General features: G+C 63.5%; 47 protein-coding genes and 1 pseudogene (1 of these 48 running past the window's edge). 31 read left to right on the top strand and 17 right to left on the bottom strand.

All coding sequences use genetic code 11. The annotated features are described in order from the left end of the window. Positions 1–2,782, top strand: the 3' portion of a protein-coding gene (locus tag NKI96_RS27300) for an NAD-glutamate dehydrogenase (RefSeq protein WP_352807082.1). The gene continues 2,009 nt to the left of window position 1, outside the view; 2,782 of the gene's 4,791 nt are visible here — the last part of the coding sequence; the start codon falls outside the window, past its left edge; its stop codon occupies positions 2,780–2,782. Positions 2,783–2,949: 167 nt separating this feature from the next. After that, positions 2,950–4,425, top strand: a pseudogene (locus NKI96_RS27295) (MFS transporter); the annotation flags it as partial. Between the two features lie 44 nt (positions 4,426–4,469). Here the strand turns inward: NKI96_RS27295 and purH are convergent. From purH to NKI96_RS27280, 3 genes are all read right to left on the bottom strand, one after another. After that, the gene (purH, locus tag NKI96_RS27290) at positions 4,470–6,086 is read right to left on the bottom strand and encodes a bifunctional phosphoribosylaminoimidazolecarboxamide formyltransferase/IMP cyclohydrolase (RefSeq protein ID WP_352807077.1); all 1,617 of its coding nucleotides are present in this window, start codon (positions 6,084–6,086) and stop codon (positions 4,470–4,472) included. 102 nt (positions 6,087–6,188) lie between these two features. Then, complete coding sequence (locus NKI96_RS27285; RefSeq protein ID WP_023732954.1) at positions 6,189–7,913, bottom strand: heparinase II/III family protein; 1,725 nt, start codon at positions 7,911–7,913, stop codon at positions 6,189–6,191. Positions 7,914–8,130: 217 nt separating this feature from the next. Beyond that, the gene (locus NKI96_RS27280) at positions 8,131–8,988 is read right to left on the bottom strand and encodes a helix-turn-helix domain-containing protein (RefSeq protein ID WP_373420141.1); all 858 of its coding nucleotides are present in this window, start codon (positions 8,986–8,988) and stop codon (positions 8,131–8,133) included. 77 nt (positions 8,989–9,065) lie between these two features. Between NKI96_RS27280 and NKI96_RS27275 the strand changes: the two genes are divergently transcribed. Beyond that, a complete protein-coding gene (locus NKI96_RS27275; RefSeq protein ID WP_352807074.1) occupies positions 9,066–10,004 on the top strand; it encodes a phytanoyl-CoA dioxygenase family protein in 939 nt (312 codons plus the stop codon). A gap of 19 nt (positions 10,005–10,023) precedes the next feature. Here NKI96_RS27275 and NKI96_RS27270 read toward each other — a convergent pair whose 3' ends face one another. Further along, positions 10,024–11,409, bottom strand: a complete 1,386-nt coding sequence (locus NKI96_RS27270) for an RsmB/NOP family class I SAM-dependent RNA methyltransferase (protein ID WP_352807071.1) — start codon at positions 11,407–11,409, stop codon at positions 10,024–10,026. Next, complete coding sequence (gene htpX, locus NKI96_RS27265; protein WP_023726115.1) at positions 11,400–12,425, bottom strand: zinc metalloprotease HtpX; 1,026 nt, start codon at positions 12,423–12,425, stop codon at positions 11,400–11,402. Before htpX ends, NKI96_RS27270 begins: the two co-directional genes overlap by 10 nt. 105 nt (positions 12,426–12,530) lie before the next feature. Here htpX and NKI96_RS27260 point away from each other — a divergent pair, with 105 nt between their 5' ends. Then, the gene (locus tag NKI96_RS27260; protein ID WP_023688862.1) at positions 12,531–12,737 is read left to right on the top strand and encodes a DUF1674 domain-containing protein; all 207 of its coding nucleotides are present in this window, start codon (positions 12,531–12,533) and stop codon (positions 12,735–12,737) included. A 133-nt stretch (positions 12,738–12,870) separates the two neighbouring features. On the opposite strand, the gene NKI96_RS27255 is transcribed toward NKI96_RS27260, so the two are convergent. Continuing rightward, positions 12,871–13,536: an HAD-IA family hydrolase gene (locus NKI96_RS27255; protein ID WP_023684076.1), complete on the bottom strand. Its 666-nt coding sequence runs from the start codon at positions 13,534–13,536 to the stop codon at positions 12,871–12,873. Positions 13,537–13,716: 180 nt separating this feature from the next. Between NKI96_RS27255 and NKI96_RS27250 the strand changes: the two genes are divergently transcribed. After that, a complete protein-coding gene (locus NKI96_RS27250; protein ID WP_023726116.1) occupies positions 13,717–14,586 on the top strand; it encodes a transglutaminase-like domain-containing protein in 870 nt (289 codons plus the stop codon). Between the two features lie 387 nt (positions 14,587–14,973). Next, on the top strand, positions 14,974–16,242 hold the full coding sequence (locus NKI96_RS27245; protein ID WP_023752663.1) for a class I SAM-dependent methyltransferase: 1,269 nt from the start codon (positions 14,974–14,976) through the stop codon (positions 16,240–16,242). Positions 16,243–16,308: 66 nt separating this feature from the next. On the opposite strand, the gene NKI96_RS27240 is transcribed toward NKI96_RS27245, so the two are convergent. Next, entirely contained in the window at positions 16,309–17,046 is a 738-nt protein-coding gene (locus NKI96_RS27240) for an MOSC domain-containing protein (RefSeq protein ID WP_023726118.1), read from the bottom strand. 9 nt (positions 17,047–17,055) lie between these two features. Further along, positions 17,056–19,011, bottom strand: coding sequence for an acetate--CoA ligase (acs, locus tag NKI96_RS27235; RefSeq protein WP_023688866.1), 1,956 nt, complete (start codon positions 19,009–19,011; stop codon positions 17,056–17,058). A 305-nt stretch (positions 19,012–19,316) separates the two neighbouring features. Here acs and NKI96_RS27230 point away from each other — a divergent pair, with 305 nt between their 5' ends. Continuing rightward, positions 19,317–19,589, top strand: a complete 273-nt coding sequence (locus NKI96_RS27230) for an usg protein (protein ID WP_023668649.1) — start codon at positions 19,317–19,319, stop codon at positions 19,587–19,589. Positions 19,590–19,771: 182 nt separating this feature from the next. Here NKI96_RS27230 and NKI96_RS27225 read toward each other — a convergent pair whose 3' ends face one another. Both NKI96_RS27225 and NKI96_RS27220 read right to left on the bottom strand, forming a co-directional pair. Then, positions 19,772–20,806, bottom strand: coding sequence for an aldo/keto reductase (locus tag NKI96_RS27225; RefSeq protein ID WP_023688867.1), 1,035 nt, complete (start codon positions 20,804–20,806; stop codon positions 19,772–19,774). A 43-nt stretch (positions 20,807–20,849) separates the two neighbouring features. Then, on the bottom strand, positions 20,850–22,031 hold the full coding sequence (locus NKI96_RS27220; protein WP_286458483.1) for an MFS transporter: 1,182 nt from the start codon (positions 22,029–22,031) through the stop codon (positions 20,850–20,852). Between the two features lie 123 nt (positions 22,032–22,154). Here NKI96_RS27220 and NKI96_RS27215 point away from each other — a divergent pair, with 123 nt between their 5' ends. After that, entirely contained in the window at positions 22,155–23,063 is a 909-nt protein-coding gene (locus tag NKI96_RS27215) for a LysR family transcriptional regulator (RefSeq protein WP_023700207.1), read from the top strand. Between the two features lie 51 nt (positions 23,064–23,114). On the opposite strand, the gene NKI96_RS27210 is transcribed toward NKI96_RS27215, so the two are convergent. From NKI96_RS27210 to NKI96_RS27200, 3 genes are all read right to left on the bottom strand, one after another. Beyond that, the gene (locus tag NKI96_RS27210) at positions 23,115–24,164 is read right to left on the bottom strand and encodes an aldo/keto reductase (protein WP_023700208.1); all 1,050 of its coding nucleotides are present in this window, start codon (positions 24,162–24,164) and stop codon (positions 23,115–23,117) included. Between the two features lie 154 nt (positions 24,165–24,318). After that, positions 24,319–24,573, bottom strand: a complete 255-nt coding sequence (locus NKI96_RS27205; RefSeq protein ID WP_023700209.1) for a type II toxin-antitoxin system Phd/YefM family antitoxin — start codon at positions 24,571–24,573, stop codon at positions 24,319–24,321. An 89-nt stretch (positions 24,574–24,662) separates the two neighbouring features. Further along, on the bottom strand, positions 24,663–25,325 hold the full coding sequence (locus tag NKI96_RS27200; protein WP_023700210.1) for a YggS family pyridoxal phosphate-dependent enzyme: 663 nt from the start codon (positions 25,323–25,325) through the stop codon (positions 24,663–24,665). 147 nt (positions 25,326–25,472) lie between these two features. Here NKI96_RS27200 and leuS point away from each other — a divergent pair, with 147 nt between their 5' ends. Both leuS and NKI96_RS27190 read left to right on the top strand, forming a co-directional pair. Further along, complete coding sequence (gene leuS, locus NKI96_RS27195) at positions 25,473–28,100, top strand: leucine--tRNA ligase (protein WP_352807067.1); 2,628 nt, start codon at positions 25,473–25,475, stop codon at positions 28,098–28,100. Further along, positions 28,087–28,683 (top strand): LPS assembly lipoprotein LptE, encoded by a 597-nt coding sequence (locus NKI96_RS27190; protein ID WP_023698237.1) that lies wholly within the window; start codon positions 28,087–28,089, stop codon positions 28,681–28,683. The genes leuS and NKI96_RS27190 overlap by 14 nt, the downstream gene beginning before the upstream one ends. 89 nt (positions 28,684–28,772) lie before the next feature. On the opposite strand, the gene fsa is transcribed toward NKI96_RS27190, so the two are convergent. After that, on the bottom strand, positions 28,773–29,429 hold the full coding sequence (gene fsa / locus NKI96_RS27185; protein ID WP_023698236.1) for a fructose-6-phosphate aldolase: 657 nt from the start codon (positions 29,427–29,429) through the stop codon (positions 28,773–28,775). 90 nt (positions 29,430–29,519) lie between these two features. Here fsa and NKI96_RS27180 point away from each other — a divergent pair, with 90 nt between their 5' ends. The 9 genes from NKI96_RS27180 (at position 29,520) to lepB (ending at position 39,677) form a co-directional block, all read left to right on the top strand. Beyond that, positions 29,520–31,703, top strand: coding sequence for a primosomal protein N' (locus tag NKI96_RS27180; RefSeq protein ID WP_023704948.1), 2,184 nt, complete (start codon positions 29,520–29,522; stop codon positions 31,701–31,703). 36 nt (positions 31,704–31,739) lie between these two features. Further along, positions 31,740–32,435: an aspartate/glutamate racemase family protein gene (locus tag NKI96_RS27175; protein ID WP_352807064.1), complete on the top strand. Its 696-nt coding sequence runs from the start codon at positions 31,740–31,742 to the stop codon at positions 32,433–32,435. A 171-nt stretch (positions 32,436–32,606) separates the two neighbouring features. After that, positions 32,607–33,002 carry an AGROH133_08824 family phage infection protein gene (locus NKI96_RS27170; RefSeq protein WP_023822023.1) on the top strand — a complete coding sequence of 132 codons (396 nt, stop codon included), beginning with the start codon at positions 32,607–32,609 and terminating at the stop codon, positions 33,000–33,002. 235 nt (positions 33,003–33,237) lie between these two features. Next, positions 33,238–33,798, top strand: a complete 561-nt coding sequence (locus NKI96_RS27165; protein ID WP_352596753.1) for a F0F1 ATP synthase subunit delta — start codon at positions 33,238–33,240, stop codon at positions 33,796–33,798. Beyond that, positions 33,798–35,327: a F0F1 ATP synthase subunit alpha gene (atpA, locus tag NKI96_RS27160; protein WP_023684101.1), complete on the top strand. Its 1,530-nt coding sequence runs from the start codon at positions 33,798–33,800 to the stop codon at positions 35,325–35,327. Before NKI96_RS27165 ends, atpA begins: the two co-directional genes overlap by 1 nt. A gap of 34 nt (positions 35,328–35,361) precedes the next feature. Next, on the top strand, positions 35,362–36,246 hold the full coding sequence (locus NKI96_RS27155) for a F0F1 ATP synthase subunit gamma (RefSeq protein WP_023668672.1): 885 nt from the start codon (positions 35,362–35,364) through the stop codon (positions 36,244–36,246). A 70-nt stretch (positions 36,247–36,316) separates the two neighbouring features. Beyond that, on the top strand, positions 36,317–37,888 hold the full coding sequence (atpD, locus tag NKI96_RS27150; protein ID WP_023668673.1) for a F0F1 ATP synthase subunit beta: 1,572 nt from the start codon (positions 36,317–36,319) through the stop codon (positions 37,886–37,888). 109 nt (positions 37,889–37,997) lie between these two features. After that, positions 37,998–38,405 carry a F0F1 ATP synthase subunit epsilon gene (locus NKI96_RS27145; RefSeq protein ID WP_023668674.1) on the top strand — a complete coding sequence of 136 codons (408 nt, stop codon included), beginning with the start codon at positions 37,998–38,000 and terminating at the stop codon, positions 38,403–38,405. Positions 38,406–38,930: 525 nt separating this feature from the next. Continuing rightward, on the top strand, positions 38,931–39,677 hold the full coding sequence (gene lepB / locus NKI96_RS27140; RefSeq protein ID WP_032892998.1) for a signal peptidase I: 747 nt from the start codon (positions 38,931–38,933) through the stop codon (positions 39,675–39,677). A gap of 28 nt (positions 39,678–39,705) precedes the next feature. On the opposite strand, the gene NKI96_RS27135 is transcribed toward lepB, so the two are convergent. Continuing rightward, complete coding sequence (locus NKI96_RS27135; protein WP_023688888.1) at positions 39,706–41,214, bottom strand: mannitol dehydrogenase family protein; 1,509 nt, start codon at positions 41,212–41,214, stop codon at positions 39,706–39,708. A 189-nt stretch (positions 41,215–41,403) separates the two neighbouring features. Between NKI96_RS27135 and uxaC the strand changes: the two genes are divergently transcribed. From uxaC to NKI96_RS27085, 10 genes are all read left to right on the top strand, one after another. Then, the gene (gene uxaC, locus NKI96_RS27130; protein ID WP_352787089.1) at positions 41,404–42,813 is read left to right on the top strand and encodes a glucuronate isomerase; all 1,410 of its coding nucleotides are present in this window, start codon (positions 41,404–41,406) and stop codon (positions 42,811–42,813) included. A 38-nt stretch (positions 42,814–42,851) separates the two neighbouring features. Next, a complete protein-coding gene (locus NKI96_RS27125) occupies positions 42,852–43,829 on the top strand; it encodes a TRAP transporter substrate-binding protein (protein WP_023684104.1) in 978 nt (325 codons plus the stop codon). A 70-nt stretch (positions 43,830–43,899) separates the two neighbouring features. Next, entirely contained in the window at positions 43,900–44,463 is a 564-nt protein-coding gene (locus NKI96_RS27120; protein ID WP_023668678.1) for a TRAP transporter small permease, read from the top strand. Beyond that, positions 44,464–45,744 carry a TRAP transporter large permease gene (locus tag NKI96_RS27115; protein ID WP_023684106.1) on the top strand — a complete coding sequence of 427 codons (1,281 nt, stop codon included), beginning with the start codon at positions 44,464–44,466 and terminating at the stop codon, positions 45,742–45,744. 23 nt (positions 45,745–45,767) lie between these two features. Beyond that, on the top strand, positions 45,768–46,544 hold the full coding sequence (locus NKI96_RS27110; RefSeq protein WP_023684107.1) for a FadR/GntR family transcriptional regulator: 777 nt from the start codon (positions 45,768–45,770) through the stop codon (positions 46,542–46,544). 20 nt (positions 46,545–46,564) lie between these two features. After that, positions 46,565–47,422 (top strand): 5-dehydro-4-deoxy-D-glucuronate isomerase, encoded by an 858-nt coding sequence (kduI, locus tag NKI96_RS27105; RefSeq protein WP_023684108.1) that lies wholly within the window; start codon positions 46,565–46,567, stop codon positions 47,420–47,422. Continuing rightward, positions 47,419–48,186 carry a 2-dehydro-3-deoxy-D-gluconate 5-dehydrogenase KduD gene (gene kduD / locus NKI96_RS27100; protein WP_023684109.1) on the top strand — a complete coding sequence of 256 codons (768 nt, stop codon included), beginning with the start codon at positions 47,419–47,421 and terminating at the stop codon, positions 48,184–48,186. The genes kduI and kduD overlap by 4 nt, the downstream gene beginning before the upstream one ends. A 10-nt stretch (positions 48,187–48,196) precedes the next feature. Beyond that, entirely contained in the window at positions 48,197–48,535 is a 339-nt protein-coding gene (locus NKI96_RS27095) for a cupin domain-containing protein (protein WP_023684110.1), read from the top strand. Positions 48,536–48,796: 261 nt separating this feature from the next. Then, complete coding sequence (gene recQ / locus NKI96_RS27090; RefSeq protein ID WP_023684111.1) at positions 48,797–50,635, top strand: DNA helicase RecQ; 1,839 nt, start codon at positions 48,797–48,799, stop codon at positions 50,633–50,635. Between the two features lie 396 nt (positions 50,636–51,031). Continuing rightward, positions 51,032–51,184 (top strand): hypothetical protein, encoded by a 153-nt coding sequence (locus tag NKI96_RS27085; protein ID WP_023668683.1) that lies wholly within the window; start codon positions 51,032–51,034, stop codon positions 51,182–51,184. A 740-nt stretch (positions 51,185–51,924) separates the two neighbouring features. Here the strand turns inward: NKI96_RS27085 and NKI96_RS27080 are convergent. Continuing rightward, positions 51,925–52,863, bottom strand: coding sequence for an AraC family transcriptional regulator (locus NKI96_RS27080; RefSeq protein WP_023693170.1), 939 nt, complete (start codon positions 52,861–52,863; stop codon positions 51,925–51,927). A 126-nt stretch (positions 52,864–52,989) separates the two neighbouring features. On the opposite strand from NKI96_RS27080, the gene NKI96_RS27075 reads away from it, so the two are divergent. After that, entirely contained in the window at positions 52,990–53,883 is an 894-nt protein-coding gene (locus tag NKI96_RS27075) for an SDR family oxidoreductase (RefSeq protein ID WP_023693169.1), read from the top strand. Positions 53,884–54,159: 276 nt separating this feature from the next. Here the strand turns inward: NKI96_RS27075 and NKI96_RS27070 are convergent, their stop codons facing one another. Beyond that, positions 54,160–55,206, bottom strand: a complete 1,047-nt coding sequence (locus NKI96_RS27070) for a class I SAM-dependent methyltransferase (protein WP_023693167.1) — start codon at positions 55,204–55,206, stop codon at positions 54,160–54,162. Positions 55,207–55,473: 267 nt separating this feature from the next. On the opposite strand from NKI96_RS27070, the gene NKI96_RS27065 reads away from it, so the two are divergent. Further along, positions 55,474–57,453, top strand: a complete 1,980-nt coding sequence (locus NKI96_RS27065) for a putative bifunctional diguanylate cyclase/phosphodiesterase (RefSeq protein WP_023728673.1) — start codon at positions 55,474–55,476, stop codon at positions 57,451–57,453. Positions 57,454–57,671 lie beyond the last annotated feature (218 nt).

Raw genomic sequence — 57,671 nt, 5'->3', positions numbered from 1 at the left:
TATCCCGCAGAGCCAGGATTTCATCGCGGCCGCGCTCAATCGCTATCCCGACATTGCGCGCGGCCTGCATGCACTGTTCGTCGCTCGTCTCGGCCCGACCGCCGAGACGGAAGGCGTGATCGCCGCCAAGCACCTCAAGGCCAAGATCAAGGACGCGCTGGAGGAAGTCCCTAACATTGATGACGACACGATCATCCGCCGCTATCTCAACCTGATCGAAGCCTCGTTGCGCACCAACCATTTCGTTGCGGGAACGAAGGCGCGGGGCCAGTCGCTGGCGATCAAGCTCGATTCGCAAGCGGTCGAAGGATTGCCAGCGCCGCGGCCGTGGCGCGAGATCTTCGTCTATGGTTCCGAGGTCGAAGGCGTGCATCTGCGCTTCGGCCCGGTTGCGCGCGGCGGCCTGCGCTGGTCGGACCGCGCCCAGGATTACCGCACCGAGGTGCTCGGCCTGGTCAAGGCGCAGCAGGTCAAGAACGCCGTCATCGTGCCGGTCGGCGCCAAGGGCGGCTTCTATCCGAAGAAGCTGCCGATGAGCGCCGGCCGCGACGCCATCTTCGAGGCCGGCACCTCGGCCTACAAGAATTTCGTTTCCAGCCTGCTGTCGATCACCGACAATATCGGCCTCGATGGCGTCATACCCCCAGCCGGCGTCGTCAGGCGCGATCCTGACGATCCCTACTTTGTCGTCGCCGCCGACAAGGGCACGGCAACCTTCTCCGACACCGCCAATGCCATTTCGGAGAAACACGGTTTCTGGCTCGACGATGCCTTCGCCAGCGGCGGCTCGGCCGGTTACGACCACAAGAAGATGGGCATCACCGCCAAAGGCGCCTGGGAAGCGGTCAAGCGGCATTTCCGCGAGATCAACCGCGACATCCAGGCCACCCCCTTCACCGTCGTCGGCGTCGGCGACATGTCGGGCGACGTGTTCGGCAACGGCATGCTGCTGTCGCCGCAGACCAGGCTGATCGCCGCCTTCGACCATCGCGACATCTTCATTGATCCCGATCCAGACAGGGTAGCGTCGATGGCCGAGCGCGAGCGCATGTTCGCGCTGCCGCGTTCGTCCTGGCAGGACTATGACAAGACCAAACTGTCGGAAGGCGGCGTCATCGTCTCGCGCAGCCAGAAGTCGATCACGCTGCCTGCGGCAGCGGCGGCGGCGATTGGCCTCGCCAAGACCACCGCGACACCGGCCGAGATCATGACCGCCATCCTCAAGGCGAACGTCGACCTTCTGTGGTTCGGCGGCATCGGCACGTATTTGCGGGCCTCGGGCGAAACCAATGCCGAAGTCGGCGACCGCGCCAATGACGCCATCCGCATCACCGCGCTCGATGTGCGGGCCAAAGTGATCGGTGAGGGCGCCAATCTCGGCGTCACGCAGCGTGCCCGCATCGAATTCGGCATGAATGGCGGTCGCTGCAACTCCGATGCCATCGACAATTCCGGCGGCGTCAACTGCTCCGACGTCGAGGTCAACATCAAGATCGCGCTGGCGTCCGCCATGCGCAAGGGATCGCTGACCCGGCCGGCGCGCAACAAGCTGCTGGCCGAGATGACCGACGAGGTCGCCGGCCTCGTGCTGTCCAACAATTACGAACAGACGCTGGCGCTTTCCATCGCCCGCAAGCGCGGCCTTGCCGACATCGCGCACCAGAGCCGCTTCATGGCGGCGCTGGAGGCTCGGGGCCTGCTCGACCGCGCTGTCGAGACGCTGCCGTCGCCGGCCGCCCTTGCCGAGCGCGAGGCGCGTGGCGAGCCCCTGACCCGGGCGGAGCTTGGCGTGCTGCTCGCCTATGCCAAGATCGTGCTGTTTTCCGACATCGTCGCCAGCGACGTGCCTGACGACGCGCATTTCGACCGCGACCTGATGGGCTATTTCCCTGACCGGATGGCGAAGAAATATGCGGCCGAGATCCATGGCCACCGGCTGCGCCGCGAAATCATCGCCCGCGTCGTCGCCAACGATCTCGTCAATCGCGGCGGACCGTCCTTCGTCAACAGGCTGCAGGAAGCTAGGGGGCGCAGTGCGGCCGACGTGGTGCGCACCTTCGCCGTGGTGCGCGACGGCTTCGCGTTGCCGGCGCTCTATCGGGAGATCGATGCGCTGGACAGCCACATCGACGGCCAGGCGCAGCTCGATCTCTACCAGTCCGTCAGCCGGCTTATCTTCGTGACCAGCGGCTGGTACCTGAAGAACGATGCCGGCACCGCAGCGCTCGGCCAGCGCATTGCCGAACTGCAAGAGGCGCGCATGGCGCTGGAGCCGAAGCTGCTCTCGCTGCTACCGGCCTTCTCGCGCGAGCGGGTCGAAGAGCGGCGGCACGGCCTCTTCAAGGCCGGCGCCCCGGAAAAGCTCGCCGGGCAGCTGGCAATGGCCGATGTGGCGGGACTGATCCCCGACATCGCACTGACGGCGCGCACGGCCAATGCCGACGTCGTCGCCTCGGCCAAGGCGTTCTTCGCCGTCAGCGATGCCTTCCGCATTCCGCGCGTCGAAGAGGCGGCGCGTTCTATCACGCCGTCGGACTATTACGACCAGCTGGCGCTGTCGCGCGCCACCGACACGATCGGCGCGGCGCGGCGCGGCATCGCGGTGGCGGCTCTCGCCGGCCATGCCGGGACGGCGGATCCTGTGGCGGCCTGGCTGGAAGCCGGCGGCGAGCGCGTGGCGCGCATTCGCGAGCGGCTGCAGGCGCTGACCGAAGGCGGGGATATCACCGTGTCCAGGCTGTCGGTGGCTTCGGGGTTGATGAGCGATCTGACGGGGATGTGAGGCTCGGGACTGTACCCTCCCCCTTGTGGGGAGGGTCGCTGCGAAGCAGCGGGGTGGGGGTGCGGCACCGACCCCCACCCGGACCTTCGGTCCAACGTCCCCACAAGGGGGAGGTAGAGGCGCGGCGCCTTTCTTCGCGTCTCGATGCAGGTAGACAGCGGCGACATCCAGGTGAGGGGCAGCGCGAATCTTTGGCGGTTTGCATGAGCATTCGAAACATGCAGACATGGCGTCCGACAAGCGCGGTGTCCGGGGGAATCATCATGGCGGCGGTAGATGCAGTGCAGCGGGCATCCGGGCGTGGCATCTGGGGGTGGATGTTCTTCGACTGGGCGGCGCAGCCGTTTTTCACCGTCGTCACCACCTTCATCTTCGGCCCTTATTTCGTCTCGCGCATGGCGAGCGATCCGGTCTCAGGCCAGGCGGCCTGGGGCTACGGCATCGCTGTTGCGGGCCTGGTCATTGCCGTTTTGTCGCCCATCCTCGGCTCGATTGCCGACCAGACCGGGCCGCGCAAGCCGTGGATTGCGTTCTTCGCCTCGATCAAGATCATCAGCCTTTGCCTGCTATGGTTCGCCGCTCCCGGCTCGAACCTTTTCCTGGTGGTGCTGTTCTTTTCTCTCGCTTCGGTCGCGGCGGAATTCTCGACCGTGTTCAACGATTCGATGATGCCGCGCCTGGTGCCGAAGAGCGAGATCGGCCACGTCTCCAACATTGCCTGGGGACTTGGTTATCTCGGCGGCATGATCGCGCTGATCTTTGTTGTCGCCTGTCTTGCAGGTTCGCTGGAGACCGGCAAGACGATCATCGGGATCGACCCGCTCTTTGGGCTCGACCCGAAACTCGGCGAGGACGCGCGCGCCACCGGGCCGCTGTCGGCTGGCTGGTATTTCCTGTTCATCCTGCCGATGTTCTTCTTTACGCCGGACGCCATCAAAGGCATTCCGATCGGGCCGGCGGTGCGCGAGGGGCTGTCGGAGCTGAAGTCGACGCTGACTGAAGTGCGCCGGCGCAAAGGCATCTTCCGCTTCCTTATTGCCCGCATGATTTATCAAGACGGCGTCAATGCGCTGCTCGCTTTGGGTGGCACCTTTGCGGCAGCGATGTTCCACTGGTCGATCACCGAGATCGGCATGTTCGGCATCATCCTCAACGTCGTCGCCATCGTCGGCTGCCTGGTTGCCGCATGGCTGGACACCGCGCTTGGCTCCAAGACCATCGTGATGATTTCGCTCGTCCTGCTCAGCATCGCCACCATCGGCATCGTTTCGACCGGGCCAGGCTACACGCTGTTCGGCGCCTGGATGATGCCGGGAGCCGATAGTGGCGGCCTGTTCGGCACGGCGGCGGAAAAGGCCTACATTTTCTATGGCCTGTTGATCGGGCTGGCGTTCGGACCGGTGCAGGCGTCGTCACGCTCCTACATGGCGCGCAGCGTGACCGCAGCCGAATCCGGCCGCTATTTCGGCATCTATGCGCTGGCCGGAAGGGCCACGAGTTTCCTGGCGCCGTTCATGGTGGCGTCGATCACGCTCGCCAGCGGCTCGGCGCGGCTCGGCATGGCGGCCATCGTGCTGTTCCTGGGCGTTGGGATCGCGATATTGAGCTGGACGCCGTACCCGGCGGATCAGCCGGTGGAATAGCGCCGCACTTTTCCTTCTCCCCTTGTGGGAAAAGGCAGAGGCGCTCAATGCCTGAAATGCCTCACGCCGGTAAACACCATGGCAATGCCATGCGCGTCGGCAGCGGCGATAACGTCGTCGTCGCGCATCGAGCCGCCGGGCTGAATCACCGCCGTGGCGCCGGCTTCGATGGCTGAGATCAGCCCGTCGGCGAAAGGGAAGAAAGCGTCGGAGGCGACCACCGAGCCCTTGGTCAACGGCTCCGCGAGGCCAGCTGCTTCCGCCGCGTCGAGGGCCTTGCGGGCGGCGATGCGCGAGGAATCGACGCGGCTCATCTGGCCGGCGCCGATGCCGACGGCAGCGCCGTCTTTTGCATAGACGATGGCGTTCGACTTGACGTGCTTGGCGATGCGGAAAGCGAATTTGAGGTCGGCCATCTCGGCCGCACTCGGTGCGCGCTTGGTCACCACCTTGAGCTCGAGATCGTCGACCACCGCGTTGTCGCGGCCCTGGACGAGCATGCCGCCGGCGACGGATTTCACAGTGATGCCGCCGGCGTGCGGATCGGGCAGACCGCCGGTGACCAGCAGTCGCAAATTCTTTTTGGCGGCGACGATGCGGACAGAGTCCTCCGACGCGTCCGGCGCGATGATCACCTCGGTGAAGGTTTTTACGATCTCCTGCGCGGCTTCGGCATCGAGGATGCGGTTCATGGCAACGATACCGCCAAAGGCCGAAACCGGGTCGCAGGCCAGCGCTCTCGCATAGGCAGCAGCCAGTGAAGCGCCCTCGGCGACGCCGCATGGATTGGCGTGCTTGATGATGGCGACCGCTGCACAGCGGTTCGGATCGAACTCGCCGACCAGCTCGAAGGCGGCATCGGTGTCGTTGATGTTGTTGTAGGACAGCTGCTTGCCCTGCAACTGGCGAGCCGTGGCGACCCCGGGCCGCTTGTCGCCATTGACGTAGAAGCCGGCGCTCTGATGCGGGTTCTCGCCATAGCGCATGACGCTTTCCAGCCTGCCGCCGAAGGCGCGCCAGGTCGGGTGCTCGATCTCAAGCGTTTCGGCGAACCAGCCGGAGATCGCCGCATCGTAGCTGGCGGTGCGGGCAAAGGCCTTGGCCGCCAGCTTCTGGCGGAAATCCAGCGACAGCGAGCCGATGTTCATCTCCAGCGCGTTCAGCACCGAGGCGTAGTCGCCGGGATCGGTGACGATGGCGACATAGGCGTGATTCTTGGCCGAAGCGCGGATCATCGCCGGGCCGCCAATGTCGATGTTCTCGACAACAGCGGCATAGTCGGCGCCGGAGCGGCGGACCTCCTCGAACGGGTAGAGATTGGAGACGAGCAGATCGATCGGCTCGATGCCGTGATCGTGCATCGCCTTGGCGTGTTCGGGATCGTCGCGCACGCCGAGCAGCGCGCCGTGCACCGACGGGTGCAGCGTCTTGACGCGGCCGTCCATGATCTCGGGAAAGCCGGTCAGTTCCGAGACGTCACGCACCGCCAGCCCCGCCTCGGCGATCGCCTTTGCCGTGCCTCCGGTCGACACCAGCTCGACGCCGGCCGCGACCAGCCCTTTGGCGAAGTCGATCAGGCCGGTCTTGTCGAAGACGGAAAGCAGGGCGCGGCGGACCGGAACGAGGTCGGGTGCCGGAATGTTCTTAGCGGCGACGGCCATGGGCTGGCGGCCTTTCAGGGCTGATTGGAGAGCGTTGCCGGGCCGTAGCACATGAGGTCAGGAAATCAAGCCGGAAGCTCGATCAAGCCCCGGCAACGACGCTCAGCTGTTCTCGGGATAGCCGGCGATGCCGGTGCGTGTCAGCTGCCAATGCACCTCGGCGATCTCCGAGGCCTTGAAGGCGAGCACGATCTGGCGGCTGCGGCGCGGGCCGCCAAGGCCGGCGAAATAGATCGATTCCTCGACCTCCGGCACCACTTCGGTGCAGGTGAACACCCAGGTGTCGGCCTGGTCGGCGGTCAGCACCAGGCGGTCATGCTCGTCCTGCAAAAGGTTGATATCAGGGTGGATGTGGAAGCGCACCACGACGAAGTCGCGGCCATTGTTGCGGATCGCCGCACCGCCCGGGCGGAGGAAGCGATCCCTGCCGGCGAGCACATTGCCCTCGCTCGACAGTTTCAGCTCGCGCTCATGCAGGAAGCCAAAGCGCTGCATATAGCCGTCATGGCGGGCGATGAAGCCTTGCGTGCCCTTCTGGTCGATGCGCTTGCAAGGCACATGCTGCGGGCCGCCGAGCAAGGGTGAGCCGAGCAGGTCGTTGACGCGCAGCGAATGGGAAAACCGCGCTGACGAGGTGTCGTTGATGGTGGCGGTCGAATGCGCCGCGGTGGCACGGGCCAGCGGCCGGAACTCGGCGGCGCCATAGGTGTCGATGCCGGCATTGACGATATAATGCTGGCGGCCGGACGAGAGTTCGAAGGCCAGGCACCCGGCATGCGCGGCGTTGGACACATCGACGGCCGGCGACGGGCCGGTATCGGCAATCACCGTAACGCCGCCCATACACAGCCGCTCATAGCCGGAATGCGGCGCGTGCAGCAGCGGCGCGCCGGCGGTGTCGTCGTGGCGCAAGATGGTGGCAATGCGGTCGTGGATGGTCGCGCCCATGCCGTTGAAGCGGGCCAGGCTGCCATCCTGATGGCGGAAGAAACGGAGCGCCGGCAGCATGCGGTCGATGGCGCCCATCAGGGCTGCCGGTGGCGTTTCGGCCTGATTGGCATAGGTCTGACGCAGCGGCAGGAGATCGGCGAGCAGTTCGAGCACCGCCATCGGGTTGCGCGAAATATGGCCGCCATCGGGAAGGATCTGGCGGTCGAGTTCTTCCGCCAGGTTGCGGGTGGCGCCGCGCAGTGCCGAGGCCGGCGCCGGCAGCGACAGCGCGGCGAAGGCAAGCGCGATGCGAGCGCGCAGCCTGTCCTTGCCGTCCGGCATTTCGCGCGCCATCGAGCGGAGATAGCGGATCTGCACGGCGAGCGATTTCAGGAAGGCGCGATAGAACGGAAATTCGGCCCCTTGTAGGACAACCGAGGAGTGTTGCAACCAGGCAATGACTCGCTTGGCGGTGGTGCCGGGCTCCCAGGCTATGCCGGAAATCTGGTTGCCATGCATGGCGATCCAGTCGGAGACAAGCGCGCGTGCATTGGCGGCGGCCAGCTCGGTGCCGGCGGCGCGCATATGGCGCAGCCAACGAAAGCCGTGCAGCGTCTTCACCCAGCCGCGATTGGCGACATCGATCTGGAATGGCGATTTGCCGCCGGTCTCGACGAGGTGTCCCGACAGCGGATAGCGGCCATAGTAGATCTCGAGCGCGATCTGCGGATCGGCGAGCCTGAGGTCGGGCGGTGCAATCAGGACGCGTTCGGGCGTGCGCCCGGAATAGCGCCAGCGATAGACTGGCCCTGCGCGAAGGCGCCGGCGCGTCTTGCGCCAAAACTCCTTAGCGACAAGCGTCCACAGACGTGTCGTGCTGCCGGCAGCCAGTGCCAAAACCCCTCCTCGTCGCCTGGAGATAGAGCATGCTGTCGTCCGAAAACCGCGTCGCAGGTTTCGGCATCATGTTCCGGTACCCCAGCACAAGCTTATATGATTCAAGAACTTATGCGAAGTCGAATTCCGCCGACGTGAAGCGCCTCACGCTGCCGGCCACCGACCCACCCCGAAAAAAGTCAAGCGCTTCGCGAGGTTAAGCCTGGCAATCCGGCACTCACTTGCGGTTGTGGCGAGACCGAAATTCGCTGGGCGAACAGTTTTCGCGGTCGCGAAACAGACGGGAGAAATAGAAGGCGTCGTGGATGCCGACGGCGGCCGCAATGGACTCGATGGGCGAATCGGAGGCGGCCAGCATCTGTTTGGCGCGGTCGAGCCTCGTGCGCAGTTGGAAGGCCTTGGGCGACATGCCGGCTGCCCGCGCAAATCTGCGCCGCAAGGTTGCCGGCGACATCGAGAACTTCGCGGCGAAGGCATCGAGATCGACCGGGTCGCACGCGCAGCGGCGCAATTCGTCGACGATGGGCTGCATGTCGGCGGCATCCTGGAGGCTGGGGTTTCGTTGTCGGTTGTTCCAATCCATTGCCTGGCGGGCAGCACGCACGACGATGCGATGCATCGTGGCGGCGGCTTCTGCCTGGCTCAGCATCGTATCGAGCGACAGCTCACTATGCAGCCTGTCGAACAGCCGCTGCATTTTGCCGAGGTCGCGCAAGGGGACGACAGGGGCGTCCTCGGCGATCAGCCGCAGCCGGGTGAAATCGCGTATCAAGGCGCCGTCGAAGAGCGCCCAGCGTTCGAGCCATCCCGATGCATCCGGCCCGTAGGAATGCATCCTCCCGGGAAGCAGCCAGAACAGGGCCGGCGCTCGGATCGTCTGCATGCCGGCTGTCATGGTTTCAAGCCAGCCTTGACCATCCTCAATCAGCACCACGGCGAATTCCGGCAATTTGCGCGCTTGGATCGCCTGCGTGACGCGATGCCTACCAATCCCTGTAACCGACAGGCCGCCGGCCGCGGCCGGTGCGGATCTGTAGAGCGCGTAAGGGTGATCGTTCATGAGCGAAAAGTCCATGGCTTCGTTCCGTCCATGGGCGAGCGTGCGAACAGTATGGCATTTCCAGCTAAGGATGGAAATCGCAGGTGGCTGAAATGTCAAGCTCAACAGGTGGCACGCAACGACGGATTCCTGTTGCGTCAATCGATCTGAACGCCAACGGCAAGACGTTATCGATGGCGCCGAACCGGTTGGGTCATCTCGTGCCAACCGACGCCGGGGTCGGCATCGATGCCATTCGCGGCCTCCTTGCCGAGCAAGGCTATGTCTGGCTGAAAAGTATGCTGCCGCGCCGCGACGTCATCGATTTTCGCGGCTGGGTGTTTTCATATCTGGCCGACACCGGCTTGCTGCAGCCCGGGTCCGATCCCGCGCTTGGCCTGGCGGCGGCCGCCGGCACGTTCGACCGTCAGCTCGCCGATCGCCGGTTGATGGCGCTGGTTCGCTCCACCGCCTATGAAGGGTTCTGCGCACAGCCCCTGATGGCTCGGCTGATGGATGCGTTCGTCGGCGGGCTGTCCTATTTGCACAAGCGCAAGATCATGCGTTTCACCCAACCGGGCACCACTGTGGCGACGCCGGCGCATTACGACCTCGTCTATCTGCGCGGCGGCACCAGCCGCATCGTCACTGCCTGGATCCCGATCGGCGACGTTCCCGTCGACATGGGCGGCCTGGTCTATCTCGAGGGATCGCACGCCATCGGCCTCGACATGGAGGCCCGGTTCGCCAGGGAAAATGCCGGGCTGAGCCCGCAGGAGCGCATCAGCGCCTACAACAGGAACATGAGCGAGGGCGGCTGGGTGTCGAAGGACCTGCCCGACATGGCGGAGCGGTTCGATACACGCTGGCTGATCGCGGATTTCGAGGCTGGCGATGTCGTCCTCCACTCGCCCTACATGATCCACGCCTCGACGACCAACCAGAGCGCGGAGGGGCGTATCCGGCTCTCCACCGATATCCGCTACCAGAATATCGATGATGAGATCGATGCAAGGTGGGGGAAGCACTGGTCCTTGGACGACATGCTTTAGGCATGTCGTCGCGTCGGAGTCAGGCCAGTCGTCGCATGCGGGCGGCGAAGAAGCCGTCCAGGCCGGAAACCCCTGGCGAACCAAGGTCAAGATCGGCGGGTGTGGTGCGCAGCGTGCCTTGCGGGGTCAGGAAGGCGTCGATGCCGGCGATTTCGCCGGGCTGCAGCGGATCGTCGGCGACGGTCTTGCTGCCGGCCAGAAAGGCGCGATACAGATCCTCGCCTTCGATCGGGTCCAGCGAACAGTTGGAAAAAACAATCCGGCCGCCCGGTTTGACCAAAGTGACGGCGCGGGCGAGCAGCTTTGCTTGCAGATCGGCTAGCTTTTCGACGTCGGCTGCCGTCTTGGTCCATGGCACGTCCGGGTGGCGCCGAACCGTGCCGGTGGAAGAGCAGGGCGCGTCGAGCAGGACGGCGTCGAAAAGCTCCGCCGGCTGGTATTTCAGCAGATCGGCCTGCACGATCTCGGCGGACAGCCCAAGCCGTTCGAGGTTCTGCGTCAGCCGCGCCAGCCGGTTCTTCGAGGTGTCCAAGGCGGTGACTTTGGCGCCGGCAAGGATAAGCTGAGCGGTCTTGCCGCCGGGGGCGGCGCAGAGGTCGGCGACGCGTAATCCTTTGACATCGCCGAACAGCCGCGCCGGAAAACTGGCGGCGGCGTCCTGGACCCACCATGCGCCTTCGCTGAAGCCCGGCAGTTCGGTGACGGAGGCGCTGAGCTTTTCCACTCGCACCGTGCCGGTCGGCAGCACGATGCCGCCGAGCTTTTCGGCCCACAATTCGGGATCGGCCTTGACCGTGAAATCCACCGGCGCCTCAACGCGATGCGCCGCCAGGATCTGTCTGGTCATCTCGGCGCCATAGGCAGCCTTCAGCCGGTCGGAGAACCATTTTGGCGCCTCATCGGTGGCGGCAAGAGCTGCCGGCAGTTCGGTTTCCTTGGCGCGCACCAAAGTGCGCAGCACGCCGTTGACGAGGCCGGAAAAGCGCTGCGTGCGTGGGTCCGACTTGGCGTGGGTCACAGCCAAATCGACGGCGGCGCTGTCGGGGATGTCGAGGAACAGGATCTGCGCCGCCGCAACATGCAGGATTTGCGACAGCGCTGTGGCGTTGGGCGGCAGCGGCTTTTCAAGGCGGCGGGCGAGGAGCCCGGCAATGGTCATGCGGTAGCGCAGCGCGGTCACCAGTATGGCGCGCACCAGGCCGCGGTCGCGCAGGTCGAGCACCTTGTATTGCGGGTGGCCGTTCTCGTGGTCCGTCAGCCCGTCGAGCGGCGTTTTGGCGTCGATAACGGCGGCCAGCAGCCGCGCCGCGGCCTTGCGCGCGGCGAGGCCGGCGACGAATTCGTCCGAGCTGTTTTCGCGATCGCCTGAATGTGCGGGCCGGGATCTGGCGCCGCTCACGACCACGGACCTTTGGGTCCGGTCGGATTGCGGCCCCACGGATTGGCTTTCGGCTTGGCCGGTTTGGTCGGCTGCGTGGGGCGTGCTGCCTTACCCCACGGACCTTGCTCGGCATCGGCCGGCAATTCTTCGATCGGCTCTGGCGTCGGCGCCTGGCGCGGCGCCGGCTGGCGGCCTGCCATGTCGCGCGCCATCGCCTGCAGCGCGGCGATGCGGTTGTCGGTGTTCGGGTGGGTCGAAAACAGGCTGTCCATTCGCTCGCCGTGAAGAGGATTGATGATGAAGAGATGCGCGGTCGCGGGATTGCGTTCGGCATCCGGGTTGCGGATGCGTTCGGCGCCGCGGGCGATCTTGTCAAGCGCTGATGCCAGCCAAAGCGGATTTCCAACGATTTCGGCGCCGCGCCGGTCGGCCTCGTATTCGCGGGTGCGGCTGACCGCCATCTGCACGATCATGGCGGCGAAGGGCGCGACCAGCATCGCCACCAGCACGCCGACAAAGCCGAACGGGTTGTTGTTGTCGCGGCTGCCGCCGAAGAAGAAGGCGAAATTGCCGAGCATCGAGATGGCGCCGGCGAGTGTCGCGACAATGGTCATGGTCAGCGTGTCTCGATGCTGGATGTGGGCCAGCTCATGCGCCATGACTGCCGCCACCTCCTCATGCGACAGGCGCTCCAGCAGCCCGGTCGAGGCCGCGACCGCGGCGTTCTCGGGATTGCGGCCGGTGGCGAAGGCGTTCGGCTGCGGATTGTCGATCAGATAGGTCTTGGGCATCGGCAGGCCGGCCTGCTTGGCCAACGCCTCGACGATGGCGTGGAATTCGGGCGCGTTCCTGGCATCGACCTCGACGGCGTGGTTCATCGACAGCACCATCTTGTCGGCATTCCAGTAGCTGAACAGATTGGTGCCCGCGGCGACCAGGAAGGCGATCATCATGCCGCCGGTGCCGCCGATCAGAAAACCGACGCCCATGAACAGCGCCGTCATCGCGGCCAGAAGCATGGTGGTGCGTAGCGTGCTCATCATCTGCTCCCTGTGCGGCCGTGGCAAAAAAAGGTCGATCGGGGTGAACTCATGGCTATATGATGGGAAACGCCGCCCTTGGTTTCAATCCGCCCGGACTATCGCATGACCGACCAACCCAGCAAAGCTGATGCCGACCGGGAGAAGGACCTGACGCCGGCGGCCAGCCGAGCGCTGGCTGAAGCCGAGGCGCGCCGTGAAGCGTATCGCCAGAAGGAAGCTGCGTTGCCGAAGGAAATCGGCGGCCGCGGCGGCAAGGAACCCGGCCGCTACGGCGACTGGGAAGTGAAGGGACTGGCTAGCGATTTCTAGGGGTTCAGGAACGGAAGAACTGGGGAACTGGTGAACTGAAGCGTTGAAGAAAAAGGCGCACAGCCGTTCTCCAGTTCTCCAGTTCTCCAGTTCTCCAGTTCTCCAGTTCTCCAGTTCTCCAGTTCTCCAGTTCTCAGGCCGCGCTGCGCTGTGCCCCCAGCGTCATCCAGCCGCTGTCATCGATGGCGATGGAGACGGTTTCATAGCCACCAATCGAGTTGTGCTGAGTCGTCATTGGATGTTGGTGAGTGGCGCTGATCACCATCACCGACGCTCCCGCTGCTTCCGCGGCGGCGATGCCGGCCGGCGCATCCTCGAAGACCAGGCAATCGCCGATGTCGACGCCGAGCCGTTTTGCCGCCAGCAGGAAACAGTCTGGCGCCGGTTTGCCGTGAGACACATCCTCGGCCGCGACCACCAAGGCGGGAACCGGGATGCCGGCGGCCCGCATGCGCAGCAGCGCCAACGGGCGCGGCGCCGAGGTGACGATCGCCCAGCGCTCTGGCGGCAAAGCGTTGAGGAACGGCACGGCGCCGGCGATCGGCAGCACGCCTTCGACATCGTCCGACTCGGCCTGCAACAGCACAAACGCCTCATGAACAGGGTCGACGCCGGGAAGCGCCAGCCTGGTGATGGTCTCGACCGCCCGCACGCCATGGATCGTCGGCAGGAAGGCTTCGACGTCGAGACCGTGCTTAAGCGCCCACGCCGCCCAGACGCGCTCGGCCGAGGCGATCGAATTGAGCACCGTACCATCCATATCGAACAGGAACGCGGCGAATTTTCTGCCTGCAAACATCAGATTTTCCACGGGGTTAGGGATCGTTTCGGGAGGGTCAAAACATGTCGTGCGACCGTAACGTCGCCACGCCTGCCTGGGAAGCCGCGGGAGAGCCTTTTCGATAGTTCCAGGGAACCATGGTCCCGCCTCTGGCGTTTTGAGCATACTGTTTTCCACGGGATCGAAGGGGCAATCATTGTGCTGATCCGGCTCGGCTACGAAATCGCCATTGAATGCGTCGGCGCCACGCCGGTCATCTCGCTGCTTGATATCCACAGGGATCGTCAGGCCGACATCAAACGGCAGACGCGCGTGCTGACGTCGCCTTCAGTGCCGAGCAAGGTCTATCACGATCTGTTCGGCAATACCTGCCGCCGCTTCACCGTACCCGCCGGCAGTTTCCGCATTCTCTATGACGCAGCCGTCGAGGACAGCGGCGAGCCTGACGCGGTCAACACGCTGGCCAGGGAAGTGCCGGTGGCGGAACTGCCGGACGATGTGCTCGGCTACCTCCTCGGCAGCCGCTATTGCGAGACCGATCATCTGAGCAGTCTGGCCTGGCAGCTTTTCGGCCATGTACCCTCCGGCTGGGCGCGGGTGCAGGCGATCGTCGACTATGTCCACAACCGGCTGTCCTTCGGCTATGGCTATGCGCGGTCGACGCGCACCGCAGCCCAAGCGCATGAGGAGCAGGTTGGTGTATGCCGCGACTTCGCCCATCTGGCGATCACGCTCTGCCGCTGCATGAACATCCCGGCCCGCTATGTGAACGGTTATCTCGGCGACATCGGCGTACCGGCCGACCCGGCGCCGATGGACTTTTCGGCCTGGATGGAAGTGTTCCTCGACGGCAAATGGTACACGTTCGACCCCCGTCATAATCGTCCGAGGATAGGCCGCGTCGTCATCGCGCGCGGTCGTGATGCCACGGATGTGCCGCTGCTGCACAGCTTCGGCCCACACCAACTCTCGCTGTTCAAGGTCTGGACCTATGAGCAGGAGGGCAAGCTGTTCAATCCGCCCTATCACGGCGTCGACAAGACGGTCAGCGCGCGGATGCTGGCGTGACCGGATTCTGATCCGCTTCGACACACAATCCGGAAATGGAAAAGGCCGCCGCTTCTTGACGAAGCCGGCGGCCTTCCGTGTTTCCGTCCGTGGCGCGGCCAATGGCGGCGACCGAGGTCACCCGCCGCGCTTATCGCGCCTTAACGGGAAGACTGCTTCCCGAAAGTGCAATCCGCTGAGGCCACGTTCTGGAAAACGAAATCACTCGACATCGGATCACCTCCTTTCGATTTGTTGAACACGTACAGATGATGGGGTGCGTTGCAGCAAAAAACAAGATGCCGGTTTGAAATAGCTGGCGAGCCGCCTTTTGCGCCGGGTTGCGAAGAGCCGCGCGGGCGGGCAAAATCCATGCAAGGTGGATTGTCAGGACTCGGGAGGATGGCCATGGAGGCAGCCGAGAAGGCCGCGCGCATCGTGCGAACGGTGATCGAAACGCTGAAGCCGGGTTTTGCGGTCAAGCTGTGGACCGGCGAGCGGATCGGTCCCGCCACCGGGCCCGTGCTCACCATCAACGACCAGGACATCGTCTGGCAGGTGGTGAAGCGGCCATCGTTGTCGACGCTGATCGAGATGTGGATTTCCAAGACGATAGACATCGAAGACGGGACGATTTTCGATTTTTATGCACTGCCGTCGCAAGGCAAGCTCAGGACCAAGCTCAAGTCGCTGCCGAAGCTGGCGATCCTGCGCGACTTGCCGGCGGTGCTCCTGTCACGCAAGCAGATGAGTGCACGCACCGATCTGTCGGGTCGCAACCCCTATGTCAGCGGGTCGAGCCAGGAGGCGATCCAGCATCACTACGACATTTCGAATGCCTTTTACCGGCTCTTCCTCGACGAGCGCATGGTCTACAGCTGCGGCTACTTCAAGGATTTCGCCGATGGCATCGACCAGGCGCAGGCCGACAAGCTCGACCATATCTGCCGCAAGCTCAGGCTGAAATCGGGCGAAAAGCTGCTCGACATCGGCTGCGGCTGGGGCGCCATGCTGATCCATGCGGCCAAAAATTACGGCGTCGTCGGCCATGGCGTGTCGCTGTCGCAGGCGCAGACCGATCTCGCCCGCGAGCGCATCCGCGCCGAAGGGCTGCAGGACCGCATCACCATCGAGATCAAATCCTATGCGGAACTCAAAGGCTCCTTCGACAAGATATCCTCGATCGGCATGTTCGAGCATCTCGGCCTCGCCAACCACGCCAGCTATTTCAAGACCATCCATCGCTTGCTGAAGCCCGGCGGCATCTATCTGCACCACGCCATCACCAGGCGAAGCAAGGGCGACTTGAAGAAAACCTTGCGCAAGGGGCCGGAGTTCAAGGCGCTGCTCAAATACATTTTCCCCGGCGGGGAACTCGACACGATCGGCATGACGCTGGGCAATCTGGAGGCGCATGGCTTCCTGGTCTACGACGTCGAGAATCTGCGCGAGCACTATGCGCGCACCTGCCGGCTGTGGGCCCAGCGGCTACAGGCTCGCTTCGACGAGGCGGTCGCCGAAGTCGGCGAGGCCAAGGCACGGCTGTGGCTGCTTTATCTCACCGGCTGCTCGATCACCTTCGAGCGCGCCTCGGCGCAGATTTTTCAGACCGTCGTCACCAAACGCGCACGCGGCCCGAGCGGGCTGCCGCCGACACGGGCGGATCTGTATCGGTAGGGATAGGATTCGGGGCCGAACCCCACGCTTTCCAAGGTCTGCGATTCGCTGCCTCGCGGTAGAGGCCTACACGAACCGCATCGGCGCGCCGATCTCGACACGGGCAGGCCTGTCCACAGTGCAATAGACGCCGAGATTATGGGCGTTGTGGCGGACCAGATTGCGCAGGATGCCGGGATCGTGGTCAAAGCCGTCCTGGCTGATGATGGTGAAGCCGCAGCGGCGGCACGGCTCCGAGACGGTCACCAGCAGGTCGCCGATGGCAAGCTTGCGGCCAATCCACTCGGTCTCGGGAAACGAGCCTTCGACCGCCGCCATGTCGACGACGATGTTGGGGCGGAAGCGGCGCGGATCGGGAATGCCTTCGGGGTGCAGCGCCTTTAGCCGCGCCAGCGATGCGGTGGTCAAGAGATGGATCGGCGCTTTGCGGTAGCGCGCCGCGGTGAGCGGGCCGGTGTAGCCGGGGGCGTTGTCCTGGCTGAACGGCCGGATCGAGGCGGCGAAGCCGAGATAGGTCGAGACGGCGCTGTCGCATTCAGCGCCCGGCGCTACCAGCCAGTCGCCGTCGGGAACGGCGATCTCCAGCTTGCGGTCCTTGCTCAGCCGGGTGCGGATGCGCGGCACCTTGTGCCACTTGGCGTCGCGGTCGGGCCGCGCGATCTCATTATCCGAGACATCGACAAGGCCGAACAGCCGGTCGCCGTCGATGGTTTCAAGGCCGACCGAAATGGCGTCCTGGCGTTCGCCGGCAAGCGAACTAGCGGGGTAACGCCAGAGCTCCGTGACTGCGCCCAGTGCAGCCATCAAGTCCCCTCAGCCCTTCTTGTTCTGGCGGTTGGCGATCAGATCATCGACCACGGCCGGATCGGCCAGTGTCGAGGTATCGCCGAGCGCGGAAAAATCGTCCTCGGCGATCTTGCGCAGGATACGGCGCATGATCTTGCCGGAGCGGGTTTTCGGCAGTCCGGGCGCGAATTGCAGCTTGTCGGGCGAGGCGATGGCGCCGATCTCCTTGCGGACATGGGCCACGAGCTCCTTGCGCAGTTCCTCGCTCGGCTCCACGCCTTTCATCAAGGTAACGTAGCTGTAGATGCCCTGGCCCTTGATGTCGTGGGGATAGCCGACGACAGCTGCTTCCGACACCTTCTCATGGCTGACGAGCGCCGATTCGACCTCGGCCGTTCCCATGCGGTGGCCGGAAACGTTGATGACGTCGTCGACGCGGCCGGTGATCCAGTAATAGCCGTCGGCGTCGCGGCGACAGCCGTCACCGGTGAAGTATTTGCCCTTGTAGGTGGAGAAATAGGTCTGCACGAAGCGGTCATGATCGCCATAGACCGTGCGCATCTGGCCGGGCCAGGAATCGGCGATGCAGAGATTGCCGTCGGCCGCCCCTTCCAGCACCCTACCTTCGCCGTCGACCAGCTGCGGCCTGATGCCGAAGAAGGGCCGCGTCGCCGAACCAGCCTTGAGGTCGGTGGCGCCGGGCAGCGGCGTGATCAGGATGCCGCCGGTCTCGGTCTGCCACCAGGTGTCGACGATCGGCACCTTGCCGTTGCCGACGATGTTGAAATACCACTCCCAGGCTTCCGGATTGATCGGTTCGCCGACCGAGCCCAGCACGCGCAGCGACTTGCGCGAGGTCTTCTTCACCGGTTCGTCGCCGGCGCCCATCAGCGCGCGCAGCGCCGTCGGCGCGGTGTAGAAGATGTTGACCTTGTGCTTGTCGATGACTTCCCAGAAGCGCGACTGCGAGGGGTAGTTCGGCACGCCCTCGAACATCAGCGTGGTGGCGCCGTTGGCGAGCGGGCCATAGACGATATAGCTGTGGCCGGTGACCCAACCGACATCGGCGGTGCACCAGTAGATATCGCCATCATGGTAGTCGAAGACATATTGGTGGGTCATCGCGACATAGACGAGATAGCCGGCGGTGGTGTGCAGCACTCCCTTCGGCTTGCCGGTCGAGCCTGAGGTATAGAGGATGAACAGCGGATCCTCGGCCTTCATCTTCTCCGGCTTGCAGTCGCCTTTCACCGTGGCGATCTCGTCATGGTACCAGATGTCGCGTCCCTGGACCCAGCCGGTCTTGCCGCCGGTGCGACGAACGACGACCACCTTATCGACCTTGGTGCCGGCCTTGGCGGCGATTTCGATCGCTCTGTCGGTGTTTTCCTTCAGCGGGATCGGCTTGCCGCCGCGCAGGCCTTCGTCGGCGGTGATGACGAAGGTCGACTTGCAGTCATCGATGCGGCCGGCCAGCGCGTCCGGTGAAAAGCCGCCGAAGACGATCGAGTGGATGGCGCCGATGCGGGTGCAAGCCAGCATCGCGTAGGCCGCTTCCGGGATCATCGGCATGTAGATGGTGACGCGGTCGCCCTTCCTGACGCCGTGCTTCTTCATCACATTGGCGAGCCGGCAGACATGCTCGTAGAGCTCGTTATAGGTGATCTTCTTGTCGTCGTAGGGATTGTCGCCTTCCCAGATGATGGCTGTCTGGTTGCCGCGCTTCTTCAAATGGCGGTCGATGCAGTTGTAGGAGACGTTGGTTTCGCCGTCCTCGAACCATTTGATCGAGACCTTGCCCTCGAAGGAGGTGTTCTTGACCTTGCTGAACGGCTTGAACCAGTCGATGCGCTTGCCGTGCTTGCCCCAGAACTTGTCCGGATTCTTCACGCTGTCGGCATACCATTTGAGGTAGGTGTCGTTGTCGATCAGCGCATTCTTCTTCCACGCCGGCTGGACGCGGTGGATCTTCACCTCGGACATGTCTTCACTTTCCTCCCAAACCACCCCGCCGGCTTGACCACAGCCAGGATCACGGCGACGCAGCCGCGAATTCGGCGGCATTATTAACAGTTCCGCGCTGACGGCAACATTAGACGTTGGATTCGCGTGGCGCGATGCCGCAGCTCCCGTTTCGGTTGTATCAGCACTCGGCAGCGGTCGCTGCTAACTGCATGTTTTCGTGCATAAAACCCGACTGGGATCAGGAAAATCATAGACAGTTAAGGAACGGCGCGCACAATTCGGTGTTGGGAGGAATGGAGAATCAACTAGGCCAAGGGGCTGTCATGCGCGATCATTCCGAAATGGACCTGATGCTCAAGGGGTATGGCCTGACCACGGCCAAGATTCTGTACCATTTTCCCGACCACCCGCATCTGCTGCAGAGCTTCATCTGGCAGGATTACGATCTGGCGCCGAAGTTTCCGGTGCTGATCAAGTTCATCGAGTTCTGGAAGGCCAGGCTCGACGGGCCGCTGCATTCGATCAGCTACACGCACCAGAAGCTGATCGCGCCGAACGAATGGCGGAAGGTGGATGGGGAGTTCGTGCTGCACTGAGCGGCGCGCTTGATCTCCCCCCTTGAGGGGGAGATGGCCGCAAAGCGGCCAGAGGGGGTCGGTTCGACCGGACGCGACCCTCCTGCGGCAGATGGGGGCTAGCGCTCCACGCGCGGCGACCCCCTCTGTCGCCTTCGGCGACATCTCCCCCTCGAGGGGGGAGATTTGGCAGCGTCGTGCGATCACACCGCAGGCGGGTTCAGTCGGGCGAAACCTTCCTGGCGGCGATAAGGGAAGTACGGGTAGGGCGCGGTCACTTCGCTTGCGGCGTCGAGCTTTTTGACCTGCTCCGGCGTCAATGCCCAGCCGACGGCGCCGAGGTTCTGGCGCAGCTGTTCCTCGTTGCGGGCGCCGATGATGACCGAGGACACGGTCGGGCGCCGCAACAGCCAGTTGATGGCGATCTGCGGCACGGTCTTGCCGGTCTCTTCAGCCATCGCATCAAGCGCATCCATGACCCGGTAGAGATGTTGGTCCGCGACCGGCGGGCCGAAATCGGCGGTGTCGTGCAGCCGGCTCTTTTCCGGCAGGGGCTGGCCGCGGCGGATCTTGCCGGTCAGGCGGCCCCAGCCGAGCGGGCTCCACACCAGCGCGCCGATGCCCTGGTCGATACCGAGCGGCATCAGCTCCCATTCATAGTCGCGACCGACCAGCGAGTAGTAGACCTGATGCGCGGCGTAGCGCGGATAAGCATGCTTGTCAGCTTCCGCCAGCGATTTCATCACCTGCCAGCCGGAGAAGTTGGAGACGCCGACATAGCGCAGCTTGCCGGCGCGCACGAGGTCGTCCAGCGTCGACAACACCTCCTCGATCGGCGTGCCGGCATCGAAGGCGTGCAGCTGCAACAGGTCGATGTAATCGGTGCCCATGCGCTTCAGGGCGGCGTCGACGGCTTTGATCAGCCGCGAGCGCGACGAGCCGTAGTCGGCCGGTCTGTCGCCCATCGGCAGCGAAGTCTTGGTCGAGATCAGCACCGCGTCGCGGCGGCCTTTGATGGCTTCGCCAAGCACTTCCTCGGAGGCGCCGTTCGAATAGACATCGGCGGTGTCGAACAGATTGACGCCGGCCTCGAGGCAGATGTCGATCAGCCGCCGCGCTTCCTTGGCATCGCTGTTGCCCCAGGCCCCGAACAGCGGCCCGGAGCCGCCGAAAGTGCCGGCGCCGAAAGAGAGTGCGGGCACTTTCAGGCCCGATGCGCCGAGACGTCGATAATCCATTTTATGCTCCTTGATGATGTCGAAGAAGGATTGCGCGTGATGCTCATGACTGGGCGCAGACCGGCACCCCGATTGTGGGGGCGCGATCGAGGCGCAGCGCCAGGGCAGCGACGCCAAGAGCCGCGACCGGCAGCAAAGCGGCGATCCAGGTTAGTGAGCCGAGGCCGAGGTCATGGGCAATCACCGCGCCGCCAAGCCAAGCGCCGGCGGCATTGCCGAGGTTGAAGGCGGCGATGTTGAAGGACGAGGCGAGGCTCTGGCCCGCGCCTTGCGCCTTTTCCAGCACCCACATCTGCAGCGGCGCCACGGTGGCGAAGGCGGCGGCACCAAGCAGGCCGACATAGATGACGGCCAGGATTTGGCTGTGGACGGCGAAGGTCATTGTGGCCAGCACCAACGCCAGCACCACGAGGCTGCCGAGCACCGCCGGCACCAGCCAGCGGTCGGCGACCTTGCCGCCAAGCAGATTGCCGGCGATAAGACCGCCACCGAAGACGAGCAGGATCGGCGACACGGCGGCTTCCCCAAAACCGGTGATCTCGGTGAGCAGCGGGGCGATGTAGGTGAAGACGGCGAAGACGCCGGCATAGCCGAGCACGGTGGTGGCGAGGCCGAGCAGCACCGGCGTGCGGCGCAGCACTGCGAGGTCGGCGCGCAGATTGGTCTTCTCGGGCGCTTCCTTGCTGCGCGGCACCAGAAGCAGGATGACGGCAAAGGCTGCCAAGCCGACCAGGGTTACGGCCCAGAAGGTGGCGCGCCAGCCGAAGGTCTGGCCGAGCCAAGTGCCGAAGGGCACGCCGAGGATGTTGGCGATAGTCAGGCCGGTGAACATCAGCGCGATCGCCGAGGCTTTCTTGTTGGGCGCGACCAGGCCGGTGGCGACCACCGAGCCGACGCCAAAGAAAGTGCCATGGGCAAAGGCGGTGATGATGCGGGCGCCCATCAGCGTCCAGTAGTCGGGGGCGATCGCACAGGCGAGGTTGCCGAGCGTGAAGATCGCCATAAGGGCCAGAAGGACGGTCTTGCGGGGCCAGTTGCCGGTGGCGATGGTCAAAAGCGGCGCGCCGATGACGACGCCCAACGCGTAGCCCGAAATCAACTGGCCGGCGGCCGAGATCGAGACTCCGAGATCTTTGCTGACATCGATCAGCAGCCCCATGATGACGAATTCGGTGACACCGATGCCGAAGGCGCCGGCAGCGAGGGCGTAGAGAGCAAGAGGCATGGCGGTTTCCAGTTCGAACTCGATGAACGCGACCAGACCCGCGCCCCGACCGCAGAGATCGTGTTGCCATGCCTTGTGAACCAGACTTGCCTTGGGCATATTTCCTGTGAAATAGATTCACAAATGGCCAGACCCGATATCAACCGTTCCGGCGAGATCGAAGTGTTCGTCCGCGTCGTCGAGGCGGGCAGTTTCTCGGCTGCGGCTCGTTCGCTGCGTATGACACCGTCGGCGGTGAGCAAGCTGATCGCGCGACTGGAGGCAAGGCTCGGCGCGCGGCTGGTCACGCGCTCGACGCGCAAGCTGCAGCTGACGCCGGAAGGGACGGCGTTCTATGACAGCGGGGTGCGCATCCTGGCCGATATGGCGGCGGCCGAGCGCGAGGCGGCCGTGGGTGCCGCGCCGCGCGGACGGCTGCGCGTCAACTCCTATGTGCCCTTCGGGGTGCATCGGCTGATCCCGCTGCTGCCTGATTTCCTCGAACGCTACCCCGGGATTTCGGTCGATCTGGTGCTGACCGACAGCGTCATCGATTTGATGGCTGAGCGTGCCGACGTCGCCATCCGCGCCGGGCCGCTCGGCGAGTCGCGGCTGGTGGCGCGCAAGCTCGGGCAAAGCCGGATGACAGTCGTTGCCGCACCGTCCTATCTCAAGACGCATGGCACGCCGCTGGTTCCAGCAGATCTCGACCGGCACAATCGCATGGCTTTCGGCTTTGTCCGGCATGTCGATGGCTGGTCGTTTGTCGATGCAACCGGGAACGCCGTCATGGTGCCGATCACCGGAAACACGCTGGTCGGCGATGGCGAGTCGATGCGGTTGATGGCGGTCGGCGGCGCCGGCATCGCCCGGCTGGCACACTGGCATGTGGCCGATGACATCGCGGCGGGGCGGCTGACGGCGCTGCTGGAGGATTTCAATCCGGGCGACGAGGAGCCTACCCACGCCGTCTATGTCGGCCAGGGCCGGCATTTGCCCGCACGGGTGCGGGCGTTTCTCGACTTTCTGGTCGAGAGCGTGCGGATGAGCTGAAAAGACGTTGGGGAGCCAGATGACCCCCCAAGCATCAGGCGACAGCGATGACTATTTCTTCGGGGTGAACGGCGCCGGGCGGCGACCGGCGCCCTGACGCTCCAGCATCCAGCCGGGATATTCGGCCGGCAGCGCGCTGACCTCATCCAGTTTGGCGAGATCGTCGGCGTCGAGCTTCACCTCGGCCGCGGCTAGGTTCTGCTCGAGCTGCTCCATGCGGCTGGCGCCGATGATGACGCTCATGACGAAAGGTTTGGCCAGGACATAACCGAGCGCGACCGTAGCGACGCTGACATCGTGCTTTTTGGCGATGTCGCGCATGACGGCGACGGCTGCCCAGGCGCGGTCCTCATCGACCGGCGGGAAGTTGAAGGCGGCGCGGCGGCCCTCGCCATTGCCGGGCGCGCCGGGACCGTATTTGCCCGACAGCAGGCCGCCGGCCATCGGCGACCACACCATCAAGCCGAGCTTCTCCTCGTTGATGAGCGGCACGATCTCACGCTCGAGATCGCGGCCGGCGATCGAGTAATAGGACTGGATGGTCTCGAAGCGGGAGAACCCCTTGCGCTCGGCAATGCCCAGAGCCTTGGCGATGCGCCATGCCTGCCAGTTGGAGACGCCGACATAGCGAACCTTGCCGCTGGCAACCAGGTCATCAAGTGCCCGTAGCGTCTCGTCGATCGGCGTCACCGTATCGGTGCCGTGCAACTGATAGAGGTCGATATGGTCGAGCTGCAGCCGCTCCAGGCTGCCCTCGACCGAATCCATGATGTGGCCTCGCGAAGAGCCGCGCTCGTTCGGGCCCTGGCCCATGGCGCCATGCACCTTGGTGGCAATGACGACGTCCGAGCGCTTGACGCCGAGATCCCTGAGCGACTGGCCGAGCAGGCGCTCGGACTGGCCGAAGGAGTAGACGTCGGCGGTGTCGAAGAAATTGACGCCGGCGGCGATCGAACGGCCAACGATGTCGTTGACGCCCTTCTGGTCGAGGCTGGCGATCAGACCCCATTGGGCATTCTCGCCGGCGGCGCCGAAGGTCATTGTGCCGAGGCAGAGTTCGGAGACGAACATCCCCGTATTTCCGAGTTGATTGTAGCGCATGGTGGCAGCTCCAGAAGATTTGGTGATTACGCAAAGCAAATAGGAACGGTACGTTTCGTTTCCAGTGGTGGCGTAATCGACCGGATGCATCTGGCCCCATAGAACTCGTCAACCGTGGCGAGATGCGCGAGGCGATGTTTGTGTCGAAAATCTATCAGAATTCCACGGGTCGGATCATCGTCTCTGAGCGGCGGTTGACCTCCTCGACGAAATCGTCGTCCCATGCGGGACCGGAGAGGAGATATTCCGCAAGCGAAGGCTTTGCGCCGATCAGTTGGTCATAGTCATCAGGAGACAACACGACGGCAGCTGGCTTTCCGCGCAAGGTGATGGTTTGCGGCCCTTCTTCGCGCGCCTGTCGCACAAGCTTCGAAAGATTGTTTCGTGCGTCCCTGAGGTGCCAGTCCAAGAAGAATAGTCCTCGCTAACTCGGCCGGATGTGCTCGATACATTAGCTCGAAAAATCGGGGATCGACAGGTGTCTCGCGAAGCCGACGACTACCGGCTCCCAAAAATCGCCGAGCCGACCCGGACGCTGGTGGCGCCGAAGGCGATCGCGGTCTCGTAGTCGCCGGACATGCCCATCGACAGTTTGGCGACGCCGGCCTCCTTGCCGAGCTTTTCCAGCAGGGCGAAATGCGGGCCGGGATTCTCGTCCGCCGGCGGGATGCACATCAGGCCTTCGATGGCGAGGCCGTGGACATCGCGGCAGCGGGCAACGAAGGCAACGGCGTCGCGCGGCTCGATGCCGGCCTTTTGCGGCTCCGAGCCGGTATTGACCTGGACATAGAGTTTTGGTGCACGGCCTTGCCTAGCGATCTCCTTGGCGAGTTCGGCGGCGATCTTCTCGCGGTCGACGGTCTCGATGACGTCGGCGAGCGCGACGGCTTCCTTCGCCTTGTTCGACTGCAGCGGGCCGATCAGATGCAGCTCGATGTCGGGGAATTCAGTTTTCAGCGCCGGCCATTTGCCTTGCGCCTCCTGCACCCGGTTTTCGCCAAAGACGCGCTGGCCGGCCTCGATGACCGGGCGGATGGCGTCGGCCTCAAAAGTCTTCGACACAGCAACCAGCGTCACGGAGCCGGCGTCGCGGCCGGCCTCGCGCTCGGCGGCAGCGATCCTCGTCCTGACGGCGAAAAACTGTTCGACGGCGCTCGCCATGCCTATATCCTGCCTGTCTTTCTAGCCCTCGCCGGCTCACCGCAGTTGACGGGTCCGGCAATCCATGGTGAACACCGCCACGACATTTACCTTGGCCACCGGGCCTTGTCCGGCGGTCTGCGCCTGCTTTTAAGTGAAAATCATCCGATGGCAACCGAACGATACAATCCGCGCGCGTCAGAGCCCAAATGGCAGAAGGCCTGGGCCGAAAAGAAGCTGTTCGAAGCGCAGAACGACGACCCGAAGCCGAAATACTACGTGCTGGAGATGTTCCCCTATCCCTCGGGGAAGATCCATATCGGCCACACCCGCAACTACACGATGGGCGACGTGGTGGCGCGCTACAAGCGGGCCAAGGGTTTCAACGTGCTGCACCCTATGGGCTGGGACGCTTTCGGCATGCCGGCCGAAAATGCGGCGATGCAGAACAAGGTCCATCCCAAGGAATGGACCTACGCCAACATCGCCGCCATGCGCGAACAGCTCAAGATGATGGGCCTGTCGCTGGACTGGACGCGTGAGTTCGCCACCTGCGACGTCGACTATTACCACCGCCAGCAGATGCTGTTTCTCGATTTCGTCGAGAAAGGGCTGGTGACGCGCAAATCCTCCAAGGTCAATTGGGACCCGGAGGACATGACGGTGCTCGCCAACGAGCAGGTCATCGACGGGCGCGGCTGGCGCTCGGGCGCGCTGGTCGAACAGCGTGAGCTGACGCAGTGGTTCTTCAAGATCACCGATTTTGCGCAGGACCTGCTGGACTCGCTGGACGGCCTCGGCGAATGGCCGGAAAAGGTCAAGCTGATGCAGCAGAACTGGATCGGCCGCTCGGAAGGGCTGCTGGTCCGCTGGCCGCTGGCTGCTCCGGTTGGGGACACGCACGAGCTGGAAGTCTACACGACCAGGCCCGACACCATTTTCGGCGCCTCCTTCATGGCTGTCGCCGCCGACCATCCGCTGGCCAGGAAGGCCGCCGAGACCAATGTCGAACTGGCCAAGTTCATTGACGAAATCAGACATATGGGCACCTCGGTGGCCGCGCTTGAGACGGCGGAGAAAAAGGGCTTCGACACCGGCATCCGCGTCGTTCATCCGTTCGACGACTCGTGGACGCTGCCGGTCTATGTCGCCAATTTCGTGCTGATGGAATACGGCACCGGCGCCATATTCGGCTGCCCGTCGGGCGACCAGCGCGACCTCGATTTCGCCAACAGATACGGCCTGCCGGTGATCCCGGTGGTGATGTCGGAAGATGCCGACGCCAAGACCTTCCAGGTCACGGAAGAGGCCTATGTCGATGACGGCGTGATGATCAATTCGCGTTTCCTCGACGGCCTGAAGCCGGAGCAGGCGTTCGACGAGGTGGCAAAGCTCCTGGAGCAGAAGACCATCGGCGGCCGGCCAATGGCGGAGCGCAAGGTGAACTTCCGCTTGCGCGACTGGGGCATTTCGCGTCAGCGCTACTGGGGCTGCCCGATCCCGATGATCCATTGCGAGGATTGCGGCGTCGTGCCGGTGCCGAAGGCCGACCTGCCGGTCAAGCTGCCCGACGACATCGAGTTCGACCGTCCCGGCAATCCGCTCGACCGCCACCCGACCTGGCGGCATGTGAAGTGCCCGCAATGCGGCAAGGATGCGCGCCGCGAGACCGACACGATGGACACGTTCGTCGATTCGTCCTGGTATTTCGCGCGCTTCACCGCGCCCTGGGCCAATGAGCCGACGGAGCCCAAGGCTGCCGATGACTGGCTGGCCGTCGACCAGTATATTGGCGGCATCGAGCACGCGATCCTCCATCTGCTCTATTCGCGCTTCTTCACCCGCGCCATGCGCGCGACCGGGCATCTCGACCTGGCCGAGCCATTCAAGGGCCTGTTCACGCAAGGCATGGTGGTGCATGAGACCTACCGCGTCGGCGGTGCGTCGAACAATGGCCGCTGGCTGTCACCGGCTGAGGTCAAGATCGAGGATGTCGGCGGCAAGCGCCGCGCCATCGAGATCGCCACCGGCGAAGAGGCGGCGATCGGCTCGCTCGAAAAGATGTCGAAGTCGAAGAAGAACACGGTGAGCCCGGAAGACATCACCGACGGCTACGGCGCCGACACCGCGCGCTGGTTCATGCTGTCGGATTCGCCGCCCGAACGCGACGTGGAATGGACCGACGATGGCGCCGCCGGCGCGCACCGTTTCATCCAGCGTGTCTGGCGCCTGGTGTCGATCGCCGCCGAGACGCTCGATGGCGTCAAGCCACAGGCGGCGCAGGATGGCGAGGCCGGTGCCGTTTCCAAGGCCGCGCACAAGATCCTGAAAGCGATCGGCGAGGATATCGAGAAGCTCGGCTTCAACCGGGCCATCGCCCGCATCTACGAACTTGCCAATGCCTTGAACACGCCGCTCAACGACGTTGCCGAGGGCAAGGCCGATGCGGCGCTGAAAGGCGCCTGCCGCGAGGCGGTGGAGATCCTTGTGCATGTGGTCGCGCCGGTCATGCCGCATCTGGCCGAAGAGTGCTGGCACACGCTCGGCGGCACCGATCTGGTCGCCGAACGGCCATGGCCGGTCTACGACCCGGCGCTGGTGGTCGACAACGAGATCGTGCTGCCGGTTCAGGTCAACGGCAAGAAGCGCGGCGATTTGACAATTGCCCGCGACGCGGACCAAGGTGCGGTCGAAAAAGCGGTTCTGGCTCTCGACTTCGTGCAGAAAGCGCTGGAAGGTAAGGCGCCCCGCAAGGTGATCATCGTGCCGCAGAGGATCGTCAATGTCGTTGCCTGATTTCAAAAAGACGGGGCTTGACTTCGGAAAGACGACGCATGTGCTGCGCCGCACCGCGCTCTGCGGGCTGGTGGCCTCGATGACGCTGGTTTCGGCCTGCACGGTCAGGCCGCTCTATTCGAGCGCGCCGCTGACGGCAGGCTCGACTGTCAGCGCGTCGGCGGAGCTTGCCTCGATCGCGGTCAAGCCGGTCAAGACCCGCTATGCCCAGCAGGTCCGCAACAATCTGATCTTCGCCTTCGGCCAGGGTGCCGGCGAAACGACGGCACCGGTCTACATGCTCGATCTCGGCGTCACCGAACTGGTCGAATCGGCCGCGGTGGTGCAGATCCAGACCGACGAAGACGAGCCGACGGCAGGCACGGTGACGCTGACCGCAAACTATGTGCTGACCGATGCCAGGACCGGCGTGGTGATCGCAACCGGCAAACGGTCGATCCCATCATCCTTCGACAAGCCGACGCAGGAGTTCGCCTCCTACCGGGCACAGCTCGACGCCGAGAACCGCGCCGCGCGTGAACTGGCTGAAATGGTGAGCCTGTCGGTCGCCCAGGACTTGGTCAGGCACGGCAAGAAGGCCTGAGCATTCCCTGGCGCTGCCAACTAGACTTTTAGCAGTCCGCAACAAAAAGGCCGGTTTCCCGGCCTTCTTTCGTTTGTATCGAACCGATCTCAGCCGATCTTCTGGCCGGTCTTGGCCCAGTCGGCAGCGAACTGATCCAGGCCCTTGTCGGTCAACGGGTGCTTGACCAGCGCCTTCAGCGTCGCGGCCGGCGCGGTAACGACATCGGCGCCGATCAGGGCTGCCTGCTTGACGTGGTTCACGGTGCGAACCGAAGCGACGAGGATCTCGGTGTCGAAATCGTAATTGTCGTAGATCTGCCGGATCTCCTGGATCAGTTCCATGCCGTCCGCGCCGGTATCGTCGACGCGGCCGACGAAGGGCGAGATGAACGAGGCGCCGGCCTTGGCCGCCAGCAGCGCCTGGTTGGCCGAGAAGCACAGCGTTACATTGACCATGCGGTTCATCTCGGTGCGGATCGTCTTGCAGGCGCGCAGGCCGTCGAGCGTCAGCGGCACCTTGATGCAGACATTGTCGGCGATCTTGGCCAGGATGTTGGCCTCGGCCATCATGTCCTTGTATTCGACCGCAACAACCTCGGCCGAAACCGGGCCCCTGACGATGTCGCAGATCTGCTTGGTGACCTCGGCGATCTTGCCGCCGGATTTCAGGATCAGCGAGGGATTGGTGGTCACGCCGTCGAGCAGCCCCAGGTCGTTCAGTTCCTTGATGTCCTTGATGTCAGCGGTGTCGACAAAAAATTTCATGGGGGTCTCCTGAAAGATTTCCATGTGCATGCCATGCACATTCGAGGTTGCCCTTTGATCTAGACCAAAGTCGGGGCAAGGTCACGCCCGATGATCGAAGATTCGCCCTTTGTCGCAGCCGCGCCGGTGCTGGTGCCGATGCCGGCCGAACGGCCCTACACCTACGCTGTGCCTGCCGGCGTGCGCGTGGTGCCGGGCTCGATCGTGCGCGTGCCGCTCGGTCCGCGCCAGGTTGCCGGCATCGTCTGGGATGGTGCGGTCGAGAATATCGACGCCAAAAAGCTGCGCCCGATCGAACAGGTCTTCGACTGCCCGCCGATCGACCGCGGCATGCGCCGCTTTGTCGACTGGCTGGCGCAGTACACGCTGTCGCCGCCCGGCATGGTGGCGCGCATGCTGTTGCGCGCGCCGGAGGCGTTCGATCCCGAACCATGGATCGAGGGCCTGCAGCGGACCCTCGTCATGCCCGACCGGATGACGGATGCCAGGACGCGCGTGCTGGAGACGGCGGAAGGGGGGCTTGCCTGGACGCGATCCGGCCTGGCGCACGCGGCGGGCGTGTCGTCGACGGTGGTCGAGGGGCTCAAGGCGCAAGGCGTGTTCGAAACGGTGATGATCCCGCCTCGACCGGTGGTCGCCGCGCCCGATCCCTCCTACGCCATGCCGGAGCTGATGCCGGACCAGGCAGACGCGGCCGCCATGCTGCGCGCCAATGTCGCGGCCGCTGCTTTCAACGTCACGCTGCTCGACGGCGTCACCGGTTCAGGCAAGACGGAAGTTTATTTCGAGGCGGTGGCGGCAGCCCTCGACCAGGGCAGGCAGGTGTTGATCCTGCTGCCGGAGATCGCGCTGACGCATACCTTCCTCGAACGCTTCCAGCAGCGTTTCGGCGCCAAGCCGGCGGAATGGCATTCCGACCTGCCGCCCCGAATGCGCGAAAAGGTCTGGCGGCAGGTGGCGGAAGGCGGCGTGCGCGTCGTTGCCGGGGCGCGTTCGGCGCTGTTCCTGCCGTTCCGCGAGCTCGGGCTGATCGTCGTCGACGAGGAGCACGACCCCGCCTACAAGCAGGAGGATCGCGTCTTCTACAATGCGCGCGACATGGCGGTGGTGCGCGGCCATATCAGCGGCTTCCCGGTGGTGCTGGCGTCGGCGACGCCATCGGTCGAAAGCCGGGTCAATGCGCAGCAGGGCCGCTACAGCAGGGCGGTGCTGTCGGCGCGCTTTGCCGAAGCCGCGCTTCCCGATCTCAAGACGATCGACATGCGGCGCGCGCCGCCGGCCCGCGGCGGCTTTCTGTCGCCGCTGCTGATCGACCAGATGCAACGTACGCTGGAGAAGAAGGAGCAGTCGCTGCTGTTCCTCAACCGGCGCGGCTATGCGCCGCTGACGCTGTGCCGTGTCTGCGGCCACCGCTTCGGCTGCCCGGTTTGTTCGGCCTGGCTGGTCGAGCACCGCTTTCGCGGCCAACTCGTCTGCCATCATTGCGGGCACAATGAGAAGCGGCCGGAGGCTTGCCCGGAATGCGGCACGCTCGACCATCTGGTCGCCTGCGGGCCTGGCGTCGAGCGGATAGCTGAAGAAGTCGTGGCGCATTTCCCCGACGCGCGCACGATCGTCCTGTCATCCGATTTGATGGGTGGAGTGCGCCGGCTGCGGCTGGAGCTCGAGGCCATTGCCAATGGCGAGGCCGACATCGTCATCGGCACGCAGCTGGTCGCCAAGGGCCATAACTTTCCCAACATGACGCTGGTCGGTGTCGTCGATGCCGATCTCGGCCTCGCCAATGGCGATCCCCGCGCCGCTGAGCGCACCTTCCAGTTGCTCAGCCAGGTGACCGGCCGCGCCGGCCGCACCGGCAAGAAGAGCCTCGGCCTGCTGCAGACTTTCCAGCCGGACCATCCGGTGATGCGGGCGATCGTCTCGGGCGATGCCGAGGCCTTTTACGAACGCGAGATCACTGAGCGCGAACGGGCAGCCCTGCCGCCCTTCGGCAGGCTTGCCGGCGTCATCGTCAGTGCGGTGACGCGGGCCGAGGCCGAAGGCCACGCGCGCGGCCTGCGCCGTGCAGCACCCCAGGCCAGCGACCTGTTCGTGCTCGGTCCGGCCGAGGCGCCGCTGTCGCTGCTCGGTGGGCGCCATCGTTTCCGTTTGCTGATCCAGGGTGAAAAGCGCGCCGACATCCAAGGCTTCATCCGCACCATGCTGGCCGAAGGGCCGAAGCAGCGCGGCTCGGTCCGCGTGCAGGTCGACATCGATCCGCAGAGCTTTTTGTAAGATTGATGGCGCAATTTTCAGCGGAGCAATGACGCTATGAAAACCCTTGGCCTCATCGGCGGCATGAGCTGGGAATCGACGGCGATCTATTATCGCCTGCTCAACGAGATCGTGCGCGAGCGGCTGAGCGGGCTGCATTCGGCAAAGCTGTTGCTCTATTCCTTCGACTTCGCCGAGATCGCCGAGCGGCAGCATCATGGCGACTGGGACGGTGCGGGCGAGCTTCTGGCGGATGCCGCGCGCAAGCTGGAGGCGGGCGGCGCCGAAGGGCTGCTGATTTGCACCAACACCATGCACAAGCTTGCCGATCAGGTGCAGGCGGCGGTGTCCATTCCACTTATCCACATCGCCGATGCCACGGCGGTTGCGGTGAAGGGCGCCGGCGTCAAGCGGCCGGCGCTGCTGGCGACGCGCTTCACCATGGAGCAGGATTTTTACAAGGGCCGGCTGACGGAGAAATATGGGCTGGAGCCGGTGGTGCCGGACCAGGCCGGGCGCGACATGGTGCACAGCGTGATCTATGACGAGCTCTGCCAGGGCATCGTCAGCGCGCCATCGAAGGCGGCCTATATCGATGAGGTCGCCCACCTGCGGCGCGATGAGAAAATCGACGGCGTCATCATGGGCTGCACCGAGATCACCATGCTGATCGGCGAGCGCGATTTCGACATTCCGGTGTTCGACACCACGCGTATCCATGCCGAGGCAGCGGTCGAATTCGCCCTCGCTTGATATGCCTCTTTATTGGGGCATGATCTTTTCCGAAAACCGGAAACCACTTTTTGCTTCGCTGACCTTCGGTTCGGGATCATGCTCCCGAATCTGCCGGCCGCCATCTGGCGCGCGGTCTTTCCTTCGCTAGAATGACCGCGATTTCAGACAGCCATTTATCGAGGGGACAAGATGGAATTTGCGTTTCCGTGGCCAACCAGCCAGGGCGAGTGGCTGGCGTGGTCGAGCGCCGTCGTCACCTTGGCTTTGGGATTGCTTTTTTTCCTTGCGCCGGGGCTCGCCTTCCGGATCCTGCGGCTACAGGTCCGGCCGGAAAAAGCAGCGGCGATCGCCGAAGGGCGGGGCCGCATGTCGGGCTTCTATCTCGGCGTCAGCCTGTGCTGCATTTTGCTCGCGCAGCCGCTGCTCTACATGGCGCTTGGCTTCTCCTGGCTGTTTACCGCCTTCGGCCGGCTGCTGTCGATGATGTCGGACGGCGCCAATACGCCTTTCAACTGGGTTTCCATCGTCGTGGAACTGGTGCTGGCCGGGCTGCCGCTTGCCTTCGCGTTCGGCTTTATGCCTTGAATCCAACGGCTTCGGTTGAACTCAGCCGCCGGATGCGACAATAGTGCCCGAAAACCATGCGGGACGACGCATTGCGGTCTTAAAATGCCTGTGCTAGACGGCAATCGACTTTCGGCCGGGGATAGCGGAAGCCGCGCCTCCGTGCTTGGAAAAACTTAGTAAGGTCAAAGATTTAGCCAGAGTTTTTGCTCGCGCCAACAATCTGCGGCCCCTCAGACAAGAGAAAAGACGGTCCGTGGCTCAATCGTCATCGCCAATCTCAGGTGTCGCAGAACGCTACGCGGGTTCGCTGTTCGAACTTGCGCTGCAGTCGAATTCGGTGGCCAAGGTCGAGGCCGACCTCAACAGTTTCGCCAGGATGCTGGATGACAGCGCCGACCTGACGCGCCTCATCAACAGCCCGGTGTTCTCCAGCGAGGACCAGGCCAAGGCAATCGCGTCGATCGCCGACAAGGCCGGCATCACCGGCCTGACCGGCAATTTCCTGCGCGTCGTCGCCCGCAACCGCCGGCTCTTCGCGGTGCCCGGCATGATCAAGGCATTTCGCCGGATCTCTGCCGAACAGCGCGGTGAGACATCAGCCGAGGTCACTTCGGCGCATGAACTGACGTCTGCCCAGCAGACGGAACTCAAGGCCGCGCTGAAAAGCGTCGCCGGCAAGGACGTGGCCATCACTGTTACCGTCGATCCGTCGCTGCTCGGCGGGCTGGTGGTCAAGATGGGCTCGCGCCAGATCGATACGTCGCTCAAAACCAAACTCAATTCGCTCAAGCTTGCACTGAAAGAGGTCGGCTGATGGACATCCGCGCCGCGGAAATTTCCGCAATTCTCAAAGATCAGATCAAGAATTTCGGCAAGGAGGCCGAGGTCTCCGAAGTCGGCCAGGTGCTGTCCGTCGGTGACGGTATCGCTCGCGTCTACGGCCTCGACAATGTCCAGGCCGGCGAAATGGTCGAGTTCCCCGGCGGCATCCGCGGCATGGCGCTCAACCTCGAAGCCGACAATGTCGGCGTCGTCATCTTCGGCGCCGACCGCGACATCAAGGAAGGCGACATCGTCAAGCGCACCGGCGCCATCGTCGATACGCCTGTCGGCATGGGCCTGCTCGGCCGCGTCGTCGACGCGCTCGGCAATCCGATCGACGGCAAGGGCCCGATCAAGGCGACCGAACGCAAGCGCGTGGACGTCAAGGCGCCAGGCATCATCCCGCGCAAGTCGGTCAACGAGCCGATGTCGACCGGCCTCAAGGCCATCGATGCGCTGATCCCCGTTGGCCGCGGCCAGCGCGAGCTGGTCATCGGCGATCGCCAGACCGGCAAAACCGCGATCATCCTCGACACGATGCTCAACCAGAAGGCCGTGCACGACAACGGACCGGAAAAGGAAAAGCTCTACTGCGTCTACGTCGCCATCGGGCAGAAGCGCTCGACGGTCGCGCAGTTCGTGAAGGTTCTCGAAGAGCGCGGCGCGCTTGAATATTCGATCATCGTCGCCGCCACCGCTTCCGATCCGGCGCCGATGCAGTTCCTGGCGCCGTTCACCGGCGCCACCATGGGCGAATATTTCCGGGACAACGGCATGCATGCGCTGATCAGCTATGACGATCTGTCGAAGCAGGCCGTCGCCTATCGCCAGATGTCGCTCTTGCTGCGCCGCCCGCCGGGTCGCGAAGCCTATCCGGGCGACGTGTTCTACCTGCATTCGCGCCTGCTCGAGCGCGCCGCCAAGCTCAACGACGATCTGGGTGGCGGTTCGCTGACCGCGCTGCCGATCATCGAGACGCAGGCCAACGACGTGTCGGCCTACATCCCGACCAACGTGATCTCGATCACCGACGGCCAGATCTTCCTCGAAACCAACCTGTTCTTCCAGGGCATCCGTCCGGCGGTCAACGTCGGCCTGTCGGTGTCGCGCGTCGGTTCGTCGGCGCAGATCAAGGCAATGAAGCAGGTCGCCGGCTCGATCAAGGGAGAGCTGGCGCAGTACCGCGAAATGGCTGCGTTCGCGCAGTTCGGCTCCGATCTCGACGCCGCCACGCAGCGCCTGCTCAACCGCGGCTCGCGCCTGACCGAACTGTTGAAGCAGCCGCAGTTCTCGCCGCTCAAGGTCGAGGAGCAGGTCACGGTGATCTTCGCCGGCGTCAACGGCTATCTCGACAAGCTGGCGCTGAACCAGGTCGGCAAGTTCGAGCACGGCCTGCTCAGCCATATGCGCTCGGCCGGCAAGGACGTGCTGGACGGCATCCGCAAGGAAAAGGCGCTGTCGGACGATCTGCGCGCCAAGCTGAAGGCCGAGATCGACGCCTTCGCCAAGACCTTCGCTTGAGAAGAAGCCGGACGCTCGGGATCAGGTTTGAAGCATGCCTTCATTAAAAGACCTTCGTAACCGTATCGCCTCGGTCAAGGCGACGCAGAAGATCACCAAGGCGATGCAGATGGTCGCCGCGGCGAAGCTGCGTCGCGCGCAGGAAGCAGCGGAGGCGGCGCGTCCCTATTCCGAGCGGATGGGTGCGGTGCTGGCCAATATCACGCAGGCGATCGGCGGCGGCGGCGATGCCCCGGCGCTGATGACCGGCACCGGCAAGGACGATGTGCATCTGCTCGTCGTCTGCACGGCCGAGCGCGGCCTGTGCGGCGGCTTCAACTCGCAGATCGCACGTCTGGCCCGCGACCATATCCGCCGGCTTCTGGCCGACGGCAAGCAGGTCAAGATCATCTGCGTCGGCAAGAAGGGTTTCGACATTCTGCGCCGAGACTATGCCTCGCTGATTATCGACCGCGTCGACCTACGCGATGTGAAGAAGCTCGGCTTCGTCAATGCCGATGCGATCGCCCGTAAGATCATCCATCTGTTCGGCGAAGGCGGCTTCGATATCTGCACGCTGTTTTATTCGCAGTTCAAGTCGGTGATCAGCCAGATTCCGACCGCGCAGCAGATCATTCCTGCCGGCGTGGCTTCGGCTCCCGCCGAAGCGACCGCCGGTGGCAATGCCGTCTACGAATACGAGCCGGAGCCGGGCGAGATCCTCACCGACCTCATTCCGCGCAACATCTCGGTCCAGGTCTTCCGCGCGCTGCTCGAAAACGCAGCCGGCGAGATGGGCGCCAAAATGAGCGCCATGGACAATGCAACGCGCAATGCCGGCGACATGATCAACAAACTGTCGATCACCTATAACCGCCAGCGGCAGGCGCAGATCACCAAGGAACTGATCGAAATCATTTCGGGCGCCGAAGCGCTCTAGGCGCGACCGCCAGGAGGTCATCGACCTTCTGATGGAGCGTGAGAAACAAAGGACGAGAAGGGTAAAGACGATGGCGAAAGCAGCGACCCCCGCGAAGACGGCCCCCAAAGCGGCCGCAAAGGCTCCGGCAGCAGCGGCGAAGGCCGCTCCGGCCAAGAAGGCGGCCGCGCCCGCCAAGGCCGCGGCCCCGGCAGCGAAGACGACGAGCGTTGCCGTCAAGAAGACCGGCGCCATCGGCAAGGTTCGCCAGGTCATCGGCGCCGTCGTCGACGTGCAGTTCGGCGATCATCTGCCGGCCATTTTGAACGCCATCGAAACCTCCAATGTCGGCAACCGCCTGGTGCTCGAAGTTGCCCAGCATCTGGGCGAAAACACCGTGCGCTGCATCGCCATGGATTCCACCGAAGGCCTGGTTCGCGGCCAGGACGTCTATGACACCGGCGCGCCGATCACCGTTCCGGTCGGCCCGGGCATGCTCGGCCGCATCATCAACGTCATCGGCGAGCCGGTCGACGAAGAAGGCCCGGTCGACGGCATCGAGATGCGCGCCATCCACCAGCCGGCGCCTACCTATGTCGAACAGTCGACGGAAGCGCAGATCCTGATCACCGGCATCAAGGTGCTCGACCTTCTGGCGCCCTACGCCCGCGGAGGCAAGATCGGCCTGTTCGGCGGCGCCGGCGTCGGCAAGACGGTTCTGATCCAGGAGCTGATCAACAACGTCGCCAAGGCGCATGGCGGCTTCTCGGTCTTCGCCGGCGTCGGCGAGCGCACCCGCGAGGGCAACGATCTTTATCACGAGTTCATCGAGTCCGGCGTCAACAAGAAGGGCGGCGGCGAAGGCTCCAAGGCGGCACTGGTCTATGGCCAGATGAACGAGCCGCCGGGCGCGCGTGCCCGCGTCGGCCTGACCGGCCTGACGGTCGCCGAATATTTCCGCGACCAGGGCCAGGACGTGCTGTTCTTCGTCGACAACATCTTCCGCTTCACGCAGGCCGGTTCTGAAGTGTCGGCGCTGCTCGGCCGTATTCCTTCGGCCGTGGGTTACCAGCCAACGCTGGCCACCGACATGGGTGCGCTGCAGGAACGCATCACCACAACGACCAAGGGTTCGATCACTTCGGTGCAGGCGATCTACGTGCCGGCCGACGATTTGACCGACCCGGCGCCTGCGACCTCGTTCGCCCACCTGGACGCGACGACCGTGCTCAACCGCGCGATCTCGGAAAAGGGCATCTACCCCGCCGTCGATCCGCTCGACTCGACCTCGCGCATGCTCGATCCGCTGGTCGTCGGCGAGGAGCACTATGCCGTCGCCCGCCAGGTGCAGTCGATCCTCCAGCGCTACAAGTCGCTGCAGGACATTATCGCCATCCTTGGCATGGATGAGCTGTCGGAAGAGGACAAGCAGACGGTGGCCCGCGCCCGCAAGATCGAGCGCTTCCTGTCGCAGCCGTTCTTCGTCGCCGAAGTGTTTACGGGTGCGCCGGGCAAGCTGGTCGACCTCGCCGACACAATCAAGGGCTTCAAGGGCCTCTGCAACGGCGACTACGATCACCTGCCGGAAGCCGCCTTCTACATGGTCGGCGGCATCGACGAAGCGGTCGAGAAGGCTCAGCGCCTGGCGGCTGAAGCAGCGTAATCAAGGCAATAGGGAGTAGTCAGTAGTCAGTAGTGAATAGCGGCCGGGTGATCAGGACAGCTGTCCTCTCCCTACTCCCTACTCACTATTCCCTACTCACTAAATTGACATGGCTGAAGCTTTCAAGTTCGAACTGGTCTCGCCGGAGCGCCTCCTGGTTTCCGAGCAGGTCGAGTCCGTCGTCATTCCAGGCGCCGAAGGTGAAATGACAGTCATGGCGCACCATGCGCCAGTCATGACCACGATCAAGCCGGGCGTCGTCACGCTGAAGACCGCCGGCGGCAAGGAAGAGCGCTATGTGGTGTTCGGCGGCTTTGCCGACATCGTCCCTGCCGGCTGCACGCTGCTCGCCGAATCGGCGGTCGCCGTCGGCGATATCGACCGCGCCGATCTCGCCCGCCGCATCCAGGAAGCCAAGGAAGACGCCGCCGACGCCAAGGACGACCAGAGCCGCAGCAAGGCGGAGCAGTTCCTTAGCCAGCTTACCACGCTCGAAGGCGCGCTGCTGCCGGCGTAAGCCGCAGAATGACTTGAAGAAAAGGCCGGGCTCAGCCCGGCTTTTTTGTTGCGGCCGCCATCCTGGATCGTCTCGCATAGGCGCAGGGCCTTGGCGGGATTTCAGGGCGGGCAGCCAGCATGATCAGATCGGGTGGCGGCATGCCGGCTGCCAGTCAGGGCGAGATGAGCTTGTATTAGGCGATGGCGCCGGCGGAACCGCGATTTGGCTGCGGCGGTACAGTCGGATCGGGGCTTGCCCCTGCTTTCTGGTTGTTCGACAGTCCGGCTGTCTATCGATTTGGGGTGGCCGATGACGGAACAGACAACGCAACCGGAAGCGGCCTCGCGATCCCGGTGGACGACGGCGCTGATCGCGGCCTTTGGCGGTCCGTTCGGCGGGTTCCTTTGGATCGGCGCCGGCCGGCCGGCGGTTGCCAGCCTGGTGGTGATCAGCGCCATAAGCATTGCGCTGACATATGTGGGATTCCCGGTTCTGCCGGGGGTCGATCTCGCCTGGCTGGTGGATCTCTCCAGTTTAGGTCTCATGGTCCTGTGGGTAGCGCTCGTCGTGCCTTTCGCGTCACGATACAGACCGAACCGGTGGTATTCACACGGCCTTTCGGTGCTGCTGTTGGCCGTGCTGACCTCCTACGGAGCCGCGTTAGCGATCCGCACATTCCTCTTCCAGCCGTTTTCGACCCCGGCAGGCAGCATGACACCAACGCTGGAACTCGGCGACTATTTCTTCGTCTCGAAGTTTGCCTATGGTTACAGCCGCTACAGTGTTCCTCTTGGGCTGCTGCCCTTCGAAGGCCGGATCTTTGCCGCCGAGCCGAAGCGCGGAGATATTGTGGTGTTCAAATTTCCAGCGGATCCGAGCATCGACTACGTCAAGCGGGTCGTTGGACTGCCGGGCGACAAAATCCAGATGGTCGACGGAATCCTTCGCATCAATGGTGTGGCGGTCAAACTCGAGGATGTTGGTCCGTACAGCTCCGAGGACTCTCCCCAAAGCGCCAGACTGCAACGTGAAACCCTCCCCAACGGCGTTTCCTATTCCGTCATCAGTCTTACGGACAATTCAATAACCGACAACACGCGGGTGTTCGACGTGCCCGAAGGCCACTATTTCGTGCTTGGCGACAACAGGGATAATTCCTCCGATAGCCGGCTCAGTGTCGGCTTCGTTCCTGCCGAAAACCTGGTCGGCAAGGCAGTGCGACTGTTCTGGAATTCGCAAGGCACGGAGTATTCGTCGCGGCAGAGGCTGGACGCTCCGGCGGGACAATAGGCTTGAAATGGGCGGTTCCGGACCAGCTTCAGCCTACGTTTGTCGGCTCCGGTATGCCGAGCGCTGAGAGCGCAAGCACGATCCCGCCTTGCAGGATATGCTCGCGATGAGCGGCGACCAGTTCGATCAGCGTCTGCCGCTCGGGCTTGCCGCTGGCGAAGCCGGCCCAGTCGAACACCGCCGCTACTCGTTCCAGCATCCGTCGTTCGTCGAGCGCCGCCAGCGCCGCGTCGAGCGGATCGGTAAAGTGGGCTTCCGGCAGGTCCTTGCCGCGCGCCTCGCAGGCGGCGATCCAGGCGGCGATCACCAGCGTCAGATGCTCCGGGACCAGGCCGGCCTGGATGCACTCGATGGCGGTAGCGACAATGCGCTGCGGCAATTTCTGGCTGCCGTCATTGGCGATCTGCGCGGTGCGGTGGGCCAGCGCGGTGTTGGAGAAACGTTCGGCAAGTTCGGCCGTATAGGCTGACGTGTCGAGCCCGGCATCCCCAGGCAATGTCGGGATGGCCTCGGCCCAGAGCCGGTCGACGAACGCGCGGATCGCGGGATCCGCGAAGGCGCGGTCGACGGTGACGTGGCCGCTGAGCAGGCCGATATAGGCGATGCCCGAATGGGCGCCGTTGAGCAGCCGAAGCTTCATGTCCTCGAACGGCCGGACATCCTCGACCATGGTGACGCCGAATTTCTCCCAGGCCGGGCGGCCGGCTGGAAACCTGTTTTCGATCACCCATTGCCGGAACGGTTCGGTCATCACCGGCCAGGCGTCCTCGAGGCCGAGTTCGACCGCGATGCGCGCCCGGTCGGCATCGGTGGTTGCCGGCACGATGCGGTCGACCATGCTCGATGGGAATGCAACGTCATCGGCTATATGACCGGCGAGGGCAGCGTCGCCTGAAGCAGCAGCGCCGGCATCGCGCAGTTTTGCAAACCCGACCAGCAGCCGGTGCAGCGTGGCGCCATTGGCCGGCAGGTTGTCGCAGCAAAGCACGGTGAAGGGCGGCGTGCCGGCGGCCCGGCGTCGCACCAGCGCTTCCGCCAGGAATCCATGCGCTGTCCTGGGAGATCCGGGATTGCCCAGATCGTGGACGATATCGGGATGGTTTTCGTCGAGGCTGCCGTCGGCGGCCCTGAGATAGGCCTTTTCGGTGATGGTCAGGGTGACGATGCGGGTGCGCGGGTCGGTCAGCGCGGCCAGCACCGCGCCGGGGTCTTCCGGCGCGACCAGCATCGACTGGATCGAGCCGATAATGTGCAGCGCTTCGCCATCGCTGCCGCGCACCGCCAGCGTGTAGAGCCCGTCCTGTGGCGTCAGCGCATCGCGCGTGTCGGGGCTGCGCAGCGAGACGCCGACAATGCCCCAGCCGGTCTCGCCGGCCGCTAGGCAGTCATCGACATAGGCGGCCTGATGGGCACGGTGGAAGGCTCCAACGCCGAGATGGACGATGCCTGGGGCGACACTGGCGCGATCATAGGGGGGGACCGCGACCGAGGCCGGCAAGGATTGCACTGTTGCGTTGGAAAGGCGTCTGCTGGTCATGGCTTGGCTTGTTGGGCGCGGCTTGTCGCTGGATGGTGTGCGGGGCGGGATCTGCTAGCGGCGTAACATCCGCTCTTCCGCCGCACAATGACCTGACGCCGGTTAAAAGTCATCATACAACAATCCAGTTTTTGTATGTTGACATTATTTCTTTCCAATCCTACCGATATCGCCCCTGGGAGGAACGACGTGGCGGGACTGACCGATCCGGATCTGCTTTTTGCCGCCGAAGGGCGCGCGCTGTCGATCGCGCGCGATCTCCATGCCGGCATCAAGGACCTGCCGATCATCAGCCCGCACGGCCACACCGATCCGCGTTGGTATGCGCTCAACGAGCCATTCCCCGATCCCGCGCAATTGCTGGTGGTGCCCGACCACTACATTTTCCGTATGCTGTTCAGCCAGGGCGTGCGGCTGGAAGATCTCGGCGTCCTGACCCTCGACGGCTCGCCGGTCGAGACCGATCCCAGGGCGATCTGGCGGCGCTTCGCCGAGCACTATTACCTCTTCCGCGGCACGCCGACGCGGTTGTGGCTCGACCATGTGCTCGAGCATCTGTTCGGCATCGAAGAGCCGCTCAACGCCAGCACCGCTAGCCGCCATTACGACACCATCGCGGCGCTTTTGCAGCGCGACGATTATCGCCCACGCGCGCTGTTCGAGCGCTTCAACATCGAGGTCATCGCGACGACCGAGGGCGCACTCGACGATCTCCAATGGCACAAGACGATCCGCGACAGCGGCTGGCAGGGCCGCGTCATCACTGCCTACAGGCCGGATGCCGTCGTCGATCCCGACTTCGAAGGATTTTCGGCCAATCTCGATCGTCTGGGCGAGATCGCCGGCTGCGACACCGGCACATGGGCCGGCTATCTCGACGCGCATCGCCAGCGCCGCGCCTTCTTCAAAAGCTTCGGCGCAACCTCGTCGGACCACGGCCATCCGACGGCCGAGACCGCCAATCTTTCCGATGCGGCGGCGGAAGAGCTGTTCAACCGCATCCGCCGCGGCTCGGACGACGAGCGCGAGCGCAAGCTGTTTCGCGCCCAGATGCTGACCGAAATGGCCAAGATGAGCCGCGACGACGGGCTGGTCATGCAGATCCATCCCGGCTCCTGGCGCAACCACTCGCCTGGTGTTTTCCAAAAATTCGGCCGCGACAAAGGCTTCGATATTCCGACCCGCACCGACTATGCCGCGGCGCTCAAACCCTTGCTCGACTGCGTCGGGCTGGAGCGCGACCTCTCCATCATTCTGTTCACGCTCGACGAGACCAGCTACGCGCGCGAACTGGCGCCGCTGGCCGGCGTCTATCCGGCGTTGAAGCTCGGGCCGGCCTGGTGGTTCCACGACAGTCCGGAAGGCATGCGTCGGTTCCGCGAGATGACCACCGAGACCGCCGGCTTCTACAACACCGTCGGCTTCAACGATGACACCCGTGCCTTTCCGTCGATTCCCGCCCGTCACGATGTGGCGCGCCGGGTTGACTGCGCCTTTCTCGCCCGTCTCGTCGCCGAGCACCGGCTGCGTGAGGACGAGGCGCATGAGCTGGCGCGGGAGCTTGCCTACACGCTTGCCAAGAAGGCGTACCGGCTGTGAGCCGGGCGCGTGGAATTTTAAAAGGGAGGAAGACAGTCATGTTGCATTTTTCAAAACTGATGGCAGCCACATTCGCCTTCGGCTCGCTGATGATCGGCGTTGCCGGCGCCCAGACCGTACTGCGCTCGGCCGACACCCATCCGGACGGGTATCCGACCGTCGAGGCGGTCAAATATCTCGGCGAGCTCATCAAGGAGCGCACCGCCGGCCGCTATTCGGTCGAGGTCTATCATTCGGCGCAGCTCGGCGAGGAAAAAGACACGATCGAGCAGACGCAGACCGGTGTCATCGATCTGAACCGCGTCTCGATGGGTCCGTTCAACGGCATCGTGCCGGAAACCGCGGTGCCGTCGCTGCCCTACATGTTCCGTTCGGTCGAGCACATGCGCCATGTCATGGACGGGCCGATCGGCGACGAGATCCTCAAGGCCTTCGAGACGCATGATCTGGTCGGCCTTGCCTTCTACGATTCCGGCGCCCGTTCCTTCTACAACACCAAGAAGGACATCACCTCGATCGCCGATCTGAAAGGCATGAAGTTCCGCGTCATCCAGTCCGACGTGTTCGTCGACATGGTCAACGCGCTTGGCGCAAACGCCACGCCGATGGCCTATGGCGAGGTCTATTCGGCGCTCGAAACCGGCGTCATCGACGGCGCCGAGAACAACTGGCCCAGCTTCGAATCCGCCAAGCACTACGAAGTCGCCAAGCACTATACCGTCGACCAGCACCAGATCGTGCCGGAAGTGCTGGTGATGTCGAAATCGAGCTGGGACAGACTGACGCCGGAAGACCAGGCGATCGTCAAGCAGGCGGCCAAGGATAGCGTCGTCAAGATGCGCGAATTGTGGGACGCGCAGGAGAAGAAGTCGCGAGAGATCGTCGAGAAGGCCGGCGTCAAGGTCAGCGAGATCGACAAGCAGCCGCTGATCGATGCGATGAAGCCGGTCTACGACAAGTATCTGAAGACGCCGGAGCTCAAGGACCTCGCGACGCGCATCCAGGCGACCAAGTGATTTTCTGGCGGGGCGGCATGGCGCCGCCCCGCCAATCGCTTTTAGGGGACGGAAAGACCGGGAGGATCGGATGACTGCGGGAACGGCCAGGAGCGGAGCGCCACCGCGCTTCAGCGCGGTGCTTTCGAAGATTTGCGACGGTGCGCTCTATCTCGCGGGCATCGGGATGGTCGCCATGACCGCGCTTGTTGCCTACCAGGTGTTTTCCCGCTTCGTGCTCAACGCGTCACCGAGCTGGACCGAAGTCACCGCCATCATGCTGATGAACTGGTTCATCTTCCTGGGCGCTGCCGTCGGCGTGCGCGAGAATTACCATATGGGCTTCGACGTGCTGCTCTATATCCTGCCCAAGGGCAGCAAATGGGCGCTGCGCACCCTGTCCGACCTGATCGCGTTCGGCTTCGGCTTCGGCATGGTCTGGTACGGCTGCAAGCTGGTCGGGCTGACCTGGCACACTGTCATCCCGGCGCTCGAACTTCCCGGCGGTTTCGACTATCTGCCGCTGGTTGCCGGCGGCTTTCTGATCTGCCTGTTCTCGGCCGAACGCATCGCGCTGCGCTGGTCCGGCGCCGACATCGACAAGGATATCAATCTCGAAGAAGTGCCGGAAATGCCGGCCGTGCAGGAGGCCTAGATGGAACTCTGGATCCTGTTTGGCGTCTTCACGCTTTTGATGTTTGCCGGCACGCCGATCGCCTTTTGCCTGGGTGCGGCGTCCTTCGCCACCGTGCTTTATCTCGGCCTGCCGCCCCTGGTGGTGTTCCAGCAATTGAAGTCGGGCATGTCGGCGTTCTCGCTGATGGCGATCCCGTTCTTCATCTTTGCCGGCGACCTGATGGTGCGCGGCGGCATCGCGCAGCGCATCGTTTCCTTTGCCGGCTCGCTGGTCGGTCATGTCCGCGGTGGGCTCGGTCAGGTCAACATCATCGCCGCGACGTTGTTCGGCGGCATTTCCGGCTCGGCTGTGGCGGAAGCCGCTGCCGTCGGCGGGCTGATGATCCCGCAGATGAAAGCGCGCGGCTACGGAGCCGACTATGCCGTCAACGTCACCTCGATGGCGGCGCTGATCGCGCTGCTTCTGCCGCCGTCGCAGAACATGATCATCTATTCGATCGCCGGCGGCGGCAAGATTTCGATCGCCGACCTGTTCACCGCCGGTATCCTGCCTGGTCTGCTGTTCGCCGCTTCGCTGATGGTCACCGCCTATTTCGTCGCCCGCAGCCGCGGCTACCCGGTCGAGGCTTTTCCCGGCTTCTCGCGTGTCGGCCAGCTGGCGGTCATCGCCATCCCCGGACTTCTGCTCATCGGGATCATCTTCGGCGGCGTTCGCTCGGGCATTTTCACGGCGACGGAAAGCTCCTGCATCGCCATCATCTACGCTTTGCTGGTCACCGTCTTCGTCTACCGGTCGATGGCCTGGGGCGATTTCGTCCATGCCACAAAGGGCGCGGTGCGCACGACCTCAATGGTGCTGCTGATCATCGGCACGGCGGCCTCGTTCAGCTGGCTGATGGCCTATCTCAAAGTGCCGGTGTTGCTGATCGCAGGCATGAACGCCATCTCCACCGATCCGCTGGTGGTGCTGCTTCTGCTCAACGTCTTGATGCTGCTGCTCGGCACCTTCATGGACATGGGGCCGATGATCATCATCTGCACGCCGATCTTCCTGCCGCTGGTCACCCATTACGGCGTCGACCCCGTGCATTTCGGCGTCATCACCATCCTCAATCTCGGCATTGGCCTCAACACGCCACCGGTCGGCACGGTGCAGTTCGTCGCCTGTGCCGTCGGCAAGATTACGGTCTGGGAAGCGATGCGCTCGATCTGGCCGTTCTATGGCGCGGGCATCGTGGTTCTGGGGCTGGTGACCTATATTCCGGCGATTTCGCTCTGGTTGCCGAGCGTGTTCAAATAGGCGTCTTCAAACAGGGGTGCGATATGGCATCGGATAGCGCTGTTGATCTCAGGGTCGAGAGAAAACCCAAACTGTCGGAGACCGTCGTTGCGGCGATCCGCAAGCAGTTGCAGGCGGGCGAGATCCTGCCCGGCCACAAATTGCCGACCGAGGGCCAGCTGACCGAGACCTTCGGCGTCAGCCGCACCGTCATCCGCGAAGCGCTGGCCAAGCTCGCCGCCGACGGGCTGGTCGAGGCGCGCCAGGGCGCAGGCGTGTTCGTCACCGAGCACATCTCAACGATGTTCGGCGCGCTCGCCGCCGACATGGGCAGCAAGGATTCCATCGCGCTCAATGTGCTCGAAGTGCGCCTGGCCGTCGAAATCGAATCGGCCGGGCTCGCCGCCATTCGCCGCAACGCCGCGCAGGAAGCAGCGATCCAGGAAGCGTTCTTCGAATTCGAACGGCTGCTTCTCAACAGCGAGCCGACCGGTCCGGCCGATCTCGCCTTCCACCGGGCAATCGCCAGCGCCACCAACAACCCGTTCTATGTCGAGATGCTCGATGTGCTCGGACGCCGCGCCATTCCCTGCGACGTGACCTCGCCCTGGTCGACGGAACTTGTGCAATCCGACAGCTATCAGCGCGGGCTGCAGCGCGAGCATCTGGTGATCCTGAATGCGATCACGTCAGGCGACGCCGAAGCCGCGCGCGAGGCGATGCGCACCCATCTCACCGCCAGCCAGCAGCGCTACCGCGAGCGCCTGCACGCCCGCCAGGTCTTTTATGCCGACTCGGTCAGGGCGACGGCATCCGAATAACCATTTCAGCCGGAGCAGTAATGTCTCAAAGTCACCCGCATACCGATTTCACCTCGCGTTTCGCCATCGACCCGGTTGCCGCGGCTTCTATGGGCACCGACGAACTGCGGCACAACTTCCATATTGACGACCTGTTCCAGCCGGGACGCGTCAGCCTGACCTATGCCCATTATGACCGCATGATCGTCGGCGGCGCCGTGCCGGAAGGGACAGCGCTGCCGCTGGAAGCGATCAAGCCAACGGGGACCAGGAATTTTCTCGATCGCCGCGAGTTGATCATCGTCAATATCGGCGGCGCCGGCTCGGTGACGGCGAATGGCGAGGCCCACCAGTTGCAGGCGCGCGACATGCTCTATCTCGGCATGGGCAGCACCGACGTTTCGTTCGCATCGGCCGATGAGGGCGCACTGGCCAAATTCTATCTGCTCAGCGCGCCTGCGCATCACACCCATCCCAACCGGCTGATCCGCATTGGCGATGCCAAGCGCCTCGATCTCGGCAGCAAGGAAACCTGCAACGAACGCTCCATCTTCCAGTTCATCCATGCCGATGGCGTCAAGACCTGCCAACTGGTGGTCGGTATGACCCAACTGGCGCCGGGCTCGGTGTGGAACACCATGCCTTGCCATGTGCATGACCGGCGCATGGAGGCCTATCTCTATTTCGACCTGCCGGAGACGGCGCGCGTCTTCCATTTCATGGGCGAGCCGGACGAAACGCGGCATCTGGTGATGGCCAACGAGGAGGCGGTGCTGTCGCCGGGCTGGTCGATCCATTCGGGGGCCGGCACCTCGAACTATGCCTTCATCTGGGCGATGGCCGGCGACAATGTCGACTACACCGATGTCGACCCGGTGCCGCTGGGTGAATTGCGTTGAGCGGCCCTTCCTCCTTCAGCCTGGCCGGCAAGCGTATCCTGGTCACCGGCGCGAACACCGGCATCGGCCAAGGCATCGCCGTCTCGATCGCGCGCGCCGGCGGCACCGTCATCGGTGTCGGCCGCTCGGCGATGGACGACACGGAAAGACAAGTCGCGGAAGCCGGTGGCCAGTTCGAGGCGGTGCGATGCGATCTTGCCGATCATGTTGCCGCCAAGGCCATGCTCGACCAGGTGTGGGAGAAGACCGGCCCGATCGACGGGCTGGTCAACAATGCCGGCATCATCCGCCGCGCCGATGCGGTCGATTTCTCCGAGGCCGATTGGGACGACGTCATCGACGTCAATCTGAAGACGCTGTTCTTCCTCAGCCAGGGTTTTGCCAGGCGCGTGCTGGCCGATTCCGGGCAGCGCGGCAAGATCGTCAACATCGCCTCGGTGCTGAGTTTCCAGGGCGGTATTCGTGTCGCGTCCTACACCGCGTCGAAACATGGCGCGCTCGGCATAACCCGGCTGCTTGCCTGCGAATGGGCGGCAAAAGGCATCAACGTCAACGCCATTGCGCCCGGCTATATCGAAACCAACAACACCGAGGCGTTGCGCGCCGATCCCGACCGCAGTGCTGCCATCCTGGCACGCATCCCGGCGGGACGTTGGGGCGGGCCGGAAGACATAGGCGATGCCGCCGTGTTCCTGCTGGCGCCAGCGTCCGACTATATGCATGGCGCGGTGGTTCCCGTGGACGGCGGCTGGCTGGCGCGATGAGGAGATGGTCATGATTGAAGCCAAGATTTTCGCACAGCCCGGCGAGAGCGCCTGGACGCCGACGCCGGACGGCAACAGACGCCGCGTTCTCGTCTCCACCGATGAGCTGATGATGGTCGAGTTCGGCTTCGACAAGGGCGGCGTCGGCGCACTGCATTCGCACCCGCATGTCCAGGCCAGCTATGTCGCCGAAGGTCGCTTCGAGGTGACCATCGACGGCCGCACCGCGACCATCGAGACCGGCGGCAGCTTCATCGTGCCGTCCAATCTGGTGCACGGCGTCAAGGCGCTGGAGGCCGGGCGCCTGGTCGACAGCTTTACCCCGCACCGCGCCGATTTCCTGGCCTGAACCTTTTCGGCAATTCCAGAAACAGGAAACCCGCGCCTCCTGGGGAGGCGCGGGCTGTTGCCTGTGCGCTCGTGGCGCAGCGGTACTCGAAACATCGCCGCAGGGTTTGACGGTGCCGCAACATGGTGAAGATAGGTTTAACGATGCCAACCAGGTCGATCGCCGGTGGGGTGTTGCTGCTGCTTGTTGTGGTCACGCAGGGGCTGCGCTAATCGTTCTGTCCACGCCGCTGCTTCGGGCGGCCGATCGAAAACATCAGTGATGCAGATATCGACGACGAGCGTACCGACGCACGATCCCAAACGACGTGTCCTCAAGGACGTGTTCGGTTTCGACGATTTCCGTCCCGGACAGGCCGCAGTGATGGAGGCGCTGCTTGGCGGCCGCCACGTGCTGGCGGTCATGCCGACGGGTGCCGGCAAATCGCTGTGCTACCAGGTTCCGGCGCTGGTCAAGGGTGGGCTGACCATTGTCGTTTCGCCGCTCGTGGCGCTGATGCAGGATCAGGTCGCGGCACTGCGCCTCGCCGGCGTCGCCGCCGATACGATCAATTCCTCGATCGATCGTGATGCCAATGTCGCGGCATGGCGCCGCGTCGCGTCGGGCCAGACGCGGCTGCTCTACCTCGCGCCGGAACGGCTGATGACCGAGCGGATGCTGGATGCGCTTGCCAGGCTCGATGTCAGCCTGATCGCCATCGACGAGGCGCATTGCATTTCGCAGTGGGGGCCGGCGTTCCGGCGCGAATATGAAGACCTGTCGCAGCTGCGTGGCATCTTTCCCGACGTACCGATCATTGCGGTGACGGCGACGGCGGACGAGACGACGCGGGCAGACATCGAGAGACGGCTGTTTGGCGGGCGTGTCGAAACGCAGGTGCTTGGCTTCGACCGGCCCAACATCAAGCTTGCCATCGAGCCCAAGCAGGACAGCAAGCGGCAGTTGCTCAACTTCATCGAGCGCCATCAGGGGCGCAGCGGCATCGTCTACTGCCTGTCGCGCAAGAAGACCGAAGAGATGGCGGCATTCCTCGAAAAGAACGGCGTCACCGCGCTCGCCTATCACGCCGGGATGAGCAAGGAGGCGCGCGATGCGAATCAAAACGCCTTCATGACCCTGTCGGGCGTCGTCATGGTGGCGACCATCGCCTTCGGCATGGGGATCGACAAGCCTGATGTCGCCTATGTCTTCCACACCGACCTGCCGGGCAGCCTCGAAGCCTATTACCAGGAAATCGGCCGCGCCGGTCGCGACGGCCGGGCGGCGGAGGCGCATATGCTTTACGGCCTTGGCGACATCCGCATGCGCCGCATGTTCATCGACGACGAGGACGCCGCTGTCGAACACAAGCGTCGCTCGCATGGCCGGCTCGATACGCTGATCGGCTATTGCGAGACGGCCGAGTGCCGCCGCCAGGTGCTGCTCGGTTATTTCGGTGAAGAGGCGGTCCCTTGCGGCAATTGCGACAATTGCCTGGAACAGGCGCCGCGCGCCGACGGCACCGCCGAGGCGCGCCTCATCCTGGCGGCGGTGGCGCAGAGCGGCGAGCGCTTCGGCGCCGGCCATGTCATCGACATCCTGATCGGCCACGAGACTGAAAAGATCGCGGCAAGGGGGCATCACAGGCTGGCAGCCTTCGGCAATGGCGCCGCGCACAAGAAGGATTTTTGGCAATCTATGATTCGCCAGCTGGTCGCGAACGGTTTCCTGATGCCGGACCCGGCCGGCCATGGCGGGTTGGCCATCGCGGACAAGGGCCACGCACTCGGCCGGGGCGAGGTGCCGTTCCAGTATCGGGTCGAGATGCGCACGCGCGCCGCGCGCCGCGCGGCTCGTGCCGGGCAGAGCCCTCAGAGCGAAAATGTCGATGCGTCGCTGCTCGCGGCGCTCAAGACGGTGCGGCTGCGGCTGGCCAAGGAACGCCAGGTGCCGGCCTATGTGGTGTTTTCGGATCGTACACTGATCGACATGGCCGAGCGTCGTCCGCAAGACCTCGACGATTTTGCCGAAGTGAATGGCGTCGGCGCCGCCAAACTCAAGGAGTTCGGCAAGGCTTTTGTGAGCGCCATTGCCGCGCACCTTTCCGAGACGCCAGGCTGAAAGGGTTTTGCTGGACCAAAGCCCGATCCGGCATCAGTACGCCTTCAACTTGCCCGCCCGCTTATCCTTTCATTTTGGCGCTACCCAGCCGTAGGGGAATGGCCTTCTAAATTGTATGGAACCGTGACGACAACACACATTCCTGAATCTATGCGGTCGATTCTTCGGATGTAGCCGTGACTATGGAAACCCGCTGTTGCGCGCGGATGGCGGTTTTCTCGGCCTTGGAGACGCTACCTCGGCAGCCGCTATCCGCTGACCCGAATGGTATGATTCAGACCATCTTTGTTGTTGAAAACCCGCTTTCGACGGGAGTATAAAACTCGAGGTTACCATTGCTTTTCGTATAGAGGCTGTGGTGGAAACGTGGGTCCAATCCGCAAAGCATTGCCTTGCGTGGAAGTGGTCGAAGCCGGCGGCGGATGGTCCGTTCCTGTGGCCAAGGAAGACCAGGAAATTACCCGATCATTCGTGATTGAACCGTTTGCGCTGTCCTATGCTGAGGGCCAGCGGATACGCCTGCATCTCGACAAGTTCGTTCGTCTGTAGAGAGGCTAAGCCCGATGAAAGACCGGTGGGAACCTGACCACCAGTTCATTGAAAGCGCCCGCCGTAGCCAGCTCCGAGCGGAGAGCCAACTGGACTCCCTGCAATCGACCATCGCCGAAACGCGACGCGTCCTAGAGGCTTCACGGAAGCTCTTGGAAAAGATAGGGAATGGCCGGTGCAGGTTGGGCATGCTTGTGGGGCTTCACCGCACCGGCCACTGCGGGAAGATATGAGGCCCCCCGCGCCGCCTAAGATATAGGCATATTAGCAATCGCGCAATTAACCCTATTGCGCTACCCAGCCGTAGAGGCAAGGAAATCGGAGAAGTTGGTGCCGGTTAACCGCCAGCACGCGAGCAAGTCATTCTGAAAGCATGAAAAACGCGATTTTGCTCGTGCCAATTGAGCGTCTGAAATCTAGTTCCTCCTGCCGATTATCCCTAAGTTAACTGGAATACTTATATCCCCGAAGGGTTGCGAATCAGTCGATTGTCAAGCGCATGCCATGGAGCAAGCAAGGGATCGATTTGAGCAGAAGGGCCGCAGCGGTCGAAGCGCGCTGGGAAATCCGAGCGGCTTCGGCAATTGTCCGCTCTGGCTCGCCCGCTACAACTCGACTCGCGCAGTGTGGACGGAATCACCGGCCATGTGGACGAGAACCATCTGGCGATGTCGTTCACCGAGTTTCGTTCGCGCTACAGCCTCTAAGGGCAAGGTAATCAAGGCGCTCGGATCGCCGCCTCAGGCGGCTTCGCGTTCGGCCTGCGCAGTCAGGTCCGGCTCCCGGCGGCTGTACTGCCGCGGCGAACAGCCCATGACGCGCTTGAATGCCGTGCTGAAGGCGCTTTCGGATTCGTAGCCGAGCGCCAGCGCGATGACGGAAACCGGATCGCCGGAATGCATCAGCCTGTCGCCGGCCAGCATCATGCGCCAGCGCGTCAGATAATCCAGGGGTGAGGCCCCGACCGTCTGCTTGAATCTGAGCGCAAAAGTCGATCGCGACATGCCGGCGCGCTCCGCCAGTTGCTGCAATGTCCAGCCATGCGCCGGGTCCTCGTGCATGGCGCCGATCGCCGCGCCGATCTGCCTGTCGGTGAGTGCGAACAGCCAGCCGACATTGCCTTGCGCGGTCATATGCAGGCGCAAGGCCTCGATCAGGATCATGTGGGCGAGGTGCTCGACGATGAGAAAGCCGCCGGGACGCCGCTGGCGCAATTCCTGCATCATCCGCTCCACCGGCCAGCGAAGCGCCGAATGGTCGCTCTCGCCGCGGATGTGGACGATGGGCGGCAGCATCCGCAAGAGGATGCCGGCATGGTCGCCGGACAGCGTGAAGCGACTGCTGACCAGGAGGAAATCGCCGCCGCCATTATGGACGGTGATGCCGCCGGTCCGCGCCGGTGAAAAGATCGTTCGCGCATCGACCGTCGGCAGGCCGAGATCGCTGGCAAGGCGGAAAGGCCGGCCGCGCGGCAACAGGAAGCAGTCGCCCACGTCCAGCCGCACCGCGTCAGGGACGCCCTCGACCGACAGCCAGCATCGGCCGGACACCACGGCGCCGCATTTGATGGCGGCCTGCTGGTCAGGAAACTGGATCGCCCAGTCGCCACCGGTTTCCAGCCCAGCCGACAGGTAATTGCGCGGCTTCAGTAGCGACAGCACGTCTGACAGCGGATCCATGAGCGTTCTCGGACGATTGCGAAGATATCTCGGATTTTACAGTATAGATCGTATGATCTCAAACTTCTAGCTCCTTCGCAACGGGCTGCCTGTACGGCGTTCGACAAAAACCAAGGAGAAATCATCATGCGTGTGTTCGTTACCGGGGCTACCGGTTTTGTCGGTTCGGCTGTTGTGCGGGAATTGCTCGGGGCGGGCCATCAGGTGCTTGGCCTCGCGCGGTCGGAAGCAGGTGCGGAGTCGATCGTGGCCGCGGGTGCCGAGGCGCATCGCGGCGATATCGAGGATTTCGACAGCCTGCGCAGCGGCGCTACCCAATCGGATGGCGTCATCCACACGGCCTTCAACCACGACTTTTCGAGATTCGCCGCCAGTTGCGCAGTTGACCAGCGCGCCATCGAAACGCTCGGCGCGGCGCTCGAGGGTTCCGAGCGGCCGCTGCTTGTCACCTCCGGCCTCGCCGGTTTTGCGCAGGGAAGGCCGGCAACCGAAGACGACAAACCCGCGCCTCCATCGGCCGCCATGCCGCGCGCTTCGGAAGCAACGGCCGTGGCGCTCGCAGCGCGCGGGGTGCGCGCATCGACGGTGCGGCTGGCGCCGACCGTCCATGGCGAGGGCGATCACGGTTTCGTGCCGATGCTGATTGCCATTGCGCGTGAAAAGGGCGTCTCGGCCTATGTCGGCGACGGCGCAAATTGCTGGGCGGCGGTGCACCGGTTCGACGCCGCCACCCTGTACAGGCTGGCGCTGGAGAAGGGGGCGGGCGGCGTCAGCTATCATGCGGTTGCCGAACAGGGCGTGGCGAGCAAAGAGATCGCCGAGATCATCGGCCGCCGGCTCGGCCTGCCGGTGGTTTCCATAGGCCCCGAGGACGCGGCTGCGCATTTCGGCTTTCTCGGGCATTTCATCGGCAGGGACTTGTCGGCGTCAAGTGAGCAGACCCGCACTGCGCTGGGATGGCAGCCGACCGGGCCGGGGCTCATCGCCGATCTCGATCGTGCCCGCTATTTCGAGGCCTGATCAGGCCGGCCAGTCGCGTTGCATTGCACGACCGACAGCCTGGCGATCAGCGGCAGTGCCAGCAAAACGGCCAGACGCAGCCCGCCGAGCGGGCAGCACCGTCGTGCTGCTGGAACCGCCGCCACATCTGTATGGCGGCAAGCAGAACGAACACGGCGTAGGCCGCCCGCAGCCCGGACGACCTGCTCGCCCGTCGCCGGAAAGCCGGCGAAGGCATGGCCTCGTCATGGCAGACCTACCTTGTTACGGGGATGCGCGCGCGATTCCCGCGCCTAGTTAGAGATCGCCCTTCCTCACCTTGCCGTAAACGATATTCCGGTTCGAGCCATAGTAGACTTTCGCGTCGAAAGGACTCCCGCCGAGGGCGGCATTGATGATGTCCCACATATCGTCGGCCGAACGTAGGATGAGCGGCCAATCCATGAAAGTCTCCATGTAACCATCCGTCGTTATCTCGTCGCTGAAATTGGCAAACAGGAATTCGCCACCGGGCTTGACGAGTTCCATGGCTCTTTGAAGCAGGCGGATGCCGATGGCACGCGGCAGGTAATCGTAAAGCCCCGATGCGTAGACGAGATCGAATGTGCCAAGGGCGTAGGCGCGGCGCAGGATGCCGCGTACGGAACCCTGGACTGCCTCGACTGCCGTGCCGGCAAAGTCGTGGTTCACCGTGGCTACGCTGACGGGGTCCTGATCCAGGCCGATCCAACGTTGCAGTTTATGCCTGGCCAACGCATCGGAGCGTTCGGCTTCCCTGAGGTGGCCGCAGGCAATCGCCAACACCTCAGCCTTTTCCACACTGCTGGCCGTCTCGTCCACGGTCCTGGCCAGAATATCCCGCCGCTCGCGCCCCGCCACCGAACTGGCAGCTTCACTGGTGTACGCATAAATTTGCCGACCAAGTAAGGTCGACGAGGCCACGATCTCGTCGGCGATCGGATGCTTGTAGTAAATATCCAGCAGGCCTGCATCGCCTGAATACCCGCGCGGTTTTTCGACCGACCACCGCGTGAACGGGTCTTGGAGCAAATATTCCGCGACCCGATGCTGCTGAGCCAAAGGAACGAGTTTCTGCCAGACCGCGGGAGCAACCTGCCGGCGGAGCTTGTGGAGTCGCCCCGCCAAACGATGGACGACGGGGGCGGCCGGTTTGTTTCGCGCAAAGGCTTGATGAGCAAGGTCCAGTATCAGGGCGAGCTGGGCCGTGCTGTCCCTCAACTCGTCGGAGTCAGCCGCCTCTTCGGAGGTCGCAACATGTTTCGTCATCAGCCTGGTGGTGACCAGGCTGTATTGGTCGAGCTGCAGTTTTGGCTTGATAGGCATGCCGTTTACTCTCCGGTTTACCGCCCCGGTCCCCGGCCAGCAGCATAGGTGCGCCGCTAACCAACGCTAACAATTTTAATAAAATTTTAGTAAAATTTTAATCAACGGAACGGCCATCAATCCTGCAAACTGGCTAAATCCGAACCGCCCGTTTACCCTCGGTTAGCGACATCTGACTTTTCTTGCGGACAGGGACGTCTTCATTCCCCAACCGCAGGCGACGTCGGCTGTTGCATTCGCTACTGCAGATCGCGGAGGAGCGTTGCGATGCAACTGAGCGAGGACGTTGCCCAGAAGGTGGCGGCAGCGATTGGACGTCCGCGGTGGCATTCCGCCGATCCGGAACTCCTGACACTGTTCCTGCAGAAGGATGCCGATGAGAATCGCAGCCTTGTGCGATGGGGTATTGCGGCTGCTGTATTCAGCTATGTGGCCTATGGCCTTTTCGATTGGTTTCTCTTTCCGGATGTCGCCGGCCGGCTTGTTTTGACGCGCGTTACGCTAGGGATCACTTCCCTGGCGCTTGTCGAATTTGTCGCCCGACGGGGCTTTGCCCTTGCCACCTTGCACCTTGTAGCAGCGCTGGCGATTGTCTCCGGTGCCCTTGGGTGGCTCGTCTCCGCTGTTGGAACAGAGCATCAGGATGCCCTCTCCCATTTCATGGTTTTTGGCACCGTGTTCATCCTGGGTGCGAATCTGTTCTTCAACTTCCGTTTTTGGCTTTCAGCCCTTGCCTCCGCGACGGTCGCCGCAAGCTTTGTGTACGCCGCGATGTTCTCCCTTCAGGCCGACATCGCCGGTCGGGTCGTGTTGTCGGCCTATTTCGTGAACTGCCTCGTCTTGTCGCTTTATCTTTCGTGGCGGCTGAGTCTGGAGCGGTACCAGACTTTCCTGCACGCGCTTCGGGCACAATTCCAGGAGCAGGCTGCTATCAAGAAGGGGCAAAAGCTAACTGAAATCGCCGACACCGATCCGCTCACGGGAATGAAGAACCGCAGGGCGATCATTCGAGAATTCTCGGAGCTGCGCGAAGACTGGGCCGCGGACGACGACGAGATAGGCCTCATTCTGATCGACGTCGACTACTTCAAAAGGTTCAATGACGGACTTGGTCATCAGGCCGGCGACGATTGCCTGATCAAACTCGCCCATGTCCTTTCCGAGATGGCGGCTGCCAACAACGCCATCGCGGCCCGCTATGGCGGAGAAGAATTCGTCATTCTCTGCAAGGTCACCGGGCGGGCTCACCTTCATGAGATAACGAAGAAATTCTGTCGCGCTGTAGAGGATTTGGATATCTACCACCCTGATCGGGGCGACAAGCTCAACATCGTAACGATCAGTGCCGGGGCGTCGTTGACGCGCGCCGATCAGAGCATAGAGCTTAGAATCCTGCTGCAGGAAGCTGACCGCGCGCTCTACGCGTCCAAGTTTGCCGGTCGGGCTACGTTCACGATTTACGACCCGCACGCCACCAGCCAGGATCGCTCCGGCGAAAATCTTTCAGAACTGCTGAAGGTGGCAGTTTCCAACCAGCTCGTTTCTGTCGCTTACCAGCCAATTCGCGAGCTGGCGTCGGGCCGCGTGCTGGGGCACGAGAGTCTGATGCGTGTATGCGACTTCGACGGCACCATGATCAGTCCGTCCGTATTCATACCCGTTGCCGAGCAGACCGGAGCGATCGTGGAACTGGGTACATGGCTGATCGATCGAGCCTGCGGTGACATGGCGGAATACGGATTGGGCTCGGTCGTGACGGTGAACGTATCCGTTCTTCAGCTCAAGGCTCCCAACTTTTCACTCCGGATCACCGAAATCCTTGGCAGGCACGGCCTTGCGCCCCAGAAACTGGCCATCGAAATCACCGAAGGCAGTGACATCTTTCTGGAGGCGCAAGCGGTCAGAAACGTGGAGCGGCTGCGAAAACTCGGCGTTCAGATCTGGCTGGACGACTTCGGAACGGGATTTGCCGGCTTGACATGGCTCCGCCGCTTCAAATTCGACGTGGTCAAGATCGATCGCAGCTTCCTCCACGATTGCCAGACGTCTCGTGGCTTGAGCCTGTTGCGGGACATGGTCGGGCTGCTTCGCAATCTGGGCCATGTCGTGCTCGCCGAGGGCGTCGAAACGGAGGAGCAGTACATATTGCTGCAGCGCCTGGGGGTAAATTTGATGCAGGGCTTCCTCACCGGGCATCCAGTCCCGATCGAAGAGGTAAACCAAATGAGGCAAGGCCTTGTTGCCTAGCGGCAGCCTCTACGCTGAAGCTTCGGAGGGCATCCTGCTTCGTTCCGGTCCCCCTACGCTACTTCGTAGCTTCGGGCGACACTCCTACGCCCAGATTCGGTTCCGGGTGGCCTGCCACCCGAAGCCCGCAGGGCTGCCCTTCCCGAGAGATGGGTGACAGTTCATTCCGGAGACATGGGTTACACTTTCGGCCCTTTGCAAGGAGAGCAAGGTGCCTT

Source organism: Mesorhizobium sp. M0292, assembly GCF_040321695.1.
Lineage (GTDB): Bacteria > Pseudomonadota > Alphaproteobacteria > Rhizobiales > Rhizobiaceae > Mesorhizobium.
This window is presented reverse-complemented; position numbering and strand designations above follow the sequence as displayed.

Bases quoted from the DNA above. Each gene is read 5' to 3' on its own strand.
- purH (WP_352807077.1), bottom strand. From the start codon at position 6,086: ATGGCCGTCGCCGCTAAGAACATTCCGGCACCCGACCTCGTTCCGGTC.
- NKI96_RS27280 (WP_373420141.1), bottom strand. From the start codon at position 8,988: ATGGACTTTTCGCTCATGAACGATCACCCTTACGCGCTCTACAGATCC.
- NKI96_RS27275 (WP_352807074.1), top strand. From the start codon at position 9,066: ATGTCAAGCTCAACAGGTGGCACGCAACGACGGATTCCTGTTGCGTCA.
- htpX (WP_023726115.1), bottom strand. From the start codon at position 12,425: ATGAGCACGCTACGCACCACCATGCTTCTGGCCGCGATGACGGCGCTG.
- NKI96_RS27260 (WP_023688862.1), top strand. From the start codon at position 12,531: ATGACCGACCAACCCAGCAAAGCTGATGCCGACCGGGAGAAGGACCTG.
- NKI96_RS27255 (WP_023684076.1), bottom strand. From the start codon at position 13,536: ATGTTTGCAGGCAGAAAATTCGCCGCGTTCCTGTTCGATATGGATGGT.
- NKI96_RS27245 (WP_023752663.1), top strand. From the start codon at position 14,974: ATGGAGGCAGCCGAGAAGGCCGCGCGCATCGTGCGAACGGTGATCGAA.
- NKI96_RS27240 (WP_023726118.1), bottom strand. From the start codon at position 17,046: ATGGCTGCACTGGGCGCAGTCACGGAGCTCTGGCGTTACCCCGCTAGT.
- acs (WP_023688866.1), bottom strand. From the start codon at position 19,011: ATGTCCGAGGTGAAGATCCACCGCGTCCAGCCGGCGTGGAAGAAGAAT.
- NKI96_RS27230 (WP_023668649.1), top strand. From the start codon at position 19,317: ATGCGCGATCATTCCGAAATGGACCTGATGCTCAAGGGGTATGGCCTG.
- NKI96_RS27225 (WP_023688867.1), bottom strand. From the start codon at position 20,806: ATGGATTATCGACGTCTCGGCGCATCGGGCCTGAAAGTGCCCGCACTC.
- NKI96_RS27220 (WP_286458483.1), bottom strand. From the start codon at position 22,031: ATGCCTCTTGCTCTCTACGCCCTCGCTGCCGGCGCCTTCGGCATCGGT.
- NKI96_RS27215 (WP_023700207.1), top strand. From the start codon at position 22,155: ATGGCCAGACCCGATATCAACCGTTCCGGCGAGATCGAAGTGTTCGTC.
- NKI96_RS27210 (WP_023700208.1), bottom strand. From the start codon at position 24,164: ATGCGCTACAATCAACTCGGAAATACGGGGATGTTCGTCTCCGAACTC.
- NKI96_RS27200 (WP_023700210.1), bottom strand. From the start codon at position 25,325: ATGGCGAGCGCCGTCGAACAGTTTTTCGCCGTCAGGACGAGGATCGCT.
- leuS (WP_352807067.1), top strand. From the start codon at position 25,473: ATGGCAACCGAACGATACAATCCGCGCGCGTCAGAGCCCAAATGGCAG.
- NKI96_RS27190 (WP_023698237.1), top strand. From the start codon at position 28,087: ATGTCGTTGCCTGATTTCAAAAAGACGGGGCTTGACTTCGGAAAGACG.
- fsa (WP_023698236.1), bottom strand. From the start codon at position 29,429: ATGAAATTTTTTGTCGACACCGCTGACATCAAGGACATCAAGGAACTG.
- NKI96_RS27180 (WP_023704948.1), top strand. From the start codon at position 29,520: ATGATCGAAGATTCGCCCTTTGTCGCAGCCGCGCCGGTGCTGGTGCCG.
- NKI96_RS27175 (WP_352807064.1), top strand. From the start codon at position 31,740: ATGAAAACCCTTGGCCTCATCGGCGGCATGAGCTGGGAATCGACGGCG.
- NKI96_RS27170 (WP_023822023.1), top strand. From the start codon at position 32,607: ATGGAATTTGCGTTTCCGTGGCCAACCAGCCAGGGCGAGTGGCTGGCG.
- atpA (WP_023684101.1), top strand. From the start codon at position 33,798: ATGGACATCCGCGCCGCGGAAATTTCCGCAATTCTCAAAGATCAGATC.
- NKI96_RS27155 (WP_023668672.1), top strand. From the start codon at position 35,362: ATGCCTTCATTAAAAGACCTTCGTAACCGTATCGCCTCGGTCAAGGCG.
- atpD (WP_023668673.1), top strand. From the start codon at position 36,317: ATGGCGAAAGCAGCGACCCCCGCGAAGACGGCCCCCAAAGCGGCCGCA.
- NKI96_RS27145 (WP_023668674.1), top strand. From the start codon at position 37,998: ATGGCTGAAGCTTTCAAGTTCGAACTGGTCTCGCCGGAGCGCCTCCTG.
- lepB (WP_032892998.1), top strand. From the start codon at position 38,931: ATGGTCCTGTGGGTAGCGCTCGTCGTGCCTTTCGCGTCACGATACAGA.
- NKI96_RS27135 (WP_023688888.1), bottom strand. From the start codon at position 41,214: ATGACCAGCAGACGCCTTTCCAACGCAACAGTGCAATCCTTGCCGGCC.
- NKI96_RS27125 (WP_023684104.1), top strand. From the start codon at position 42,852: ATGTTGCATTTTTCAAAACTGATGGCAGCCACATTCGCCTTCGGCTCG.
- NKI96_RS27120 (WP_023668678.1), top strand. From the start codon at position 43,900: ATGACTGCGGGAACGGCCAGGAGCGGAGCGCCACCGCGCTTCAGCGCG.
- NKI96_RS27115 (WP_023684106.1), top strand. From the start codon at position 44,464: ATGGAACTCTGGATCCTGTTTGGCGTCTTCACGCTTTTGATGTTTGCC.
- NKI96_RS27110 (WP_023684107.1), top strand. From the start codon at position 45,768: ATGGCATCGGATAGCGCTGTTGATCTCAGGGTCGAGAGAAAACCCAAA.
- kduI (WP_023684108.1), top strand. From the start codon at position 46,565: ATGTCTCAAAGTCACCCGCATACCGATTTCACCTCGCGTTTCGCCATC.
- NKI96_RS27095 (WP_023684110.1), top strand. From the start codon at position 48,197: ATGATTGAAGCCAAGATTTTCGCACAGCCCGGCGAGAGCGCCTGGACG.
- recQ (WP_023684111.1), top strand. From the start codon at position 48,797: ATGCAGATATCGACGACGAGCGTACCGACGCACGATCCCAAACGACGT.
- NKI96_RS27080 (WP_023693170.1), bottom strand. From the start codon at position 52,863: ATGGATCCGCTGTCAGACGTGCTGTCGCTACTGAAGCCGCGCAATTAC.
- NKI96_RS27075 (WP_023693169.1), top strand. From the start codon at position 52,990: ATGCGTGTGTTCGTTACCGGGGCTACCGGTTTTGTCGGTTCGGCTGTT.
- NKI96_RS27070 (WP_023693167.1), bottom strand. From the start codon at position 55,206: ATGCCTATCAAGCCAAAACTGCAGCTCGACCAATACAGCCTGGTCACC.
- NKI96_RS27065 (WP_023728673.1), top strand. From the start codon at position 55,474: ATGCAACTGAGCGAGGACGTTGCCCAGAAGGTGGCGGCAGCGATTGGA.